The following is a 55,740-nucleotide window of genomic DNA, read 5'->3' as shown; positions in this document are numbered from 1 at the left end:
TGGCGCCGAGGACCTGCAATACCTGTACCTGCCGGCCGCCAGCCGGGTTCGGCGGGTATCTTCCAAGCACCAGACCTGGGTCGGGTCCGACTTGATCTACGAGGATCTGCAGAAGATCAACCTCGAGGACTGGACATTCAGCTATGTGGAGCAGGCCAGCGAGGAAGGTTTCGCAGTGCATGTGGTGGATTGCCAGGCCAAGCCGTCGTCGAACTCGGCGTATGCCAAGCGCCGCTACTACATCCGCGCCGACGGCAGTTACTTCCCCAGTCGGATCGACTTTTTCGATGCTGCCGGCCAGTTGATCAAGCAGGTTCGGCGCACCGAAGTGCAGGCATACGGCTCTGCCCTGTACGAGCGTTTCGTGCAGGTGAATGATCTGCGCAACGGGCATCAGACGCTGATGGAGCGACGTTGGGTTCGCGTCGATACCGGGCTGCCTGCGTCGCTGGTGACGGTGCGGCAGATGGAGAAGGGCATCGAGCACTTTGCCGAACCTGCGGACGTGCAACGCCTGGTCAGTGACGAAACCAGCAGGATGGTGGAGTGATGGTCGGGATTGTCCGAACACTTGCAGCCGTCTTGTCGCTGGCTGGCGCGCCTTGCGTGAGCGCCCAGGCGCTGGCGGCCCTGGGTGGCCAGAACACGGTGACGGGGTTTCTCGACCTGCGCTCGGCGGTTGGCCTGGGCAGCGGTGGCGAGGTGGGCTCGAGCGCCTTGAAGTCGAGCCTGGACAATGGCCTGCGAGGTCGCGGCCGGGTCGAGCTGGATCACCAGGCCGACGGCCTGCGCACGCTGGTTTCGGCGGACCTGGAGCTGGAGCACAAGCGCATGCGTTCGGCAGCCGACGAAAACGAAAGCACTGCCAGGTTGTGGGAAGGGTACGTCGAATGGGAAGGCGAGACGACCAGCTGGCGCATCGGGCGGCAGGTGATCCAGTGGGGGGTGGCGGACGAGGTCAGTGTGATCGACAGCTTCACACCCCAGGATTTTCGCAGCTTCCTGATCCATACCCGCTTCGAACGCAAGTGGCCGGTGACCGCGGTGAGCGGTCGCTACTTTCTTGATGGCGGCGATTTCTTCGAGGTGCTTTGGCAGCCGCAGTTCCGTCAGGACCTGCTGGCCCAGCCAGGCGAGGAATGGAGCCTGTTCGTGGAGAACAACTACGTGCGCGGACTGGGGTTGAGCGAGCGCTCGACCAAGGTTGAAGGTGGTCCGCTGGGCGACAGCGTGTTTGCCGCTCGGCGAGTGCTGCGGCGCGACAATTATGACCTGTCGTTCAACTATGCCTACCAGTTCGAGCAGATGGCGGCATTTCGCGCCGATATCCAGGGCTTCGACGCCAGCGGCAGGGCAGTCGGTACCGTGCAGCCTTATCACGCCCGCCAGCACACCACGTCGATGGCGTTCGAGTCGGGGCGTGACGGGATCGGTGTGCGTGGCGAACTGGCTTACGTCACCGATGCCGGTTATGTCAGCTACGACATGGCTGTGCCGGGTCTGGTCGAGCGCCGTGACACGCTCAGGGGAGTGGCCGGCATGGACTACACCTTCGCCTCGCGGACCTACATCAACCTGCAGTACACCCTCGACTACATCCGTAACCACAACGGCAACATGCAGCCGGACAAGTACCGGCCAAGCGTGACATGGCGGGTGAACGTGCCGCTCAAGGGCGAGGACCTGTGGCTGGAGTTCCAGGGGCGCGAGTTCATGAACATGACCGACCGTTTCTGGCGCCTGCAATTGCGCTGGCGGGTCACCGACGACTGGGAACTGCGCACTGGCGGAATGCATTTTGCCGGGCATGACGAAGGTATCTTCGGCCAGTTCAGGGATAACGATCAATTGTACGCAGGGGTTCACTATTACTTCTGATTGACAGGGCAATGTAGTTGCGCGCGCATGTTCATGCGGGCCATTTGCAGTAAATGCGATCGTTTGAAACGGGAGGATATGACTGTCCGTCCCTTGGCCGCGATCGCCTGTTTCATGGACTTTAAAGGTTTTATTCATCCTACAAAGGAGCGTGAAAAATGAATGTTGGCAATGATCCGATCATGATGAACGAGTACCAGATTCGTATCGCGGCGGCACGTGAGAAGTTTGCCGCCCGTGACGATGTCCAGGCGTTGTTCAACGCGCCGATGGACGCGCCGTTGGTGAACCTCTTCATGATCTACTGGAGCGCCATGAGCGCGGCACTGACTACGCCTATTCCGGAGTACCTGGCCACGGCCGGCGTGCGCTGCGAGGCCCTGGGCCTGAACAGGCTGGCCGAGTTCTTCAAGGAGCACACCGAAGAAGAAGACGGTCACCACGAGTGGGCGGCGGCGGATGTCCACAAGTTGGTGAACCTGTGGAATGCGAAGTATCCGGGAATGCCGATCAATACCGACGACTTGCTGGTTTCCAATCTGACGCCTTCGGTGCGCCGTTATCACCAGTTGCACAAGGACGTGGTGGCCGGAGATGCACCGTGGGCCGAACTTGCCATTGATGTGGAGATTGAACTGATCACCACCCAATACGGCCCAGCACTGTTGAAAGCCTGTGCCGCAGCGCTGTGTGAAGAAGGCCAGCAAAGTATTTCCTTCCTGGCCGAGCATGTGAGATTCGACTTTGGCCATACCGATACCAACTTCCGCGTGGTCGCCGAGTTGCTCGAAGCCAAGCCTGAATACACCCAGCACCTGGTCGCCATCGGCGAGCAGGCACTGACCGCCTATGGCGATTTCCTTGGGGAGGCCCTGCAACTGGCCCGGCAAGCATACGCCCGCCTGCCACACGCCCAGGTCGCCGTGAACGCGTGACCTGACACGGACCGTTATCGGAGCACGACAAGGATAGAAAGGAGCTGGTCGGTATGTTCAAGAAAGTATGTGTCAGCTGCCTGCTGACCGACGACGTCGAAGGCGTGGCGCTGGATTCGGACGGCACCTGCAACCTGTGCCGCATCTCGCAGGCGGGGGGGCGGTTGCGCCAGGACGCGCAGCGCATGCGCTTCCAGCAGGACCTGGAGGCGACTTTGCGCGCCGCCAAGGGCAGTGGCAGGAAGTACGACTGCATTGTCTCCTTCAGTGGTGGCAAGGACAGTTGCTACCTGCTGCACCGGCTGGTGGTGGACTACGGCCTGAAGGTGCTGGCGTATACCAGCGATTTCGACATACCGGCCAGGACCTGGGACAACATCCGGCGGACGGTCAAGGCACTCGGGGTGGACCATCACGTGCACCGTCCGGTCCAGAGCGTCTACCGGCGTTTCATCCGCCATCTGCTGATGAACCAGGGCCCGAAGGGGGCAGTGCACACGGTTTGCTATTTCTGGCTGGACATCCGCGAAGGGGACCTGCTGCGTTTTGCCGTGGAGAAGGACATCCCGTTGATCTTCACCGGCTATTCACCCGGCCAGCCGGAGCCCGAGCGCATGCTCTACGAGATGCCGGCGGAGCGTATCGCCCAGGATTGGACGCCCCATGAACTGTTTGCCAACGGCGTGTTCAAGGAACACGAGCGGGCGCTGTTCTGGAACCCGCAACGCCATGGCGAGGGCATCAAGCTGCCGCGCATCCTCGCGCCGTTCCATGCCTGGGACTACGACCAGGCGCGCGTCACCAACACAGTCATCGAACTGGGCCTGGTGCAGAACAAAGTGCATGCCAACCCGGTGTTGAGCAACTTCACCCTGAATTGGCTGCTGATGTATTCGGATCTCAAGCTGCTTGGCTACAACCCGTACAAGCCCGAGTTCGCCAAGCTGGTTCGCGAAGGCAAGGCGGGGCGGCGCAAGTGGCTGCTGATCTTCGCGCTCATGGACTTCATGGTCCGTCGGCGGATCTTCATGGGGCGGCACATCGACCGCTCGCTGCGCGAGCTTGACCTGCGTCTGGAGGATCTGAAGATGGCGCCGCTCGAAGCGCCACCCCCGTCCAGGGCGGTGAGGCGCGTTGCTGACCAGGCACGAGACTGCGCCTGAAGGCTTGACCGACGCCGCCACGCGCCTTGGTCAGCAAGGCGCGGGCGGCATGCACGAGCGGGTGGCCGGCTGTTGGCCGAGCACCTGCCGCGGATGGCTTACCACGGATGGTTGAATGAACGATCTAGCGCTCGCTGGCGACCTTTTCGCAGGTTGCTCGGATTTCCAGTTTTCCCACGAGGGCGTGACTCGCCAGGTCTTTCGCCTGGGCGAGGGGCCCGCGGTGGTGCTCATGCACGAAGTCCCCGGACTGCACGATGGCGTGGTGCGCCTGGCCCGGCGGCTTGCCGATGCGGGCCTTGGCGTGTGGATGCCGGTGTTGTTCGGCAAGCCAGGGGTGCGGGTCTCGGCGTTGTCGGTGGCCGGTTGCATGGGCCAGGTCTGCATCTCGCGGGAGTTCCGGGTCCTGGCCAGCCGGCGCAGCAGCCCGATTACCGACTGGCTGCGGGCCTTGGCCCGAGCGGCGCACGCGGCCAGTCCAGGCCCAGGAGTGGGGGTGATCGGCATGTGCCTGACCGGTGGCTTTGGCTTGGCCATGATGGCGGACCCTGCAGTCATCGCCCCTGTGTTGGCAAACCCCTCGCTGCCCTTCGCCCTGTCCGCTGCCAAGGCCGGTGCGCTGGGTATCGAGCAGGACACGCTGGACGCTGTCGTACGGCGCTCGACCGAACAGGCCATTCCTGTACTCGGCCTGCGCTTCACCGGTGACCCGGCGGTCCCAGACGCCCGTTTCGAAAGCCTGAAGCAGGCTTTCGGCGAGCGTTTCGTCGCTTGCGAAATCGACTCGTCGGCGGACAACCCCCATGGCATCGGGCGTTGGGCCCATTCGGTGCTGGGCGTGAGTTATGTCGACGAACAGGACCACCCCACTTACCTGGCCCAAGAGGCGGTGGTGGCATTTCTCCAGGCCCAGTTGGGCCTGGGCCAGCCAGGAGAACACGTATGCAAACCATAGAACTGGCCAGGCTGATCGCCCCGGTGCTGTTGTTCGTGATGATGATCGGCATGGGGCTGGGCCTGCGCCGCAAGGACTTCGTCGACCTGCTGCAGGCGCCAACCGGGGTCGCCATCGGCACCTTGGGGCAGGTGCTGCTGCTGCCATTGATGGGGCTCTGGGTGAACTGGGTGTTTGCGCTCGACGGCACCCTGGCCCTGGGGGTGATCGTGCTGTGCCTGTGTCCGGGCGGGGTGGCCTCAAACACCATCACCTACCTGCTCAAGGGCGACGTGGCGCTGTCGATCTCGCTGACCGTGATTTCCAGTTGCATCGCCTTCATCAGCGTGCCGCTGCTGGTGGCGCTGGCGCTGGCCCACTACGGCGTTCTCGGCCAGACCGTGCAACTGCCGATGGCCGACACCGTCGTGCGCCTGTTCCTCCTCACCTTGTTGCCCTTGGCCTTGGGCATGGGGCTGGCGCGGCTCTGGCCGACTGCTTGCAAACGTCTGGAACCGCTGCTGCGGATACTCGGCTTCGCGTTCCTCATGCTGATGATCCTGGTGGTGGTGGTGAAGGAATTCCCGCTGCTGCAGGCCTATGCCGCGCGCTTGGGCTTCAGCCTGGTGGCGCTGTTCGGCAGCACCATGGGCCTTGCCTGGCTGGCAGCCAGGATGGCGGGGCTCGGCAGTGCCCAGACCCGTTCGATCACCGTCGAGATCGGCATCCAGAACAGTGCCCTGGCGCTGGTCATCGCCAGCCTGCTGGGCAGTGTCGACATGGCGATCCCGGCGATTCTCTACAGCGTCCTCGTCTGCCTGGCCGCGTTGCTGGTGGTCACGTTGCACGCCGTTGCTGCTCGCTGGCGCGTGCACCCGACCAACCCCGGGCAGCGGCCGGTCGAACCCTTCGGCGATGGACGACTCATCGGACAGCACTCAGGCGCCGCGGCGCGCAAGGATTGATCGACCATGAACTCGGCAAACATCTTCATGCAATTGCTGGTGATCCTCGGGGTCTCCCACTGTCTGGGCCGCGTCAGTTTCTGGTTGGGTCAGCCCGCAGTCATCGGGTATCTGTTGACCGGCGTGATCGTCGGGCCGATGGTACTGGGCGCGATCGATCCCGGCCTGACCGGCGCGTTGTTCGCCAACGTCACCGGCCTGATGGCGCTGGGCAAGATCGGCCTGATCTTCATCATGTTTGGCCTGGGGCTGGAAACCGGCTCGGGGAGCCATGGTGGATCGCAGGCCAAGGCTGGTGGGGCGTTGCCGATCGCGGTGTTCGGTTTCATCGGCGCGGGACTGGCTGGGGTGCTGCTTGGCTATGCCAGCCACGGCGTGTTCTCCGGCCATGTCGATCGGCTGCCCTACATGCTGTTCTTTGGCGTCGCGATGGCGGCCACCGCTGTCCCGGTGCTGGCCGGCATCCTCGCCGATCCGCGTTTTCTCCACCACCGGCTGGCGCCGCTGGTGATGAACGCAGCGGTGATCACCGACATCCTCGCCTGGTTCGCCCTGTCCCTGGTGCTGGTGCTGCTATCGAGCACGGGCTCGGCGAGCATTCTGTATTCCGGCATCACCCTGATCGTGCTGGTGGCGGTGGCCGAGTTCGTGGTCAGCCGCCGCCTGGTCGCGCCTTCGTCCGCGACCGCCGGCAGTGATCCGTCACGGCCACTGGTCGCGGCGCTGATCGTGCTGTTCACCTTCTGTGTCATCACCGACCTGGCCAACGCCCACGTGACCATCGGCGCCTTCATCGCCGGGATCGCCTTCCGCCGTCACCAGGGCCTTCGCGAGTTCTGGGAAAAGGGACCGCAGGCCTTGGTCAACCTGTTCTTCGCACCCCTGTTCTTTGGCACGGCGGCGATGAACGTGAACATCGAGGCAGGTAGCTGGTCGGGCCTGCTGGCATGGGGCGGTTTGTTCCTGCTGGTCGGCGCGCTGGGCAAGGCCGGGGTTTCGTACCTGGTGGCGCGCTGCACGGGGCTTTGCCGTCCCGACGCATTCGTCGTGGCGACGCTGATGCACACCAAGGGGGTGATGGAAATCATCCTGCTGACGGTCGGGCTGGAGATCGGCGTCATCACGACCGACCTCTACGCGATTCTCATGGTTGTCGCACTCGCGGCGACGGTCATCACCTTGCCGATCGTCCGGCTGATCCGGCCGCGCGAGCCTGCGCCCACCGCCTCAAGCGCACGGGTCGTGGCAACGCGCGAAGGTCGAGAGCGGCCAGTGCTGGAAAACCCTTGAGCAATGACGCAACTGGCAGGGAGGAGCACGACACGCATGGATCTGGGCTTCGAAAGGTAGCGATAGGGATGTTCTCGTTCAATCGATAGGAAGTGAAGCTGATGAGACCTTTGTTGAGTACAGACGTAGAAAAACGATGTGTTGACGAGGCAGGGGGGACCTGGATCCTGAGCGTCGACGATGTCCGGGGCACGGCACGGCTATGTTCGCTGAGCGAGTCGGCACTGGTGCTGGAGACGACCCTGGCAGTACGCGTGGGCCAGGTGCTGACACTGCAGGGCCGCGACGACATCGCTCGGCGCGACCTGGCCTTCGAGGCGCAGGTCGTGCAGGTGGAGGCCATCGGCGCGGTCGCGCGTTTGCATTGCCTGCCTTGCGAAACCTGCAATGGCGGGCAATGGCCGCGCGAGGTGAAGCACCTGTGCCAGCGCCTGAGGGTTGACCAGGCGATCGCCGAGGCTGGCGAACAGCCGGATCACCAACCGCGTTGCCCGGCCAGCGAACTGCACTCCAGCGCATCGGTGTTGCTGGGGCAGGCCAAATCGATCGACGACCGCGAGGCCGCCTATCGCCTGGTCTATGGCGCCTACTTCCGCAAGGGCCTGGCAGCGCCCGCGCAGAATGGGCTGTACACCAACAGCTTCCTGCTCAACCCGCAGACCGTGACCTTCGTCGGCAAGGTGGAGGGGGAGGTGGCGATGACCCTGACCTCGATTCCCGACTCGGTGGCAGCCTTGCCGATGGACGCGGTGTTCGAGGATTGCCTGGCGCCCTTGCGCAAACAAGGTCGCCGTCTGGTCGAGTTCGGCATGCTGGCGGTGAGCACCGAGCACTTCGGGGCGATGAACTACAGCATCCATGACCCCGAGCGCATGTTGTGCGTGTACTCGCTGTTCCGCATCGCCCTGCAACACGCCAAGTTCACCCGCGGCTGTACCGACGTGGTGTTCGCCGTACCGCCCAAGCACCATGCCTTGTACCGCTTCATGGGGGTGAGCGCGATCTCCGAGGTGCGCTACTACAGCAACTACAACACCCCGGCCGTGGCGATTCGCATCGACCTGCTGTCGCTCGAACTGCGCCCGCATGTGCGCCAGTTCCTGTTCGGCAACCCCATGGCGCAGCTCCAGGATATCGGCTTGACCGAGTGGTCTGTCCAGGCCCTGGCTCGGCTGTTCGGCAGCGGTGCGGTGCAAGGTGCGCCGCAGGACGTCGCAGCGCATTTCAACAGTGAAACCCAATAAGACAACAGGGAGAGTGATAGCAATGGACAAAGTGATGAATTCCGGCAGTTTCGCCCACGTGGATTTCCCGACCATCGACCTGACCCACGACCCGAAGATCGACTGGCTGACCCGTAGCCAGTACTGGGCGGATTTCCTCCGCCGCTACTATTTCGTCGGGCGCAAGGAACATGGCCCCTATGGCTCGCAGGCATGCATCGAGCGCACCCGGCGCATCGAGGCGCGCATCCAGGAGCAGTCCCGGGCCTACGGCGACGCTCCGACGCTGCCGGTGCCGGAGGTCGAGCTCAAGGACCTGTCGCCGGAAAACTTCCACAAGATCTACCTGGAACCCAACACCCCGGTGGTGTTCCGCGGCGCTGCCAAGGACTGGGAGTCAGTGCGCAAATGGACCCCGCAATACCTTGCCGAGCACTACGGCGATGTCAAGGTGGCGACCCGCGTGCGGGGCAACGAACTGAACGAGAAGGCGCTGCAGTACATCGACCTGCCGATCGCCGAAGTGGTGGAGAACATCCTTGGCGGAGGTACCTACTACCCGGGCCACACCGAGGACCTGTTCAACAAGCACCCCGAGCTGCGCCAGGAACTCGACCTGCCGACCCTGGGGCGCTACCTGAGCACCCGCGACAAGCGGATCATGTCGACGCAGATGTTCCTGTCTGCCGGCGGGGTGATTTCGGGCTGGCACTGCACCGGGGGACCGAACCTTTTCACCATGATCAGCGGCGTCAAGAAGTGGACCTTCGTGCATCCCAAGCACTCGATGTGGATGCACCCGATTACCCGCAAGGACATGTTCTACGCCGCAACCATGCTCGACTGGCGCAAGAGCCACGACGAGATCGAGGCCGACGGCTATCCGCTGTATCGCTACATTCCCAAGTACACCACCACCCTGGAGGCGGGTGACGTGCTGTTCTCGCCACACTGGTGGTGGCACTGCGTCGAGACCCCGGTGCCTTCGCTGGCCATTGCCTCGCGGGCGATCAACAAGATGATCATGGGCAACAAGATGTTCTCGCTGATGTGGGTGACCTCGCCACGCTTCCGCCAGACCGTGATGACCGTGCTCAAGGAAGGCTGGGGCTCGGACAAGGCGACCGGCGCAAAGCTTGCGTTCGAGTTCGACACCGAGGAATTCGTGCGGCGCGTATCGCTTTAAGCTCCGGTTGAAAAGAGCCCGGCTGTTACACTGGAGTTGCCCCGGAGGCCTGAACCGCCGGGGCATCGACCAAAACACCGGAAGTTATCTAAAGGAGTAGATATGAGCGTTGTTCTGTACAGCTACACCCTGTGTGTCCTGGTGCTGTTCGCCAAGATGTTCGCGATCTCGCTCTACCAGGGCGCATACCGGATTGGCCGCCTGACCTTCAAGAATGCCGAAGATGCCGGGTTCGTCGGCCGCCCCGCCAGTGCCGAGGAATTGCCGCAGGTCTCCCGCGCCTCCCAGGCGTGGATGAACGACCTGGAGAACATTCCATTGTTCTTCGTGCTCGGTGGCATCTACGTGCTGCTCGAGGGACCGGCAGGGCCTGCGGTATGGCTGTTCTCGCTGTTCACCGCTGCACGCATCGTGCACACCGTGACCTACCTGGCGCGCTGGCAGCCATGGCGGACCCTGGCCTATGCCGTGGGTGTCGTCTGCCTGTTTGGTATTGCCGGGTTAATCATCGCTCAGCTGGCCGCCAGGGCCGGCTGATGCACCGACGACAATGAAAGGATCGCCATCGCGCGAGGTACACCCATGGGCATGGATGCAATCATTCGATTTCTGATCAACTGGCGCAGGTTGAATGCGCTGTGGGTATTGATTGCCGTGCTGGCAATCGCGCCCGGTGCGCTGGGACTGCGGTTCGATGCGTCAATCGACTCCTTCCTGCCTGAAGGCAACACCGAGCGCCAGCAGTACGAAGCGTTCAAGCAGCGCTTCGGTGAAGACCGCATGGTGGTGATTGCCCTGCCACCCCAGGCGTTGTTCAGCGACCAGGCGATGGCCAGGCTCGAGGCGGTCACCGAGCGCTTCAAGCAGTTGCCCGACGTGGCCAAGGCGACCAGCATCGCCTCGGTCAACATCATTCATGGCCAGGAGCAGGCGCTGGATATCCTGCCGGTGGCCGAGGCGCTGGCCCAGCCGACGCAGTACGATCGCCAACGGGTGCTCGACAAGCTGCGCGCCAGCCCCTTGTACCAGCGTGACCTGATCTCGCCGGACGGGCAGGTGGCGGCGATCCTCATCGAGGTCCGCTCGGCGGCTGGCGAAGGCAAGTTCGAGCGGATCCTGGCGAGCGTGGCGCCGATCATGCAAGGCAGCGGCTTCACCCTGTACCACGTCGCCGGCGAGCCGGTGGTCGAGCAACAGGTGACCAGCGACATGTGGAAGGATCTCAAGGTCTTCATTCCTCTGACTTCGCTGGTGCTGCTGGTGTTGCTGCTGGCGTTCCTGCGCAACCTGGGCGATGTCTGGGTGGTGATGGCCGTCGTGACCCTGTGCACGGCGCTGCTGCTGGGCAGCATGGGACGCCTGGGGTTGCCGATGAACGCGGTCACGGTCGGCCTGCCGTCGATCATGATGTGCGTCGCCGTGCTGGATTGCCTGCACCTGCTGGATACCCACCGGCAGGGCCTCAACGACGGCCTGCCGGTGCTCGAGGCCGCACGTCGCTCGCTGCGGCAGAACTTCGTGCCGTGTTTCCTCACCTCCTTCACCACGGCCATCGGCTTTCTCACCCTGGCGGTCAGCGAGGTGGCGCCCATCCGCTCGTTCGGCGTGATCGCCGCGCTGGCGGCAATCCTTGCCTATGTGCTGTCCTACCTGGTGATGCCGTTCCTGCTTGAGTGCTCGCCGGCCAGGCGCGTGCGACGGTCCGAGCACAAGCACCATGCCAGGTGGGTGGAGCGCCTCGCGCCGTTGTATCGTTCGCCGCGCACGCTGCCGTTGCTGACGGTCGCGGTGGTGGCCCTGGCGCTGCTGCCGATCGGTCGCCTGCATGTGGAAGCCTCGTTCCTCAACTTCATCGATCGGTCAGCACCGGTGAAGGTGTCCACGGACTTCGTCGAGCGTGAGCTCGGTGGCGTGTCCAACCTTGAGGTCAGCCTGCGGACCCAGGACAAGGGCGGGGTACTCGAACCCGCTGCGTTGCGCGAGATCGCCGCGCTGCAGGATTACCTCGGGCGAATCCCTGGGGTGGACAAGACCTTGTCGGTGGTCGACTTCCTGCGCGATATCCATCGCGAGATGAATGGAGGCGACCCGCGCTTCCAGGTATTGCCCGACAGTCGGGAGGCGGCCGAGCAATACGTCTTCACCTACTCGCTGGCGGGGCCGGACCACGAACTGACGCGTTTCATCGACTACGACAACCAGTCCACCCGAGTGCGCGTGCGCCTGCAGCAAATGCCTCACGCCCAGCTGCAGCAGGTGCTTGACCAGGTGAACGATTACCTCGACCGGCAGCCGAGTGTGTTCGAGCACAGCCTGACATCGTACTCGGTGATGCAGTCGGCGATGGTCAAGTTGCTGCTTGACGGCATGCTGTGGAGCATCCTGTTCGCGGTCGCCTGCATGCTGGTCGCGTTTTACCTGCTCATTCGTTCGTGGAAGATCGCCGCCGTCGCAGTAGTCGTCAACATCATGCCGCTGGTGGCGGTGTTCGGTGTGATGGGGGCCTTGGGCCTGTCGATCAATGTGGGTACCTCGATGATCGGCTGCATCATGTTCGGCCTGGTGGTGGACGCAACCCTGCATTGCTTCTACCACGCGCGGCACGCCCCGGCGCACCTGTCGGCCCAGCAACTGGTGGTGATGATCTTCGAGGACATTGGCGAGGCGCTGTGGACCGGCGCGCTGGTGCTGTGTGCGGGGTTCCTCGTGCTCGGACTGGGCGAATCCTATTTCACCCGCCTGTTCGGGGTGTTCTGCGCCTTGGCGATCTTCGTCTCGCTGTTCTGCAACGCCGTGGGCATACCCTACCTCATCCACCATTTCGCCAGGCGCACCGAACCCAGCGCCGATGTGTCCGGCATTGCGCTTTCCGAACGCTGATTCAGTCAGACGATCTGTTCGAGGAATTAACCGATGATTGACTTGTATACCTATGCTACGCCAAACGGTTGGAAGGTCTCGGTGATGCTGGAAGAGCTCGCCACGCCCTACCGGGCCATTCTGGTGGACCTTGCCGCGCGGGAGCAGGAAAGCGAAGCCTTCAGGGCGTTGAACCCCAACAGCCGCATTCCAGTGATCGTCGATCGTGATTCAGAGGACTTTTGCGTCTTCGAGTCCGGCGCCATCCTGGTCTATCTGGCCCAGAAGCACGGCGCACTTCTGCCCGAGGAGACCAAGGCGCGTTCGACGGTGATGCAGTGGCTGATGTTCCAGATGGGCGGTGTCGGCCCGATGATGGGCCAGGCCAACGTCTTCAACCGTTACTTTCCAGAACGCATTCCAAGTGTGATCGCTCGCTATCAGGCCGAGAGCAAGCGCCTGTTGGCTGTGCTCGACAGGCGTCTGGCCGAGCATGAGTTCCTGGCCGGGGACTACAGCATCGCCGATATCGCCAACTGGTGCTGGGCTCGCGGCCACGAGTGGTCGGGTGTCGATGTGCAGGACCTGCCGAACCTGCGGCGCTGGCTGGCGGTTATCGAGCAGCGCCCCGCAGCGCAACGTGGCGTGAAGGTGCCGTTCGATATCAGTGATGTCTTCGGTGCCGGCCGCACGGCCGAGGCTAGCGAAACCTATGCACAGCAAGGGCAGCGATTGTTCGTGCCCTAGGGTCTGTACGAACGCAGTATGGGCGAGTGCAGATACATTTCGTACGGAGCCTGAGCCTTGCCGGCTGCCTGGTCGCCGACCGGGCCGTCTTAGCCTGCAACACTTGACTGGCCGGCTCGCAGCAATGCGGGCTGGAGGGGCCAGTCATCTAAAAATTAAACAAGAATGGTATGGAAATCAGATGTCCAAACAACCGGTGATGGTGAGTAGATCGGGTCGTCCCAAGGATCAAGCGAAGCGCAAGGCAGTCCTTGAAGCGGCTAAGAGCCTCTTTCTGAGCAAAGGCTACGAGGGGAGCAGCATGGATGCGATCGCCGCCGAGGCGGGGGTCTCGAAGCTGACTGTGTACAACCACTACAGTGACAAGGCGACGTTGTTCTCGGCAGCCATCACAGCCAAGTGCGACGAGCAGCTGCCAGAGCGGCTGTTCGAGTTTTCGCCGCATGCCAGCATCGAGTCGGTTCTGCTCAAGATCGGTGGCAAGTACCTGGACCTGATCTGCAGCAGCGAGGCGGTCGCGCTGCAACGCATCATCGTGGCGATGGCCCGTCAGGAGCCGAAGCTGGCCTGCATGTTCTACGAGGCGGGTGCACAGCACATGCTCAAGGAGATGACCAAGTTGCTGATGCGTGCTTCGCTTGCAGGTCGTCTGCGCGTCGAGGATGCGCAGACGTCGGCGAAACGCTTCTTCTGCCTGCTCAAGGGTGATGACTATTTTCGCGTACTGATCGGCCTGTGTGCACCGCTGCAGGGGGAGCACGCCGAAGCGCACGTGCGTGAGGTCGTGTCGATGTTCATGGCTTTGCATGGCGGCGCGGTGCCGAGTGCCGAAGGCATGGTCGAACGCAGTCTGGGGGGCGGGTACCGATCGCGCATGCTGTTCAGGCCGGTGTTGAGCAGCCTGCCGCAGCAGATAGCCGGCGTCGGCAGGAGCGACGTCGGGGCGAGCCATCTTGGAGAAATCGACAGGAATTAAAAAGCCGGCTTGTGGCCGGCTTCTCGGGGACGGTCTTGGCTCATTTTTGATAAGCCGCAACCGCCTTAAACGGTTGGCAACATGGCCTGAAAAAGATGGCGGACGGCTGTGTGAGGCGTCGCCAGGCCCTCTGGAATGCGGCTTGCACCATCAGGGGGCATGATGTGCGGCGTAGCATACCCGTGTGTGTGGCACATGCCCAGCAAAAAGTGAGGTGCTTCAGCCGGGGCGTGCCGGGCGCAGGCTCGACCACCAGAACACCCAGCCGAGGATTTCCACGTTCTGCACCCGGCGCTGATAGGCCGTATAGCGTTCACTGGGATGGTTGAGGCGGTCATGGCTGTGCAGGCACAGCGTGCCATTGTGGCCAAGGGTGAGGTGTTGCACCCGCAGGCGACCGTTGTGCAGCAGGGCGTAGCATTCGCCTTCGACCACCCGGGTGCAGCCGCGCTCGATGGCCAGCAGGGCGCCCTGGGGCAGCAGCGGGGCCATGTTGTTACCTGGCATGCCGAGGCAGATGGCCTTTTCTGCGTTGACCTGCAGGCACTCCAGGGCTCGCCGGGGTATCGGCTGATAATGCCCTGGTAGCGCCTGCAGGCTGCCATCGCGCACCTGGTGCAGTGGCAGGTGGATCAGGTCCGTGTCCAGGGCCTGCAGCGGCGGCGGCAACGCCAGGGCCGGTGCCGTTGGTGTCGCGGGAGCCAGAGGCGTCGGATGCTTCGGTCCCTCGCCACTGCGCAGCCAGCGCCTGCGTACGCAGAACAGGTCGGCGATTTCATCGAGCCGGGCCTGGGGCACGCCGCGCTTGAACCAGTTGTTGACGTGCTGCGACGAGACCTTGCGCTGGGCGGCAAAGTCGGAAGGGGTCAGGTGGCACTCCAGCAGGAGGGCTTTGAGACGGTCACCGGATGTTTTCATGGTGTCGAGTCTATAGGCCCTCGTACGGTGTGGAAATCAACCCGATGTAGAGGAATTTTGTAGGAAATGTGCTGGTTTGTAGGTATGCGCGTAGGAGCGGGTAGGAAGTTTCGTTTTGCGCGTTATCGCAGGGCAAGCCCGCCACGTGTCCGGTACACGAATACGTGCGGGCCTGTCTCGCGATGACGTCTCAGGCTTTGTTCAGATACATCCGCGTGGTCAGCAGATACACCGGCAATCCCGACACGACGATCAGCAATGCCGCATAAGGTGCCGCCGCCGCAAACTCGACGTTGGCAGTGTGCGCCCATACCTCGGTGGCCAGTGTGGTCATGCCGGTCGGGCTGAGCAGCAGGGTCGCGGTCAACTCCTTCATCGCATCCAGGAATACCAGGGCGAACGCCGCCGCCATCGCCGGGAAGATGATCGGCAGGGTGACCCGGCAGAACGCCGCGAAACTGCTAGCACCCAGGGTGCGCGCGGCTTCTTCCAGCGTCGGCGAGGCCTTGTTCAGCGCGGTGCGCACCGGCGACTGCGCCAAGGGCAGGAACAGCAAGGCATAGGCCAGGATCAGCAGCGCGGTGGTCTGGTACAGCGCCGGCACATAGTGCAGGGCGAAGAACACCAGGGTCAGGGCGATCACCAGCCCGGGCAGGGCGTGCAGCAGGTACGGCAGGCGCTCGGCCCAGATCGCCAGGCGCCCCTTGTAGCGCACCACCAGGAAGCTGATCGGCAGCGCCAGCAGCACGCAGAAACCGGCGCCGCCCAGGGATACCGACAGCGAGGTGGCCAGGGCCTTGCCGATGGCCGCGACCGGGAAGGCCGCCGACGAACCGACGCTGAGCCAGTAGCCGAGCATCGCCAGCGGAATGCCGCTGCCCAACACTGCCAGGGCCAGGCAGAACAATTGCCCCAGTGGCATCCAGCCGCGCAGGCGCAGCGGCTGCGCGCGACGAGCGACACCCTGGCCAATGCGCACATGGCGGGCCTTGCCGCGTACCCGCAGTTCCAGCCACAGCATCGCTAGGCACAGCACCAACAGCACCGCCGAGAGCATGGCCGCGTTGGCGTTGCTGAATTCCAGCTCGAACTGCTGGTAGATCGCCGTGGTGAAGGTCTGCAGGCCGAGGATCGACAGGGCGCCGAACTCCACCAGCATGTGCAGGGCGATCAGCAGCGCGCCGCCCAGCATCGATGGCCACAGCAGCGGCAGGGTGATCTTGTGGAAAACGCCCCAGCGGCCGCAGCCCAGCGTGCGCGCCGATTCCTCCAGCGAGCTGTCGAGGTTGCGCAGGGTGGCGGCCACCGGCAGGAACACCAACGGGTATTTCGACAGCGCCATCACCAGAATGGCCCCACCCAAGCCCTCGAAGTCCGAACTCAGCGACACCCAGGTGAAGCTGCTGACAAACGACGGCACGGCGAACGGCAGGCACAGCACCACGCCCCACAGGCGCCGCCCCGGCAGGTCGCTGCGCTCCAGCAGCCAGGCCAGGGCCACGCCAACCAGCAGACACAGCACGGTGACGCCGACCATCAGCATCAGGGTGTTGCGCAGCAGACCCCAGACAAACGGGCGCCAGAGCAGGCGCAGGGCTTCGTGCCAGCCGGCTTCCCAGGCCTTGAGCCCGACATAAAGCAATGGCAACAGGCTCATCGTCACCAGGAACAACACGGGCAACACCACCCAGACGGAGGGTCGCTTGCGCTTCGGTACGAAGCGCGACAAGGCGGGCGAGGGCAGGGCGGCGGTCATCAGAGCAGGCCAACCTCACGTTCAAGCTCGATCGCTTCCTCGGCATTGCCAAGGTCGGCCGGCGAGATCTTCGGCGGGCGCAGCTCATCGAACGGCTTCAGGCCACGGTCCGAGACCATGCCTTTGTGCAGCGGGTATTCGGCGGTGGTCTGGGTGATCACCCGCTGGCCTTCTTCACTGGCCATCCAGTTGAGCAGGGCCTGGGCTTCCTTGGGGTGCTTGCTGGCCTTGACCACTGCGGCGCCGGAAATGGTCACCAGGTTGCCAGCATCGCCATCGGCCAGGTAGTAAAGCTTGGAGTCCAGCTTGCCGCGCTCGCGCTCGAGGGCATACCAGTAGTAGTTGTTCACCAGTACCGCGGCCACTTCGCCTTTTTCCACGGCCTTGAGGGCCACCATGTTGTTGGTGTAGGTCTTGCCGAAGGCTTTCAGGCCGGTCAGCCATTCTTCGGTGGCTTCGCGGCCATGCATCTTCAGGATGGCCACGGCCTGTTCCTGGAAGGCGCCGCTGGTGGGGACGTAGCCGACACGCCCTTCCCATTCGGGATTGGCGAAGTCCATGACCGTGGTCGGCAGGTCTTTCTCGTCGATCTTCTTCGGGTTGAACACCACGATACGGGTGCGCGCGGTGATGCCCATCCAGGTGCCGTTGGCGCCCACATATTCCTTGGGCATCATGTTCGCGGTGACGTCGTCGATCTTCGCCAGCAGGCCCAGTTCGCCCAGGTTGTTCAGGGGCGGGGATTCCTCGGTGTAGATGATGTCGGCCGGCGAGCGTGCGCCTTCCTCGATGATCTGGCTGGCCAGCTGGTTGCTGCTGCCCTTGCGGATATTGATGTGGATGCCGGTCTTGGCCTCGTAGGCCTTGGCGATGGCGTCACCGATTTCCTTGTGCTGGCCGTTGTACATCGTCAGCGTGACCGGTTCGTCTGCCAGGGCGGCCGGAGCGCCGATCACCAGGCTCAGAACTGCGGCGGCCAGGGTGCGCATCAGCGGTTGCGGGCGGATCGTCATGCGGGTATTTCCTCGCTTACGGCTACATATTTGGAAACAATGGTAAACGAAATTGTTTCTCAAATGGGCGCATGACGGGAAATTCATGGGATCTGTGTAGGAGCGGCCTTGTGCCGCGAAAGGGTCGCGCAGCGGCCCTAGGTTTCAGCGTTCACGTCAAGATCGCCGGGGTCGCTGTGCGACCCTTTCGCGGCACAAGGCCGCTCTTACAGGGGGCGCGTCGGGTGGCTGCAAAAATCGCAGGCAAGAAAAAACCCACTAGCAAGCTAGTGGGTTTTTGTATGGTGCCCAGGAGAAGACTCGAACTTCCACGACCGTTAAGTCACTGATACCTGAAACCAGCGCGTCTACCAATTCCGCCACCTGGGCAAAGCTTTGCATCATCTGATGAAGGCGACTATCGTTCGCTTTCACACAGTAGTAACAGATCCTTGGTCATCTGTTACTTGAAAAATTTTGGTGCCCAGGAGAAGACTCGAACTTCCACGACCGTTAAGTCACTGATACCTGAAACCAGCGCGTCTACCAATTCCGCCACCTGGGCACACATTCGAGATTACAAGATGCTTTACAGCGTCGTTCATCTCTACTACAACTTCGGGGTTGTCCGTCGTTGTGGTGCGCACTATACGGACGCTCCTGATGCCTGTAAACCCCTCGAACGAAAAAAAATTCAAAAAATTCAACTTGTTGATTCCGCAGGCCTATTGCTGCACGACGGACGCACTGCCGGGGCTGTCCAAGGCTGACATTTCCGGTTTCAATACGCCTATGCCAGAATTCATATCTATATACCCCAAGGTGAACCCCTTCTGATGGCCGATTGGCAATCCCTCGATCCCGAGGCCGCTCGCGAAGCGGAAAAATACGACAACCCCATCCCCAGCCGTGAGCTGATCCTGCAGCGCCTGGCCGACCGTGGCGAACCGGCTGCCCGTGAACAGCTGGCTGAAGAGTTCGGTCTTTACGAAGAAGACCAGATCGAAGCCCTGCGTCGCCGCCTGCGTGCCATGGAGCGCGATGGCCAGCTTATCTATACCCGGCGCGGCACTTATGCCCCGGTAGACAAGCTCGACCTGATCTGCGGCCGTGTTTCCGGCCACCGTGACGGCTTCGGTTTCCTGATCCCCGACGACGGCAGCGAGGACCTGTTCCTCAGCCCGGCACAGATGCGCCTGGTGTTCGACGGCGACCGCGGCCTGGCCCGGGTGTCCGGTGTCGACCGCCGTGGCCGCCGCGAAGGCGTGCTGGTCGAAGTCATCTCCCGCGCCCATGAAAGCGTGGTCGGCCGCTACTTCGAAGAGGGCGGCATCGGCTACGTGACCCCGGACAACCCGAAGATCCAGCAGGAAGTGCTGGTCACCGCCGGGCGTAACGGCGGCGCCAAGATCGGCCAGTTCGTGTCGATCAAGATCACCCACTGGCCAACCCCGCGCTTCCAGCCCCAGGGCGACGTGATCGAAGTGATCGGCAACTACATGGCGCCGGGCATGGAGATCGACATCGCCCTGCGCAGCTATGACATTCCGCATGTCTGGCCGCAGGACGTGATCAAGGAAGCGCGCAAGTTCCGCTCCGAAGTCGAGGAGAAGGACAAGGAGAAGCGCATCGACCTGCGCCATCTGCCGTTCGTCACCATCGACGGCGAGGATGCCCGCGACTTCGACGACGCCGTCTATTGCGAACCCCTGGGCAAGCTGCGCCTGTTCTCCGGCGGCTGGCGCCTGTATGTGGCGATCGCCGACGTGTCCAGCTACGTGCGCCTGGGCTCGGCCCTGGACGTCGAAGCCCAGCAGCGTGGCAACTCGGTGTACTTCCCCGAGCGCGTGATCCCCATGCTGCCCGAGGAACTGTCCAACGGCCTGTGCTCGCTGAACCCGCACGTCGATCGCCTGGCCATGGTCTGCGAAATGACCATGAACAAGGCCGGCCAGATGGTCGACTACCAGTTCTACGAAGGGGTGATCCACTCCCACGCCCGCCTGACCTACAACAAGGTCAGCAGCATGCTCGAGCATGCCCGTACCCGTGAAGGCAAGGCGCTGCGTGAGGAATACAAGGAAGTCCTGCCGGACCTGAAGAACCTGTACAACCTGTACAAGGTGCTGGTCGACGCCCGTCACACCCGTGGCGCGATCGATTTCGAAACCCAGGAAACCCGCATCATCTTCGGCGAAGACCGCAAGATCGACGAAATTCGTCCGACCGTGCGCAACGACGCCCACAAGCTGATCGAGGAGTGCATGCTGGCGGCCAACGTCGCCACCGCCGAATTCCTGCAGAAGCACAACGTGCCTTCGCTGTACCGCGTGCACGACGGTCCGCCACCAGAGCGCCTGGAAAAACTGCGCGCCTTCCTCGGTGAACTGGGCCTGAGCCTGCACAAGGGCAAGGACCCGTCGCCGAAGGACTACCAGGCACTATTGGCGAGCATCGCCGGGCGCCCGGACTTCCACCTGATCCAGACCGTCATGCTGCGCTCGCTGAGCCAGGCGGTGTACAGCGTCGAGAACAACGGCCACTTCGGCCTGAACTACGAGGCCTACACCCACTTCACCTCGCCGATCCGCCGCTACCCGGACCTGCTGGTGCACCGTGCCATCCGCAGCGTGATCCGCTCCAAGGTCGATACCCCGCACGTCAAGCGGGCCGGCGCCATGAGCATCCCCAAGGCGCGCATCTATCCGTACGACGAGAACAGCCTCGAGCAGATGGGCGAGCAGTGCTCGATGACCGAGCGCCGCGCCGACGAGGCCACCCGCGATGTGGTCAACTGGCTCAAGTGCGAGTACATGCGTGATCGCGTGGGCGAGACCTTCCCGGGCGTGATCACCGCGGTGACCGGTTTCGGCCTGTTCATCGAGTTGACCGACATCTATGTCGAAGGCCTGGTGCATGTCAGCGCCCTGCCGGGCGACTACTACCACTTCGACCCGGTGCACCACCGCCTGTCGGGCGAGCGCAGCGGTCGCAGCTTCCGCCTGGGCGATACGGTGGAAGTCAAGGTCATGCGCGTCGACCTCGAACAGCGCAAGATCGACTTCGAGATGTCCGAGAAGACCGTTACCGCACCGGTTGGCCGCAAGCCGCGCAGTGCCGCAGCGCAGCCTGAAACCGAAAAGGCTCCCGCCGCCGAAGCGAAGATTTCGCCCAAGCCGCGTAGCCGCAAGAGCGAAAGCGCCGACGCCTACTTCCCGAAGGACGCCGTGCAGCGCAACGCCGAGGTGCGCAAGAGTCGCGAGATGAAGAAGGCGCTGATGGGCGAGGCGCGCGCCAGCGGCCATGCCGGCAGCAAGTCGGAGAAGGGTGGCAAGTCTTCCGGCAAGCCGACCAAGCATCGCAAGGGGCCACCCAAGTCCGGCGCGCCACGTAAAGGCAAGAACAAGTCATGAGTCAGCTGGAAAAGATCTACGGTGTACATGCGGTGCAGGCACTGCTGCAGCACCACCCCAAGCGCGTCAAGCAGATCTGGCTGTCCGAAGGGCGCAGCGAACCGCGCATCCAGGCCTTGCTGGCCCTGGCCGCGGAAAACCGCGTCCAGGTCGGCCAGGCCGAGCGCCGTGAGCTCGACACCTGGGTCGAGGGCGTGCACCAGGGCGTGGTCGCCGAGGTGAGTCCGAGCCAGGTGTGGGGCGAGTTGATGCTCGAGGAGTTGCTCGAGCGCACCGAAACGCCGCCGCTGATCCTGGTGCTCGATGGTGTCACCGATCCGCACAATCTCGGTGCCTGCCTGCGCACCGCCGATGCTGCCGGCGCCACCGCCGTGGTGATCCCCAAGGACAAGTCCGCGAGCCTGACCGCCGTGGTGCGCAAGGTGGCCTGCGGCGCCGCGGAAGTGATTCCGCTGGTGGCCGTGACCAACCTGTCCCGCACCCTGGAAAAACTCCAGCAGCGTGGCCTGTGGGTGGTCGGCACTGCCGGCGAGGCCGAGCAGGAGATCTACCAGCAGGACCTGACCGGCCCACTGGTGATGATCATGGGCGCCGAAGGCAAGGGCATGCGCCGCCTGACCCGCGAGCACTGCGATTTCCTGGTCAAGCTGCCGATGGCGGGCAGCGTCAGCAGCCTCAACGTCTCGGTGGCGACCGGGGTGTGCCTGTTCGAGGCCGTGCGTCAGCGCCAGGCCAAACGCTGAGCGATAACCTGCACTGGCCTCTTCGCGGGTAAACCCGCTCCCACAGGATTGCTGTCGGCCTTGATGGCGGTGCAGTACCTGTGGGAGCGGGTTTACCCGCGAGAGGCCGGCGGTTTGTGAATATGTTGCCGGCTGTTCAAATATTCGCCAATCACCTTGCTTGTGCCCCCGGCCTTCTCTACAATTGCGCCCCTTGCCAGCTGGCCGGTGCGCATGCGCCTACACGCCGGGGCAAGACTTACAGTGTCATTCACTCCTTGTCTGACCAGATACGCTGGCAGACTACTAACCCGTAAGGAGCATTCATGCGTCATTACGAAATCATCTTCCTGGTTCACCCGGACCAGAGCGAGCAAGTCGGCGGCATGGTTGAGCGTTACACCAAGCTGATCGAAGAAGACGGCGGCAAGATCCACCGTCTGGAAGACTGGGGCCGTCGTCAACTGGCCTATGCAATCAACAATGTTCACAAGGCTCACTACGTGATGCTGAACGTTGAGTGCACCGGCAAGGCCCTGGCCGAGCTGGAAGACAACTTCCGCTACAACGATGCCGTGATCCGTAACCTGGTCATCCGTCGTGACGAAGCCGTTACCGGCCCGTCCGAGATGCTCAAGGCAGAAGAGAACCGCAGCGAGCGCCGTGAGCGTCGCGAACGTCCTGAGCATGCTGATGGCGCCGAAGGCGACGACAGCAATGACAGCGACAACAGCGATAACGCTGACGAGTAATCCACGGACCTTTTGAGGAGCCAATCACATGGCACGTTTCTTCCGTCGTCGTAAATTCTGCCGCTTCACTGCTGAAGACGTGAAAGAGATCGACTTCAAAGATCTCAACACCCTGAAAGCTTACGTATCCGAAACCGGCAAGATCGTTCCAAGCCGCATCACCGGTACCAAAGCTCGTTATCAGCGTCAGCTGGCTACCGCTATCAAGCGCGCCCGCTTCCTGGCCCTGCTGCCCTACACCGACAGCCACGGCCGCTGAGACCGGGTCGTCGACTTAAGTAGCAAGGGATAAGCATGCGAGCGTTAGCTGGTTTCATCATGCGCGGTCGTGTGCAGGCCACCCTCGTGGTGGTCATCAGCGCGGTACTGCCGCTGCTGTTCTGGTTGAGTGCCGCCGCCGGGAGCCTGGTGCTCCTGCGGCGCGGGTTCAAGGACGCGTCATCGGTCATCGCCTGGGGCCTTTTGCCAGCGTTGATCATCGCGTTCTTCGGCGAACCAAGCACCTTGCTGGTGCTGTTGGGAACGCTGGGTCTGGCCGCCTTGTTGCGGGCCGGGCATTCCTGGACCCGGGTGTTGCTGTCCAGTGTCGCATTAGGCTTGCTGTACAGCCTGATCCTGGACGCGGTGATGCGCGAGACCTTCGAGGTGCTGGCCAAGGCGCTTGAAAAAGCCCTGCCGCAGATCGAGGGCCAGCCGGTACTACCTGGTGAGCTGATCGGCCCTTTGCTGGTCGCTTCCAGTGCGGTAATGCTGCAGCTGTTCAGCCTGCTGGCTTTGATGCTGGCGCGCTATTGGCAGGCGGCGTTGTACAACCCTGGTGGTTTCGCCCGCGAGTTTCGCGAGCTGAGGCTGCCGCTGGTACCAATGCTGGTGCTGGTGTCATTGATGGTGCTGGGCCCGTTCCTCGGGTCGTCGTTCATCGTCCTGGCCTCCGCCTCCAGCCTGGTGCTGCTGCTTGCTGGCATCGCCCTGGTTCATGGGCTGGTGGCACAGCGGCGACTGGCCGGTTTCTGGCTGGTGGGGATGTACGTGACGCTGCCGCTGCTCATGCAGCTGATGTATCCGTTGCTCGTGGTTTTGGCCATTGTCGACAGCCTGATTGATTTTCGCGGTCGCAAGTCCCCTTCACAGGGTGACGACTCCGCGAACGGTGAAGGTTAAAAGTTAAGAGGTTTTACCAAATGGAACTGATCCTGCTGGAAAAAGTCGCCAACCTGGGCAACCTGGGCGACAAAGTAAACGTTAAGGCTGGTTACGGCCGTAACTTCCTGCTGCCATTCGGCAAGGCCACCGTTGCCAACGCCGCCAACCTGGCCGCGTTCGAAGAACGCCGCGCCGAGCTGGAAAAAGCCGCAGCAGACAAGAAAGCTTCGGCTGAAAGCCGCGCTGCCCAACTGGCCGAGCTGGAAGTGACCATCACTGCCACCGCTGGCGACGAAGGCAAGCTGTTCGGTTCGATCGGCACCCACGACATCGCTGACGCCCTGACCGCCTCCGGCGTTGAAGTGGCCAAGGCTGAAGTTCGTCTGCCGAACGGCACCATCCGTCAGGTTGGCGAATACGACGTAGCCGTGCACCTGCACAGCGACGTTGAAGCCACCGTACGCGTGGTTGTCGTAGCTGCCTAAGCTGCCTTAATCGACTGGCTCCTCGTGGGTCAGGCGGTTAACATCGGGCACGGTCCTGTTTTGTGCAGGCCGTGCCCTTTGTCTTTTTCATCTTCCAGAATTCTTTCGTGGCCATGAACGAGATCACCACCCCCGAACAACTCGACCTGCAAACCGCTGCGCTGAAGGTGCCGCCGCATTCCATCGAGGCCGAACAGGCCGTGCTCGGTGGCCTGATGCTGGACAACAACGCCTGGGAGCGGGTGCTCGATCAAGTTTCGGACGGCGATTTCTACCGGCATGACCACCGCCTGATCTTCCGTGCCATCCACAAGCTGGTGGATGCTAACCAGCCGTTCGACGTGGTGACCCTGCACGAGCAGTTGGACAAGGAAGGCGTGTCCACCCAGGTCGGTGGCCTGGCCTATCTGGCCGAGCTGGCCAAGAACACCCCGTCGGTGGCCAACATCAAGGCCTACGCCGCGATCATCCGCGAGCGGGCCACGTTGCGTCAGCTGATCAGCATCAGCACCGACATCGCCGACAACGCCTTCAACCCCCAGGGGCGCAACGCCGAAGAGATCCTCGACGACGCCGAGCGGCAGATCTTCCAGATCGCCGAGGCGCGACCGAAGACCGGTGGCCCGGTGGGGGTCAACGAGCTGTTGACCATGGCCATCGACCGCATCGACACGCTGTTCAACTCCGACAGCGACATCACCGGCGTGTCCACCGGTTACACCGACCTGGACGAGAAAACCAGTGGCCTGCAGGCGGCCGACCTGATCATCGTCGCCGGCCGTCCCTCGATGGGCAAGACCACCTTCGCCATGAACCTGGTGGAAAACGCCGTGTTGCGCAGCGAGAAGGTGGTGCTGGTGTTCTCTCTCGAGATGCCCGGTGAGTCGCTGATCATGCGTATGCTTTCGTCCCTGGGCCGTATCGACCAGACCAAGGTGCGTTCCGGACAGTTGGACGACGATGACTGGCCGCGCCTCACATCGGCGGTCAACCTGCTCAATGACCGCAAACTGTTCATCGACGATACCGCCGGCATCAGCCCGTCGGAGATGCGCGCACGGACCCGCCGCCTGGCGCGTGAGCATGGCGAGATCGGCATGATCATGGTCGACTACCTGCAGCTGATGCAGATCCCGGGTTCGGCCGGCGACAACCGCACCAACGAGATTTCCGAGATCTCCCGCTCGCTCAAGGCGCTGGCCAAGGAATTCAACTGCCCGGTGATCGCCCTGTCGCAGCTCAACCGCTCCCTGGAGCAGCGCCCCAACAAGCGCCCGGTCAACTCCGACCTTCGTGAATCGGGTGCGATCGAGCAGGACGCCGACGTGATCATGTTCGTCTACCGCGACGAGGTGTATCACCCCGAGACCGAGCACAAGGGCGTGGCCGAGATCATCATCGGCAAGCAGCGTAACGGCCCCATCGGCTTCGTGCGCCTGGCGTTCATCGGCAAGTACACCCGCTTCGAGAACCTCGCGCCGGGCATGTACAATTTCGACGACGACGAATAAAGGCTGCCCAGGAACCCTGTAGGAGCGGCCTTGTGCCGCGAAAGGGCCGCAAGGCCCCAGCATTTTGCACTACTGCTGAATTGCTGGGGCCGCCATGCGGCCCTTTCGCGGCGCAAGGCCGCTCCTACAAAGACCGTGCCCACCACGTTATTCGTCTGCCCCATGAATCCGACCACTACCGTCGGATTTGGTCAAAATTTGTGCTATATTCCGCGCCCGCGATTTTCCTGCACATTAGAACCGGTCACTGACATGCAAGCAGCCAAACCACTCTACGACTATCCCAAGTACTGGGCCGAATGCTTCGGGCCAGCGCCTTTCCTGCCGATGAGCAGGGAGGAGATGGATCAGCTCGGCTGGGATTCCTGCGACATCATCATCGTGACCGGTGACGCCTACGTCGACCATGCGTCGTTCGGCATGGCCATCATCGGCCGCCTGTTGGAAGCCCAGGGTTTCCGCGTGGGCATCATCGCCCAGCCGAACTGGCAGTCGAAGGACGACTTCATGAAGCTCGGCGAGCCGAACCTGTTCTTCGGTGTGGCTGCGGGCAACATGGACTCGATGATCAACCGCTACACCGCGGACAAGAAGATCCGTTCCGATGACGCCTACACTCCCGGCGGCATGGCCGGCAAGCGTCCGGACCGCGCCAGCCTGGTGTACAGCCAGCGCTGCAAGGAAGCCTACAAGCACGTGCCGATTGTGCTCGGCGGCATCGAGGCCTCGCTGCGCCGCATCGCCCACTACGATTACTGGCAGGACAAGGTCCGCCACTCGATCCTGGTCGACGCCAGCGCCGACATCCTGCTGTACGGCAACGCCGAGCGGGCGATCGTCGAGGTCGCCCAGCGCCTGTCCCAGGGTGAAAGCATCGAGCACATCACCGATGTGCGCGGCACCGCGTTCATTCGCCGCGACACGCCGCAGGGCTGGTTCGAGATCGACTCCACCCGCATCGACCGTCCGGGCCGGGTCGACAAGATCATCAACCCGTACGTGAACACCCAGGACACCCAGGCCTGCGCCATCGAGCAGGCCAAGGGCGAGCAGGAAGACCCGAACGAAGCCAAGGTCGTGCAGATCCTCGACAGCCCGAGCGTCACCCGCGAGAAGTCGGTGATCCGCCTGCCGTCGTTCGAGAAGGTACGCAACGACCCGGTGCTCTATGCCCACGCCAACCGCGTGCTGCACCTGGAGACCAACCCGGGCAACGCCCGCGCCCTGGTGCAGAAGCATGGCGACGTGGATGTGTGGTTCAACCCGCCACCCATCCCCATGACCACCGAGGAAATGGACTACGTGTTCGGCATGCCGTATGCGCGTATCCCGCACCCGGCCTATGGCAAGGAGCGCATCCCGGCCTACGAGATGATCCGCTTCTCGGTGAACATCATGCGTGGCTGCTTCGGTGGCTGCACCTTCTGCTCGATCACCGAGCACGAAGGCCGGATCATTCAGAACCGCTCCCACGAGTCGATCCTGCACGAGATCGAGGAGATGCGCGACAAGGTGCCGGGCTTCACCGGCGTGGTCTCCGACCTCGGCGGCCCGACCGCCAACATGTACCGCATCGCCTGCAAGAGCCACGACATCGAGAAGCACTGCCGCAAGCCGTCGTGCGTGTTCCCGGGCATCTGCGAGAACCTCAACACCGACCACAGCTCGCTGATCGAGCTGTACCGCAAGGCCCGTGCCTTGCCGGGGGTGAAGAAGATCCTGATCGCCTCGGGCCTGCGCTACGACCTGGCGGTCGAGTCGCCGGAATACGTGCGCGAGCTGGTCACCCACCACGTCGGCGGCTACCTGAAGATTGCCCCGGAGCACACCGAGCGTGGCCCGCTGGACAAGATGATGAAGCCGGGCATCGGCACCTACGACCGCTTCAAGCGCATGTTCGAGAAGTTCTCGAAAGAGGCGGGCAAGGAGCAGTACCTGATCCCGTACTTCATCGCCGCGCACCCGGGCACCACCGACGAAGACATGATGAACCTGGCCTTGTGGCTCAAGGGCAACGGTTTCCGCGCCGACCAGGTGCAGGCGTTCTACCCCTCGCCGATGGCCTCGGCCACGGCCATGTACCACTCGGGCAAGAACCCGCTGCGCAAGGTCACCTACAAGAGCGAAGGGGTGGAGATCGTCAAGAGCGAGGAGCAGCGCCGGTTGCACAAGGCGTTCCTGCGCTACCACGATCCGAAGGGCTGGCCGATGCTGCGTGAAGCGCTGCAGCGCATGGGCCGCGCCGACCTGATCGGGCCGGGCAAGCACCAGCTGATCCCGCTGCACCAGCCAGCCACTGATACCTACCAGAGCGCCCGGCGCAAGAACTCGACGCCGGCCGGCAGCCACAAGGTGGGCAAGGACCAGAAGATCCTCACCCAGCACACCGGCCTGCCACCGCGCGCCAGCGACGGCAGCAAGCCGTGGGACAAGCGCGAGAAGGCCAAGGCCGAGGCATTCGCCCGCAACCAGCAGGCGGCCAAGGAGCGCAAAGAGGCAGCCAAGGGCGGCAAGGGCAAGAAGCCGCGTCAGCCGGTCATTCCGCGCTGATCCTGATGACTTGGTAAAGTCCTCTGTGGGAGCGGGTTTACCCGCGAATGCAATGGTGAAGCCACCGCCGCATTCGCGGGTAAACCCGCTCCCACAGGCAAGGTGTATATCTGCCAGCAATCAATCTGGTTTGCGATCGACCCACTTCGGCAATACCGGCGACTCGAACCGCTCCATCCCCTCCAACAGCTCATCCGGCTGATGCTCCAGCAACAGCATCGCCCGGTGCTGCGGCCGCACGAAGCCCTCTTCGACGATATGGTCGAGGAACCCGCCCAGCTTTTCATAGAACCCGTTCACATCCAGCAGCCCCAACGGCTTGGCGTGATAGCCCAGCTGTCCCCAGGTCCACACCTCGAACAGCTCCTCCAGCGTGCCCAGTCCACCCGGCAGGGCGATGAAGGCATCGCTGAGCTCGGCCATGCGCGCCTTGCGCGTGTGCATGCCGTCCACCACTTCCAGGCGGGTCAGGCCCTTGTGGCCGATCTCGGCGTTCATCAGGCTCTGGGGAATGATGCCGATGACTTCGCCACCGGCGGCCAGGGCGGCATCGGCGACGGTGCCCATCAGGCCGACCGCGCCACCGCCGTAGACCAGGGTCAGGCCTCGGCGGGCGATGGCCTGGCCAAGGGCGATGGCAGCTTCGCGATAGGCGGGGTTGGCACCGATGCTGGCGCCACAGAAGACACAAACGGAACGTACAGGCATTGCTTATCTCCCTTTACATGCGCGCACAGGGTAAGGCGCATGCCTGTCGCTTCCAAGGGGGGAGATCACTCGGGGCGGGCGAATTCGCAGATGGCGCCACTGGCTCCGTGGGCGTAGGCGGCGAGCAGGCTGTTCATGAAGCTGGAAAGGGACATTTCATTCAACTCCTAAATGAGAGGTTGTCCCATCGTCTATCAAGAGGGCATGATGTGCACTTTGATTGGTTGTATACAATCCATTGAACAAATCTACTGCCTGGCCACTTGACACCCCTTGACCCACATCAGGTACGGGCGTCCTGTTTTCAGGCAGTCTCGCAATTGATAAAACCCTGCCAAGGAGATTCATGATGTTTGCGAAAGCTGTAGCGGTATCCCTGCTGACCCTCGCCAGCGCTTCTGTCTTCGCTGCTGACAAGTGCTCGGTGACTGTCGACTCGACTGACCAGATGTCCTTCAACACCAAGGAAATCACCGTCGACAAGAGCTGCAAGGAGTTCACCGTAAAACTGACCCACTCCGGCAGCCTGCCGAAGAACGTCATGGGCCATAACCTGGTCATCAGCAAGACCGCCGACATGCAAGGCATCGCCACCGAAGGCATGTCCCAGGGCCTGGACAAGGACTACATCAAGGCCGACAACGCCGCGATCATCGCCCACACCAAGATGATCGGCGCGCCTGAGAAAGAAACCGAAGTGAAGTTCGATGCCACCAAGCTGGAAGCCGGTGGCGACTACAGCTTCTTCTGCACCTTCCCGGGCCACATCGCGATGATGAAAGGCAAGGTCGTCGTCAAGTAATTAAAGCCTGACGCCGTACCCTGTGGGAGCGGGTTTACCCGCGAATGCAATGGTGAAGCTACCGCCGCATTCGCGGGTGAACCCGCTCCCACAGGTCCTTTTAGCGTCTGATCAAGGCGCGAACGGCAGCTCGCGCTTGTGCTGGGTCTTGCGGTAGGTAGCGACGATGATGTCGAACGCTGCCTGGTCGACCGGCTGCCCATGCAGGAACGCATCGATCTGCTGGTAGGTCACGCCGTGTGACGCCTCGTCCGGCTTGCCCGGTTCGAGGTCTTCCAGGTCCGCGGTCGGCACTTTCTCCACCAGCGACTCTGGCGCGCCGAAGCTGCGCGCGATGGCCCGCACCTGGTTCTTCACCAGCCCGCTCAACGGTGCCAGGTCGCACGCCCCGTCACCGAACTTGGTAAAGAACCCCATCACCGCCTCGGCGGCGTGGTCGGTGCCGATCACCAAACCCGCGCGGGCACCGGCGACGGTGTACTGGGCGACCATGCGGGTACGCGCCTTGACGTTGCCGACAACGAAGTCCACCAGGGTCGGCGAGCCGTTCTTCAGCTCCTGAACTTCCGCCGCCAGGGCTTTCACCGCCGGGGCGATGTCGATGGTGTGCACCTCGTTGGCCTTGATCACGTCCAGGCAAGCCTGGGCGTCGTGCTCGTCGTGCTGCACATGGTACGGCAGGCGCACGGCGATGAAGGTGTAGGCCTGGTCGCCGGTCTCGCTGCGCAGCTCGTTGATGGCGCGTTGGGCGAGCAGGGCGGCGGTCAGCGAGTCGACGCCGCCGCTGATGCCCAGTACCAGGGTCTTGAGCCGGGCATTGGCCAGGCAGTCCTTGATGAAGGCCACGCGCCGGGCGACTTCCCGCTCGAGGGCGGCGGCGTCTGCGAACGGCGGCTGCACCTTGAGCGCCCGGGCAATCTCTTGCTGAACGGCTTGCATGGGTTACTCCTTGCTGGGGACTTTGAATACGTGACGCAGGTAAGTGACGAAGTTCTCGTCGCGGCACTGGGTCTTGGCGGCTTCGTCGGAGATCTTCGCCACCGGCGAGCCGTTGCAGTCGGTCATTTTAAGCACGATGTTCATCGGCGCCACACCGGGGATGTCGCAGGTCAGGTTGGTGCCGATACCGAAGCTGACATTGATGCGCCCGCGCAGGGCGCGGAAGATCTCCAGCGAGCGGGTCAGGTTCAGGCCGTCGGAGAACACCAGGGTCTTGGTCATCGGGTCGATCCCCAGTTTCTGGTAGTGGGCGATGGCCTTCTCGGCCCAGGCCACCGGCTCGCCGGAGTCGTGGCGCAGGCCGTCGAACAGCTTGGCGAAGTACAGGTCGAAGTCCTGGAGGAAGGCATCCATGGTGATGCAGTCGGTCAGGGCGATGCCGAGCAATCCACGGTATTCGCGGACCCAGCAGTCCAGCGCGGCGATCTGGCTGTCGATCAGCCGCGGGCCGAGCTGCTGGTGGGCCATGATCCACTCGTGGGCCATGGTGCCCAGGGGCTTGATATCCAGTTTCCATGCCAGGTCGACGTTGCTGGTGCCGACGAAGCGGCCCGGGAACTCATCTCGCAGCACCCGCACCACTTCCTCCTGCACACGGCTGGAGAAACGTCGGCGGGTGCCGAAGTCGGCCACCTGCAGGTGGGCCAGTTCGTCGTCGCTGGCGTGGGCGCGCAGCCAGTCGAACTTGCGGTGCAGCTGGTCGCGGGCTTCGGCCAGGCGCATGCGCGGGTGCAGGTGGCGGTTGCGCACCTCGCTGATGATGGCCAGCAACGGCACCTCGAAGAGGATCACATGCAGCCAGGGGCCGCGCAGGCGCAGGAACAGCTGATCGTTTTCGATACCGATGCGCACATAGCGCAGGTTGAAGCGGAACAGGCGCAGGAAGCGCAGGAAGTCCGGCTTGAGGAAGCTGATGCGCTCGAGGAAGGCCAGTTGGTCATCGTCCAGGGTCAGCTCGCTGAGCAGTTCGAGCTGGTTGCGGATCTCGCCCAGGTAGGGCCGCAGGTCTTCGCCATTGCGGCAGCGGAATTCCCATTCGACGTCGGCGTCCGGGTAGTTGTGCAGGACGGCCTGCATCATCGTCAGTTTGTAGAAGTCGGTGTCGAGCAGGTTGTGCACGATGCGCTCGGCGAATGCGCTCTCGCTCATCAGGGGGAAGCTCCAAGGCGGGCAATGGCGGCTATTGTGCCAGCCTTTGGGGTGATATTGCGCCTGTACCGGCCTCTTCGCGGGTAAACCCGCTCCCACAGGTAGAGTGCCATCCTGTGACAGCAACTGTCTTTTGTGGACGCTGGCTCCTACAAGTGAGGCTCAGGCGTCGCGCGGCCCATGTGGGAGCGGGTTTACCCGCGAAGAGGCCGGCTCAGGCAAAACAGGTGTTTTTCCGTGCACCGACTAGCCTTCTAACGGTGCCGCCTGTAGCAGTCACGCACCAGCGGTGTGCAGTTCGGTGACGTCCGCTGTTACAGGTCGGTTGCACGTTAACACTCGCAAGGGTTGCAATGATGGCGCTCGAAGGTTGCTCCTTGTCTAGGCGTGTCGGTAGCGCTTGCTCCGCAGTAGACGGTTGCACGCTCAATAAAGAAAAGGCCGCCGGTCGCCACTGTTCACCCCCTGTCGTGTGTTTTCCCGGAAGACAAAACCACTGGCACGGCCCTTGCTCGGAGCACAGGGCTGAGAAGTTGTAGTGCCAACCAAAAAAAATATTCTAGGAGCACCACCTCATGTCGCAGACGTTTTACAAGAAAGGTTTCCTGGCACTGGCCGTAGCCACGGCACTGGGTGTTTCTTCGTATGTTCAGGCCGACATCAAGATCGGCGTCGCAGGTCCCATGACCGGGGCCAACGCAGCGTTTGGCGAGCAGTACATGAAAGGTGCGCAGGCAGCGGCCGATGTGATCAACAAGGCCGGTGGCGTGAACGGCGAGAAGATCGTCCTGGTCAAGGGCGATGACGCCTGCGAGCCGAAGCAGGCCGTGGCCGTGGCCAACCGCCTGGTCGACCAGGACAAGGTGGCAGGCGTGGTCGGTCACTTCTGCTCCTCCAACACCATCCCCGCTTCCGAGGTCTACGACGAGGCCGGCGTGATCGCCATCACCCCAGGCTCCACCAACCCGCAAGTGACCGAGCGCGGCCTGTCCGCGATGTTCCGCATGTGCGGCCGTGACGACCAGCAGGGCATCGTCGCCGGCAACTACATCGTCGATGTGCTCAAGGGCAAGAAGGTCGTGGTGCTGCACGACAAGGACACCTATGGCCAGGGCCTGGCCGACGCGACCAAGGCGCAACTGGAAAAACGTGGCGTCAAACCGGTGCTGTATGAAGGCCTGACCCGTGGCGAGAAGGACTTCAGCGCCGTGGTCACCAAGATCCGCTCCGCCGGTGCCGACGTCGTCTATTTCGGCGGCCTGCACCCGGAGGCCGGCCCGCTGGTACGCCAGCTGCGCGAGCAGGGTCTGAAGGATGTGGCGTTCATGTCCGACGACGGCATCGTCACCGACGAACTGGTCACCACCGCCGGCGGCGCCCAGTACACCAACGGCGTGTACATGACCTTCGGTGCCGACCCGCGCCTGCTGCCCGACAGCAAGACCGTGGTCGAGGAGTTCCGCAAGAACGGCACCGAGCCAGAGGGCTACACCCTGTACGCCTACGCTTCGGTCCAGGCCCTGGCCGCCGCCTTCAACGGCGCCAAGTCGAACAAGGGCGAGGACGCCGCCAAGTGGCTGAAGGCCAACCCGGTCAAGACCGTCATGGGCGAGAAGAAGTGGGACAGCAAGGGCGACCTGACCGTCTCCGACTACGTGGTCTACCAGTGGGATGCCAACGGCAAGTACCACCAGCTGGAAAAACAAAAATAAAAACGGCCAACGGCCCGCGTGCGTTTCGCACCGGGCCGTAGCCCCGCGGTACCTGTCATTGTCAGTAGATCTGCACAGTTCTGCGCTGCGAGGGCCGTTGCATCCGGATCCTGCGTGGTCGGCGCTCGTGCAATCTCAATCAGGTGAGATTGCGTTATGGATGGTATTTTCCTGCAGCAACTGGTCAACGGCCTGACCCTCGGGTCGGTCTACGGCCTGATCGCCATCGGCTACACAATGGTCTATGGCATCATCGGCATGATCAACTTCGCGCACGGGGAGGTGTACATGATCTCCGCGTACCTCGCGGCGATCAGCCTGGCATTGCTGGCCTACTTCGGTATCGAGTCGTTTCCGCTGCTGATGCTGGGCACCCTGTTGTTCACCATCGTCGTCACCGGCGTCTATGGCTTCACCATCGAACGCATCGCCTACAAACCCCTGCGCAACTCCACCCGCCTGGCCCCGCTGATCAGCGCCATCGGCATCTCGCTGATCCTGCAGAACTACGCGCAGATCAGCCAGGGCGCCCGCCAGCAAGGCGTGCCGACCCTGCTCGAAGGCGCCATGCGCGTCGAGGTGGGTACAGGTTTCGTGCAACTGACCTACACCAAGATCTTCATCCTGGTGGCCGCCTTCGTCGGCATGGCGCTGCTCACCTATGTCATCAAGTACACCAAGCTCGGGCGCATGTGCCGGGCCACGCAGCAGGATCGCAAGATGGCCTCGATCCTGGGTATCAACACCGACCGGGTGATCTCCTACGTGTTCGTCATCGGTGCGGTGATGGCCGCGCTGGCCGGTGTGCTGATCACCATGAACTACGGCACCTTCGACTTCTACGCCGGCTTCATCATCGGCATCAAGGCGTTCACCGCCGCGGTGCTCGGCGGCATCGGCTCGCTGCCGGGGGCGATGCTCGGCGGCATCATCCTGGGGATCTCCGAATCGTTGTTCTCCGGCCTGATCAACTCCGACTACAAGGACGTGTTCAGCTTCTCGCTGCTGGTGATGATCCTCATCTTCCGTCCCCAAGGCCTGCTGGGTCGCCCGCTCGTGGCTAAGGTGTGAACATGTCCGCTGCCAATTCTGCCTCTGTTGCCCAATCCAAGGGTTTCGACCTCAAACGCAGCCTGCTGGAGACGATCGTCGCCGGCCTGCTGGCGCTCATCGTCTTCGGTCCGGTCGTCGGCGTGGTGCTCGACGGCTACAGCTTCAACGCCGAGCCGGCCCGCGTGGCCTGGCTGGTCGGCGGTGTGATGATCGGGCGTTTCATCCTCAGTGTGTTCCTGCAGACACCGACCGGCCAGCGCATGCTCCAGGGCTTCGACAGCGGGGGTTCGGGCGTGCATGTACTGGCGCCGGACTACAAGTCGCGGCTGCGCTACATCATCCCGGCGCTGATCGTCATCGCCATCGTGTTCCCGGTGTTCGCCAACAAGTACCTGCTGACCGTGGTCATCCTCGGCCTGATCTACGTGCTGCTGGGCCTGGGCCTGAACATCGTGGTGGGCCTGGCGGGCCTGCTCGACCTGGGTTACGTGGCGTTCTACGCCATCGGCGCCTACGGCCTGGCCCTCGGCTACCAGTACCTGGGCCTGGGCTTCTGGAGCGTGCTGCCGCTGGCGGCGATCGCTGCGGCGCTGGCCGGGTGCATCCTCGGTTTCCCGGTGTTGCGAATGCATGGTGACTACCTGGCCATCGTCACTTTGGGCTTCGGCGAGATCATCCGCCTGGTGCTGAACAACTGGCTGTCGTTCACCGGTGGCCCGAACGGCATGCCGGCGCCGTCGCCGACCTTCCTGGGGCTGGAGTTCGGCCGTCGGGCGAAGGACGGCGGAGTGCCGATCCATGAGTTCTTCGGCTTCGATTACAACCCTAACCTTAAGTTCGTGTTCATCTATGCCGTGCTGTTCCTGGTGGTACTGGCGGTGCTGTACATCAAGCACCGGTTGACCCGCATGCCGGTCGGGCGCGCCTGGGAGGCCCTGCGCGAGGACGAGATCGCCTGCCGCTCCATGGGCCTGAACCATGTACTGGTCAAGCTCTCGGCGTTCACCCTGGGCGCTTCCACCGCCGGCCTGGCCGGGGTGTTCTTCGCCACCTACCAGGGCTTCGTCAACCCGTCGTCGTTCACCTTCTTCGAGTCGGCGCTGATCCTGGCCATCGTCGTGCTTGGCGGCATGGGCTCGACCGTGGGCGTAGTGATAGCGGCATTCGTGCTGACCGTGGCCCCGGAGCTGCTGCGCAGCTTCTCCGAGTACCGGGTGCTGCTGTTCGGCGTGCTGATGGTGCTGATGATGATCTGGCGACCGCGGGGGCTGATCCGCATCAGCCGCACCGGCGTGGTCCCGCGTAAAGGAGTGGCGCCATGAGCGACGAAATCATTCTGTCGGTCGACAACCTGATGATGCAGTTCGGCGGGATCAAGGCGCTCAGCGATGTCAGCCTGAAGGTCAAGCGTAACCAGATCTTCGCCCTGATCGGTCCCAACGGCGCCGGCAAGACCACTGTGTTCAACTGCCTCACCGGCTTCTACAAGGCCAGCGGCGGGCGTATCGAGCTGAACGTGCGCGGCAGCCACACCAACGTCATCCAGCTGCTCGGCGAGCGCTTCCAGGCGGCGGACTTCGTCTCGCCGGCGCGCTTCGCCAACCGCCTGTACTACAAGATGTTCGGCGGGACCCACCTGGTCAACCGCGCAGGTCTTGCGCGCACCTTCCAGAACATTCGCCTGTTCAAGGAAATGTCGGTGGTGGAGAACCTGCTGGTGGCCCAGCACATGTGGGTCAACCGCAACCTGCTGGCCGGCGTGCTCAACACCCCGGGTTACCGCAAGGCCGAGAGCGACGCGCTGGACCATGCGTTCTATTGGCTGGAGGTGGTCGACCTGGTCGATTGCGCCAACCGCCTGGCTGGCGAGCTGTCGTACGGCCAGCAGCGCCGTCTGGAAATCGCCCGGGCCATGTGCACGCGGCCGAAGATCATCTGCCTGGACGAGCCGGCCGCCGGCCTCAACCCGCAGGAGACCGAGGCCCTCAGCCGCATGATCCGCGTGCTGCGTGACGAGCACGACATCACCGTGGTGCTGATCGAGCACGACATGGGCATGGTCATGAGCATCTCCGATCATATTGTCGTGCTCGACCACGGCAACGTGATCGCCGAGGGCACGCCACAGGACATCCGCCACAACCCGACGGTGATCGCCGCCTACCTGGGCGCTGACGAAGAGGAGCTGATATGAGCGCGCCCATTCTCGAGTTGAAGGACCTGGATGTGTTCTACGGGCCGATCCAGGCCCTGAAGAAAGTCTCGATGCACATCAACGAAGGCGAGACGGTGAGCCTGATCGGCGCCAACGGCGCGGGCAAGTCGACGTTGCTGATGTCGATCTTCGGCCAACCGCGGGCGGCCTCCGGGCAGATCGTCTATCGCGGCACCGACATCACCCGCAAGTCGTCGCACTACATTGCCTCCAACGGCATCGCCCAGTCACCGGAGGGGCGCCGGGTGTTCCCCGACATGACCGTCGAGGAGAACCTGATGATGGGCACCATTCCGATTGGCGACAAACATGCGGGTGAAGACATGCAGCGCATGTTCGAGCTGTTCCCGCGGCTCAAGGAGCGGCGCAACCAGCGCGCCATGACCATGTCCGGCGGCGAGCAGCAGATGCTCGCCATCGCCCGAGCGCTGATGAGCCGGCCCAAGCTGTTGCTGCTCGACGAGCCCTCGCTGGGGCTGGCGCCGATCGTGGTCAAGCAGATCTTCTCCACCTTGCGCGAGCTGGCGCAGACCGGCATGACCATCTTCCTCGTGGAGCAGAACGCCAACCACGCGCTGAAGCTGTCTGATCGAGCCTATGTGATGGTCAACGGGCAGATTCGCATGACCGGGACGGGTCAGGAACTGCTGGTCAACGAGGAGGTGCGTAACGCCTATCTGGGCGGGCACTGAGGATTTAGCACGCTCTTTGTAGGAGCGGCCTTGTGCCGCGAAAGGGCCGCGAAGCGGCCCCAAGATCTCAGCATCATGTGAAATCGCCGGGGCCGCTTCGCGGCCCTTTCGCGGCACAAGGCCGCTCCTACAGGGGATCGCAGCGCTTGGCGATGCTTTCACCGCATGTGGACAACTTGTCGCATATCTTTCTTGAAACACTCCACATCCCCACTGCAAACCCTTGTTTCCACAAGTGGAAAACTTTCCACGGATTGTGTGGAACCGCCTGTGGAAAACATGGTGGCACCTCGCTCCAGCCCAGATAAACCAGCGCCTCCAAGTATTTGATCGTTTTTTGATCAAGTGCTGCTTGTGCATGATTTTGCATGGGTTTTGCGCAGCAGATCGGTTTGCCCAGAGCGCGTTGCTTTCTGTGGATAACTCTGTGAAAAAACCTTGGACAGACCGCCACAGGCAGCATGGTTGAAAGCGTTGCGCCATCATGCAGCGATGTCCACAACCTACAGAGGTTCCCTTGACCCGACGAGTTGCCCCCAATCCGTGGGGAAAGCCTTGTGGATAAGATGCGCATAGCCCGGCGCAGCCCTTCTATCACGGGCCTCAGCGGGGTTAGTACGTTTTTTGACCAGTGGCGATGACGGTTGTGGTCGGGCCTTGCGCCGGGCATGCTGCGAGGCCAGTCGACGACAATCCCACGCTGAGGAGAAGAGCATGACATCCACCGTATTCATCACTGGCGCGACGTCCGGTTTTGGCGAGGCCACCGCCCGCCGTTTCGCCGACGCCGGCTGGAAGCTGGTGCTCACTGGTCGGCGCAAGGAGCGCCTGGATGCGTTGTGCCAGGAACTGTCGGCCAAGACCGAGGTGCATAGCCTGGTGGTCGACGTGCGTGACCGCAAGGCGATGGAGGCAGCCATCGCCAGCCTGCCGCCGACCTTCGACAAGCTCCAGGGCCTGGTCAACAACGCCGGCCTGGCGTTGGGTGTCGACGCCGCGCAGAACTGCAGCCTGGACGACTGGGAAACCATGGTCGACACCAACATCAAGGGGCTGATGTACACCACTCGCTTGCTGTTGCCTCGGTTGATTGCCCATGGCCGCGGCGCGTCGATCCTCAACGTCGGTTCGGTGGCGGGCAACTACCCGTACCCGGGCGCGAACGTGTATGGCGGCACCAAGGCCTTCGTCGGCCAGTTCTCGCTGAGCCTGCGCTGCGACCTGCGAGGGACCGGCGTGCGGGTGAGCAATATCGAGCCGGGGCTGTGCGAGAGCGAATTCTCGCTGGTGCGTTTCGGTGGGGACCAGGCGAAGTATGATGCGACCTACGCCGGTGCCGATCCGATCCAGCCCCAGGATATCGCCGAGACCATCTTCTGGATCCTCAACCAGCCGGCGCATATCAACATCAACAGCCTGGAGCTGATGCCGGTGAGCCAGGACTGGGCTGGCTTCTCGATCGACCGATCGGCCAAGGGTTGAATCATGGTGCGGGGTTGCCAGGCAGCCCCGCAGACACGAGGTGTCCACGCTTGAAGAAAATCGCCCTGTTCGCCGATGTGCAGAACCTCTACTACACGGTTCGCCAAGGCCATGGCTGCCATTTCAACTACGCCGCGCTGTGGGCCGAGGTCAGCCGCGAAGGGCAGATCGTCGAGGCGGTGGCCTATGCCATCGACCGTGGCGACAGCAAGCAGCAGCAATTCCAGCAGATCCTGCGCAACCTCGGGTTCGAGGTGCGCCTCAAACCCTTCATCCAGCGCGCCGATGGTTCCGCCAAGGGCGATTGGGACGTGGGCATTACCCTCGATGTCATCGAGGCGGCGGCGCGGGTCGACCAGGTGGTGCTGGCCTCGGGCGACGGTGATTTCGACCTGTTGCTGGAGCGTGCTATGCAACGCCATGGCGTCGAAACGGTGGTCTACGGTGTACCCGGGTTGACAGCCCTGGCACTGATCCGCGCGGCCAGCCGTTATGTGCCCATCGAAGGCAAGTTACTGTTGCGCCACTGACCTGTACACAGGTTCCGGGCTGGAGTGGTGCGTGGGAGCAGTGCGTGGGAGCGGGCTTGCCCCGTGATCGCAATGCCGGCTCTATCGCGGGCCAAGTCGCAACGGCGAACCGCCGCTTCCGCGCTGCTGTTTCAGCTCTTTTTGCCGTTGCCCTCCAGGTGCCCCAGCGGCACCCGTCGCGCCACTGCGCTCGACAGGATGATCGAGGTCTTGGTGAAGCCCAGCTGCGATACGCGGTTGATCAGCGCCTCCAACTCGCCCATCGACGTGACGGCCGCCTGCATGATCACGCACGGGTCGCCGGTCACCCGGTGGCATTCGGTGAGTTCGGGGATTTTCTCCAGGGCCTCGTAGGCCTGCTGGTTGCCATGGCTGGCCAGGCGCAGTTCCATCACGCACTGGATCGGCAGGCCGATCTTCTCCAGATCGACCTTGGCCGTGTAGCCGCTGATTACCCCGCTGGCTTCCAGCTTGGCCACCCGTTCGGCCACCGCCGGGGCCGACAGATTGACCTGGCGCGCCAGCTGCGCGTAGGTGGCCCGGCCATTTTCCAGCAGGGCGGCGAGGAGCATGCGGTCATACTTGTCCATGGTGATTCCTGTTGGCTTTGCAATCGACGGCAAGGGGGCCGAACAACCATCTATTACAAAGTGTTTTGGTGTTTTAAACGTGTTTTGTAACTTAAGTTTGCGCCTGGGCCTTTCTAAACTAATCCACCCGTAAACGGATTTCGAGCCCTTGCCATGTCCTCCTCCCGTCGCTTCCCGTTGTTGCTTGTTGGCGCCTTTCTTGCCCTGTACCTGGTCTGGGGCTCGACCTACCTGTTTATCCGCATCGGCGTGGAGTCCTGGCCGCCGATGCTGATGGCCGGGGTGCGTTTCGTGATTGCCGGCAGCCTGCTCTATGGCTTCCTGCGCTGGCGTGGTGTGCCGGCGCCGACCTGGCCCCAGTGGCGCGCGGCCGGGGCGATCGGTTTCCTGTTGCTTAGTTGCGGCAACGGCGGGGTGACCCTGGCCGAGCATGCCGGGGTCGCCTCGGGCGTGGCGGCGTTGGCGGTGGCCACGGTGCCGCTGTTCACCTTGGTGTTCGGTCTGTTCTTCGGCCATCGCAACTCGCGCCTGGAGTGGGCGGGGATCGCCCTTGGGCTGGTCGGCATCGGCATGCTCAACATGGGCTCGAACCTGCAGGCCAGCCCCATGGGCGCGGCGCTGATCTTGTTCGCCGCGGCAGCCTGGGCCTTCGGTTCGGTGTGGAGCAAGAGCCTGCCGCTGCCCCAGGGCGCGATGGCCAGTGCCGCAGAAATGCTGGTGGGCGGCGCGGCGTTGCTGATCGGCAGTGCCGTCAGCGGCGAGCGCCTGACCCAGATGCCCACCGCCGCCGGTTGGGGCGCGCTGGCCTACCTGGTGTTCTTCGGCTCGATCCTGGCATTCAGTTCCTACATGTACCTGCTCAAGCACGTGCGCCCGGCGGCGGCCACCAGCTATGCCTACGTCAACCCGGCAGTGGCGGTGTTGCTGGGGATCGTCTTCGCCGGCGAGCAGATCGGCGCCGAGGAGTGCGTGGCCATGGCGGTGATCATCGGCGCGGTGGTGCTGATCGGCCTGCCGCAGTGGCGCAAGGCGCCGGAGTCGCCAGTGCCGCTCAAAGAAGGGGTGTGCAAATAAGGTAGCGGACTTCTGACCCTGTGGGAGCAACTGTCTTGCTCAATTTCTAGAATCTGGCGCGATCCGTGTGGGAGCGGGCTTGCCCGCGAACACGGGCGAAGCCCGTGCCATCCACCACGGTGTCGGCTTCGCGGGTAAACCCGCTCCCACAGGCCCTTTGTTCTTTGGGCCACCGTGGTGCTGGGGTAAACTTGCCGCCTTCGCTGAACCCCCTGACGGTATTGCCATGAATTTCGCCCAACTCGGCCTGATCGAACCGCTGCTGCGCACCCTGCAGACGCTGGACTACACCACGCCCACCCCGGTCCAGGCCAAGGCCATCCCCGCCGTGCTCGCCGGCCGCGACCTGATGGCCGCCGCCCAGACCGGCACCGGCAAGACCGCCGGCTTCGCCCTGCCGGTACTGCAACGCCTGGCGCTGGAAGGGGAGAAGGTCGCCAGCAACTCGGTGCGCGCGCTGGTGCTGGTGCCGACCCGCGAACTGGCCGAGCAGGTCCACGCCAATGTGCGTGAGTATGCCGAGAACCTGCCGCTGTCCACCTACGCGGTGTACGGCGGCGTCAGCATCAACCCGCAGATGATGCGCCTGCGCCGTGGCGTCGACCTGCTGGTGGCCACCCCAGGCCGTCTGCTCGACCTGTTCCGCCAGAACGCCATCAAGTTCGGCCAGGTGCAGACCCTGGTGCTCGACGAAGCCGACCGCATGCTCGACCTGGGCTTTGCCGAAGAGCTGCAGGCGGTGTATGCGGCGTTGCCGCGCAAGCGCCAGACGCTGCTGTTCTCCGCGACCTTCTCCGACCAGATCCGTATGCTCGCGGGCCTGGCGCTGAACGACCCGTTGAGCATCGAAGTCAGCCCGCGAAATGCCGCTGCCAACACGGTCAAGCAATGGCTGGTGCCGGTGGACAAGAAGCGCAAGGCCGACCTGTTCTGCCACCTGCTGCGCAAGCAGCGCTGGAAGCAGGTGCTGGTGTTCGCCAAGACCCGCAATGGCGTGGACCAACTGGTCGAGCGTCTGCTGGCCGAGGGCGTGAACGCCGACGGTATCCACGGCGACCGCCCGCAGGCCACCCGCCAGCGCGCCCTGGACACCTTCAAGGCGCGTGAAGTCCAGGTGCTGGTGGCCACCGATGTGGCTGCCCGCGGCCTGGATATCGACGACCTGCCGCTGGTGGTCAACCTCGACCTGCCGATCGTCGCCGAGGACTATGTGCACCGTATCGGTCGGACCGGCCGCGCGGGCAACAAGGGTGAGGCGATCTCGCTGGTGTGCGCCGACGAGGTGCAACTGCTGGCGTCGATCGAGACGCTGATCCGCCAGGTGCTGCCGCGCCATGAGGAGCCGGACTTCATCCCCGATCACCGGGTGCCGGTGACCGATGCCAGTGGCCAGGTGCTGAAAAAGCCGAAGAAACCCAAGAAGCCGAAAGAGAACAGCGCCAAGCGTGGTCTGGGGCGCTGGATGGACAGCGAGGAGGCGGGGGCTTCGGCGCCGGCGGTCAAGGCCGTGCGCAAGGTGCCGAGCTTTGGTGGCAAACCGGGCAAGCGTAAGCCTTGAGATTTTTGGGGCCGCTTTGCGGCCCTTTCGCGGCACAAGGCCGCTCCTACAGAGGACCGCGCATCACCCTGTAGGAGCGGCCTTGTGCCGCGAAAGGGCTGCGTAGCAGCCCCGGCAATCTACCTGACCTGACGCATTAACCAATCCGCCGCAGCATTTCCTGCCCGCAAACCACTGGCAAAACACGCCGTCAGCAGGTACCCCCCAGTCGGCGCCTCCCAATCCAGCATCTCCCCCGCGCAGAACACCCCGGGCAGGTTGCGCGCCATCAGCCCCTCATCCAATCCTTCGAACCTTACGCCACCAGCACTGCTGATCGCCTCGTCCAGCGGCCGGGTCCGCACCAGCATGATCGGCAATGCCTTGATCGCCGCCGCTAGGCGCTCGGGGTCGGCAAAGGTTGCCTGGTCGGTCAACTCGCGCAACAAGGCCGCCTTCACCCCGTCGATCCCGAGCTGGCCGTGCAGGTGCTTGGCCATCGAGCGCGATCCCCTGGGCTTGGCCAGGGCCTGGGCAATCTTGTCCACAGGCCGGTCCGGCAGCAGGTCGAGCAGCAGCGTCGCCCGTCCGTCGCAGTCCATCGCCTCCCGCAGCGCCGCCGACCAGGCATACACCAGGCTGCCCTCCACCCCTTGGGCGGTGAGGATGAATTCGCCCTTGCGCGACGCGGCGCCGGGCATGGCAAGGGCGATGTTCTTCAGCGGGGCGCCGGCGAACTTGCCCTTGAGCAGATCACTCCAGCCCTCGACCTCGAAACCGCAGTTGCTCGCCCGCAGCGCAGAGATATCCACACCGCGTTCGGCCAGCAGCGGCACCCAGGCACCGTCCGAGCCCAGGCGTGCCCAGCTGCCGCCACCCAGGGCCAGCACCACGGCGTCGGCCCGTACCTGCAGCTCGCCTTGTGGATAACTGATCCGCAGGGCACCTTCGGCTGTCCAGCCCAACCAGCGGTGCCGGGTGTGGATAACCACGCCGGACTCGCGCAGGCGCTTGAGCCAGGCGCGCAGCAGCGGCGCGGCCTTCATGTCGCGAGGGAACACGCGGCCCGAGGTACCGACGAAGGTTTCGATGCCCAGGCCGTGAATCCACTGGCGCAGGGCCTCGCCATCGAAGTCGCGCAGCAGCGTGTCGATCTCGCCCTGGCGTGCGCCGTAACGGCCGACGAAGGCGGGGTAGGGCTCGGAATGGGTGATGTTCATGCCGCCGACGCCGGCCAGCAGGAACTTGCGGCCCACCGAGGGCATGGCGTCGAACACTTCGACCGCCATCCCGCGCCGGGCCAGGGTCTCGGCGGCCATCAGGCCGGCGGGGCCGCCGCCGATCACGGCGACAAGGGGGCGGGAGGCGGGGCGGGGATCGTTCATGGCGGGCGACAGGCTGTGGAAAAGACCGCGTATTCTACCTCAGCGGGGCCTGCCACGACACTGCTCAAAAAACGACCAACTCTTTGCAGCTCAGGCAGTTAAAGGGCTGGAGCGGCTTTCCCGCAGGTTATCCACAAGCGGTTCCACAGTCATTGTGAACAACCGAGCACCCGCGCCGCGCTGTGGTGGAGGATGCCGTGGCGCCGGGCCAGGGCTTCACGATCCTTGCTGTAGCCGCCGCCGATCACGCCCATCACCGGGATGTCGCGGCCCAGGCACTGGCGCAACACGTGCTCGTCGCGGGCGGCCAGGCCTGCGTCGGTCAGTTGCAGGTAACCCAGGGCGTCGTCCTTGTGCACATCGACGCCGGCGTCGTACAGCACCAGGTCGGGCTGGTACAGCGGCAGCAGGTAGTTCAGCGCATCCTCGACCACCTTGAGGTAGGCGCTGTCGTGCATGCCGCGGGGCAGGGGGATGTCCCAGTCGCTCTGGGCCTTGCGCGCCGGGAAGTTCTGCTCGCAGTGCAGCGACACGGTGATCGCCTCCGGCGTGTCCTGGAGCATGCGCGCGGTGCCATCACCCTGGTGCACGTCGCAGTCGAAGATCAGCACCCGGTGCACACGGCCGGCCTCCAGCAGGTAACGGCTGATCACCGCCAGGTCGTTGAAGATGCAGAAGCCGGCCGGGTGGTCGTAGTGGGCGTGATGGGTGCCGCCGGCCAGGTGGCAGGCGATGCCATGTTGCAGCGCCTGCTCGGCGGTCAACAGCGAGCCACCCACGGCGCGCACGGTGCGCCGGGCCAGGGCCTCGCTCCAGGGCAGGCCGAGGCGGCGCTGGTCCTCGCGGGACAGTTCACCGTTCATATAGCGCTCGATGTAGTCGCGGTCATGGGCCAGGGCGAGGATGTCGTTGGGACAGATCTCCGGGCGCAGCAGGGCGGCGTCGGTGGTCAGGCCACTGTCCACCAGGTGATCGCGCAACAAGCGGAACTTGTCCATCGGGAAGCGATGGTCCGGCGGGAACTCGGGGCTGTAGTCGTCGTGGTAGATCAGCGGCAGGGGCATGGTGTCGGTGCGGTGGGGGCGAGCACCGATCTTGCCAGCTTTGCTGGCTTCTGTGGGAGCGGGTTCACCCGCGATCACCCGCATAGCGGGTGCCAGAGACCGCGCTGGCTGCTTCGCGGGTAAACCCGCTCCCACAGGGGATGGCGAATTGCTGGTAGCCGATCACTTGTCGGCCGAGGCCAGCACCCTTTGCCAGTCCGGCTCGTTCATCCGCCCAAGAATCCGCGCCTTGCCGTTGCCATCCACCGACACGAACAGCGCGCTGGCATAACCGCTCTCCCGCTCACCGCCCGGCACATGCTGCTGGCGGGCGAAGTGATCGATGCAACCGTTGTGGGTCACCAGCACCAGGTTGTGCCCGGGCCGCTTGCGGGCCATGGCCTCGGCCGGGAACGGGCGGTCGCAGCGCTCCAGCCAGTCTTCGCTGGTCACGGCCTGGCCGAGGATGAAGTGCGCGGTCTGGCGGGTGCGCAGCTTCGGGCTGCTGAGCAGGTCGGCGCCGGCCAGCCCCAGTTGCTGCAAGCCCTGGCCTACCCGTTGCGCCGCCTGGCTGCCGGACAGGGTGATGCCGGTTGGATCGTCCAGGCACGGCCCCGGGGCACTGTCGCAGCGTTCGGCATGGCGAATCATCACGATCACCGCGCCTTCCTTCCAGTCCTGCAGCAGGCCGCTGTCGCTCAACTGTTGCTCATTGCCAAGGTTCACGATGTGCGTCCTCGTCGCTAGCCAGGTGCTGGCCCCGGCCAGTGTCAGGAGCAGGCCGATGACGGCGCCGACCACGGTGCGCGAGCGGCGGCGTTTGCGGGGGGCCAGCAGGGCCGGGTTGTGCAGGGTGTTGCTGGGGTGCATGCGTCTCTCCGATGGCAGTGCGGCGTCGACGAAGGCCGCGATAGTGGCGGCATTGTGCGAAGCGGCCTGTCGGGGGGCGGTGAAGCCGATGTGAAAAAAGCATCGGCTGGCTGATGCACGCGGCCTACGCTGTACACTGCCAGACCGTGATTTCGGAGCCGTGCCGATGACCCCCATTCTCGAACTGGAAAGCCCGCGCCTGGTGTTGCGCCAATGGCAGGACGACGACCTGCGCGAGTTCGCCGCCCTGTGCGCCGACCCGCAGGTTATGCGCTATTTCCCCGCGCCGATGACCCGGGTCGAGGCGGCGGCGCTGATCGGCCGGATCCGTGGTCATTTCAACGAGTACGGCTTCGGCCTCTGGGCCCTGGAGCGCAAGGACAGCGGCGCCTTCATCGGCATGACCGGCCTGCTTAACGTCAACTTCGCCGCCCCGTTCGGCCCGGCGGTGGAGATCGGCTGGCGCCTGGCCCGCCGCCACTGGGGGCTGGGCTTCGCCAGCGAGGCGGCCTGGGCCTGCCTGCGTTGTGCCTTCGCCCAGTTGCACCTGGACGAGGTGGTGTCGTTTACCACCGAGGGCAACCTGCCATCGCAGAAGGTGATGCAGGCCATCGGCATGGTCCAGGACCTGGCGGGCAGCTTCGAGCACCCGCGGCTGCCCGTCGGCGATCCGCTACGCCCCCATGTGCTGTACCGCATCGACCGCGACCGCTGGCAACAGAACCTGCGCGGCTGAATAGGTCGCCATTCGTACGACGGGACGAACGGCAAAACCCTGTATCATTCGCCGGTATAACCGCGCCGTATTGCCTTGCCAGGAGAACCCCATGAGCCACGTACTCGACGATCTGGTCGACTTGCTGAGCCTCGAGTCGATCGAGGAGAACCTGTTCCGCGGACGCAGCCAGGACCTGGGCTTCCGCCAGCTGTACGGCGGCCAGGTGCTCGGCCAGTCGCTGTCGGCGGCCAGCCAGACGGTCGAGGACGCGCGCCATGTGCATTCGCTGCACGGTTACTTCCTGCGCCCGGGCGATGCCAGCATGCCGGTGGTCTATTCGGTGGACCGCGTGCGCGACGGCGGCAGCTTCAGCACCCGGCGGGTCACGGCGATCCAGAAGGGCCAGCCGATCTTCACCTGCAGCGCCTCGTTCCAGTACGACGAGGATGGTTTCGAGCACCAGGCGCAGATGCCGGACGTGGTCGGCCCGGAAAACCTGCCCAGCGAAGTCGAGCTGGCCAGTGCCATGGCCGACAAGCTGCCCGAGCGTATCCGCGAGAAGGTGCTGTGCGCCAAGCCCATCGAGATCCGCCCGATCACCGAGCGTGATCCGTTCGACCCCAAGCCGGGCGAACCAATCAAGTACGCCTGGTTCCGCGCCGACGGCAACCTCCCGGACATCCCGGCGCTGCACAAGTACCTGCTGGCCTACGCCTCGGACTTCGGCCTGCTGACCACTTCCTTGCTGCCCCATGGCAAGTCGGTGTGGCGCAAGGACATGCAGATCGCCAGTCTCGACCATTCGCTGTGGTTCCACCGTGACCTGCGCGCCGATGAGTGGCTGCTATACGCCACCGACAGCCCCTGGGCCGGCAACGCCCGCGGTTTCTGCCGTGGCAGCATCTTCAACCGCGCCGGGCAACTGGTGGCCTCGTCCACCCAGGAAGGCCTGATCCGCCATCGCGAGGACTGGGCATGAGCCTCGGGGATATTCGCCACTGGGTGTTCGACATGGATGGCACCCTGACGATCGCCGTGCATGACTTCGCGGCCATCCGCGAGGCGCTCGACATCCCGTCCGACCACGACATCCTCACCCACCTGGCCGCCTTGCCGGCGGCGGAAGCGGCGGCCAAGCATGCCTGGCTGCTGGAGCACGAGCGCGACCTGGCAATCGCCTCCAAGGCCGCTGACGGCGCAGTGGAGCTGGTGCGTGAACTGGCCGGGCGTGATTGCCGGCTGGCCATCCTCACCCGCAATGCCCGCGAACTGGCCCATGTCACCCTCGAGGCCATCGGCCTGGCCGACTGCTTCCCGGTCGAGCACATCCTCGGGCGCGACGAGGCGGCGCCCAAGCCCAGCCCTGACGGGCTGCTGCAGATCGCCCGCGCCTGGGACGTGAGCCCCGGTGAGATGGTGATGGTCGGCGACTACCGCTTCGACCTCGACTGCGGCCGGGCCGCGGGCACCCGCACCGTGCTGGTCAACCTGCCGGACAACCCATGGCCGCAGCTGGCCGACTGGCATGCGGCCGATTGCCGGGCGCTGAGGGCGTTGCTCGGCTGATGCCTCTCATGCCCTGCACAATCCCTCTGTAGGAGCGGCCTTGCGCCGCGAAAGGGCTGCAAAGCAGCCCCAGGATCATCAGAGCCAAAATGGCTGGGGCCGCTGCGCAGCCCTTTCGCGGCACAAGGCCGCTCCTACAGGGGAATGGTGTCACCTTGGCGATGGCATGCCCCGCGATCACCCAGACCTGTCTAAGCTGCACTGCATCTTTTCCCTTGATGGAGACCCACCCATGAGCACCAAGGCCCTCTACGTCCTGCCCGGCGGCGGCTACGACAAGGTCCAGGTCGGCACCTGCGAAACCGCCGCGCCCAAGGCCGGCGAGATCACCGTGCGCCTGCACGCCAGCTCCCTCAACTACCACGACTTCGCCGTGGTCAGCGGCATGTGGGGGCCGAGCGAGCGGCGCATCCCCATGGCCGATGGTGCCGGCGAAGTGATTGCGGTGGGCGCCGGGGTCAGCGAGTTCCAGGTTGGTGATGCGGTGGTCAGCACCTTCTTCCCCGACTGGCTCGATGGCCAGGCTCAGGTCGAGGGCTTTGCCAGCGTGCCGGGTGACGGCATCGACGGCTATGCCCGTGAACAGGTGACTGCCCGGGCCAGCTCCTTCACCCTCGCGCCCAAGGGCTACAGCCATGCCGAGTCGGCGACCCTTACCACCGCCGGCGTCACTGCCTGGCGCGCCCTGATGAGCGATGACCACCTCAAGCCCGGCGACAGCGTATTGGTGCAGGGCACCGGTGGCGTTTCGATCTTCGCCCTGCAATTCGCCAAGCTGGCCGGCGCCACGGTGATCGCCACCTCGTCCAGCGATGCCAAGCTGGAGCGTCTCAAGGCGCTCGGCGCGGATCACCTGATCAACTACAAGACCACGCCCGCCTGGGGCGAAAAGGTTCGTGCGCTGACCGGCGGACGCGGCGTGGACCATGTGATCGAGGTTGGTGGCCCGGCCACGCTGGAGCAGTCGATGATCGCCGCGCGTATCGGCGGGCATGTGTCGCTGATCGGCATCCTCACTGGCGTGGCCGGACAGCTGCCGCTGGTGCAGGCGCTGGTACGGCAGATCCGTCTGCAGGGCGTGCTGGTGGGCAGTCGCGCCCAGCAGCAGGCGATGGTCCGCGCCATCGACGCCAATGGCCTGCGGCCGGTGGTAGACAAGCACTTCGAGCTGGAGCAGATGGTCGAGGCCTTCAAGTACCAGGAGAGCAACAAGCATTTTGGCAAGATCTGCCTGACCTGGTGACATGGTGGCAGGCTTGCCCCGCGATTCAGGTATGGGAGAGCAATGGAAACATCAGCACCTGCCCATCGACACGGGTAGGTGCCGCTCCCCAGACGAACAACGCATCATCGTTATCCACAACCCGTGTCGCGAAGCCTTCGCAGTTCAGCGGCGCGAACCCCAGCACCACCTCCCGCGTGGTTGCCGTGACCAGTTCAGCCAGCACATCGGCCAGCGCCAGTTCGCGTTCGCAGAACACGTCCACCAGCACCATCCGCTCGCCATCCTGTTCCATCACCACATACGCCTCATGCTACGAGGAATGGAACAAGGCCTCCCGGTAGGGCCCATCGCAATAGAACATCGTCAGCGGCACATTCGGCACCAGGCTCAATCGCGCCTGTGGACAACTCTTTTCCACCGCATCGATGAAACGTTGACGTTGTTCGCCATCATCCAGGTTCACCGGGTGGAAGGTTGTGGCCCGTGGTTGCGCCGACCAGGGCTGGTAGTACTCGTGTTCGACCACTCGGCGAAAACCGAACCTGGGATATAGATCGAGTACGGTGCTGTTGGCGAACAGGTACAGCAAGTCGCAGTTACTTGCCCAGCGCTCCACCAGCACCTCCATCAGGAAACGGCTATAGCCACGGCCCTGTGCCTGCGGCGCGGTCATTACCGTACCGATCTGGACGCAGCGCAGGTGCTGGCCATCCAGGGTGAAATCGAGCAGGTTGGCCGAGGCGTTGGCCAGCATCTTCCCGTCGCGAACCAGTGAGCACGGCTGGTTGTCGGCTTGCCAGAAGCCGGCCTGGTACCAGGCTTCGAAGTCGAAGCCATAGGTCTGCTGGGTGAGGGCGTTGAGTTCGGAGCGCAGGTGCGGGTCGTCGCGGTAGTGCTCGACCTGCGCGAGTGCGGGGTCGTCGAGGAGGAGTGTCATGGCGTCCATACCGGTCCGTGAAGTGAGGGTGAACGTTAACCGCAGCGTGGATGAAAAGTTGTAAGGGTTTGTGCTAACGCGGTGAGGGCAGACGTAGAAGATGGCCGCCCGCACCGCAGTCAGCCGGCGGTCTCTGTTTACGCCGCAGTTTCACTCCCTGCATACACCACCACCGCCGCCCGCAACTTGCGCCCGCCGAACAGGCTCATGCGCTGGAACTCCTGGTGGCTGACCGGCAGGTGCTGGCAGTCCAGGGCCTGCCGGTGGCGAGCGTGGTCGGTGTCGGGGTCGTGCAGGTAGACGAAGTCGTCGTCGCAGGCGGTGACCAGCACCCAGTGCGGCGCCTTGCTGCCGGTCAGCCGGTAGTTGCTGATCAGCACCAGCGCCAGGCCGCCTTCGGCCAGCACCCGGGGCAGATTCGGCGCCTGCCGCGCGATGACCACGTCGCTTTCCTGCAGCTCGGCGCAGAAGTCCTCATGGACCAGGCGCATGACCTCCTTCTTGCCGGGCTGGCGCACGCCATCGAGAAACAGCGGCCCCTCGGTATTGAGCAGCAGCCTTACGCGAAAGCCCCGACGCCAGGCGGCCAGCGCCAGCCCATGAGGGCTGCAGCCGCCGTGACCGGAGGTCATGAACACAGTGGTCGCCTCGCGCCACAGGCGCAGTTCCTCGCGACGGCTCGGCGGGCGCTGCGGTTGCAGCGCGGCCATGGTCATCAGCAGGCAGGCCGGGCCGCAGGTGAAGTCGGTGGTCTGGGCGTAGTAGGGGACCGGTCGCGTCTCGCCCGCCGGGTGCTGGAGGATGCGCTTCTCGTAGCGCAAGGCGCTGGTGTGGTCCTCGTAGTAGTCCTCGACCTGGGCGAAGCGCCGGTATCCATGGCGTTCGTACAGGGCAATGGCCTTGGGATTGTCGGTGCGCACCTCAAGACGCAGGTAGGCGCGCTCGTGCTCCAGGGCGCAGCGCTCGGCCTGTTCCAGCAGACGGGCGCCAAGGCCATGGCCACGCGCCTGTTCGGCAATGGCGATGGAATACAGCCGGGCCAGCGAGGTGCCGCGGTGGAACAGCAGCAATGCATAGCCCATCAGCTGGCCGTCGCGTTGCGCCACCAGCAGGCTGGCATTGGCGTGGGACAGCATCCAGCGAAAGCTGCGTGGGGTCAGCCGGTCGAGGGCGAAGCACTGGTTCTCCAGCGCCAGCAGGGCCGGCAGGTCGTCAACAGTTGCCAGGCGAAATTCGATGTGCATAGGGCCGCCGTAAAAGTTGCGTAATGAAACGGGACATTCGAAAAACTTCGTGCTTAATAGAAACCGTGTCTACCCAACACAGGGCTTCAAACATGTCATCGTTTCAGGAACCCTTACCTGGCTGGCCCGGGGAAAGTTCACACTCAAGTACAACTGGTGTTATTTATCCACTGACCCTGGATAACAAGTCAAGTCAGCTGGTGATCATCGTGGAGCGGCGTGAAGACTGGGCTTCTTACCTGCCCAGCGAGGATGTCGTGACGGCCCAGGAGTACCTGGAAGAGCCACGCGAGGCCGATAACGGCAAGCGTGTCCAGGTCATAAATCTATGTCGTAACTATAAATATCTAGGTCACGGTTATTATTGTTCGTTATTGGCCGAGGCGCGCGGGCATAAAGTCATTCCCTCGGTCAGAAGTATCAGTGAGTTGACCCGCAAGTCGTTATACGGATTGGCCCTCGACGACATGGCGCGCAGCCTCGAGAGCGCCCTGGCCAATCACCCCTACGGCGAAACCGAAGGGTTCACCCTGACCCTGTATTTCGGTCGTACCGATCTGGAACCGCTGCAGGACATCGCCCGCCAGTTGTTCGAAAGTTTCCCGTGTCCGATCCTGCTGGTGGAGTTCCGCAAGACCAGCGCCTGGCATATCGCCGGGGTCAAGGCCGGCGCGCTGCACAAGTTGCGCGAAGACCAGCAGGACCCGTTCGCCAACGCCCTCGATGGCTTCAGCCGCAGGATCTGGCGTCAACCGCGCTCGCGCCGGGTGGCGCGTTACGACCTGGCGATCCTCCACGACCCCGACGAAGTGCTGCCGCCGTCCAACCCCAAGGCGCTGGAGCACTTCATTCGCGCTGGGCGCCAACTGGGGGTCGATGTCGAGCTGATCGGCAAGAAGGACTACGCCCGCCTGGCCGAATACGACGCGCTACTGATCCGCGAGACCACCAGCGTCGACAACCACACCTACCGCTTCGCCAAGAAGGCCGAAAGCGAAGGGCTGGTGGTAATGGATGACCCGGCGTCGATCCTGCGCTGCACCAACAAGGTCTACCTGACCGACCTGCTGCGCAGCCATCGCCTGGCCATGCCGGCCAGCGAGATCCTCTACCGCGACAACCCCCAGGCCCTGGAAGGCATCGGTGTGCGGCTGGGCTTTCCGCTGGTGCTGAAGATACCCGACGGCTGTTTCTCCCGGGGCGTGATCAAGGTCAAGGACCCCGCCGAACTCCAGGCCGCTACCGGCGAACTGTTCGAGCACTCGGTGCTGCTGCTGGCCCAGGAATACCTCTACACCGAATACGACTGGCGTATCGGCGTGCTCAATCGCAAGCCGATCTTCGCCTGCCAGTACTTCATGTCCAAGGGCCACTGGCAGATCTTCAACCACCAGGCCCAGCGCGACGAGGTCAACGGCGAGTGCCGCACCCTGGCCGTGCACGAGGCGCCGCGGGCGGTGGTGGAGCTGGCGGTGAAGGCCGCCAACCTGATCGGCGATGGCCTGTATGGCGTCGACCTCAAGCAGGTCGGTGATCGGGTGGTGGTGATCGAGGTCAACGACAACCCCAACCTCGACGCCGGCATCGAGGACGCCTACCTGCACGACGACCTCTACACCCTGGTGCTGGAGGAATTCATCCGCCGCCTGGAGCAGAAGCGCCGGGGGCAAGCCTGGTAACGAGGTGCTGGCATGATCGAAAGCTACAGCCTGGCCCATGGTCAGTTGCGCAAGCGCGAAGGGCTCGATTGCGAGGTGCTGCTGTTCGTTGAACCGGACAGCGCCGAGCGTGAACTGTTGCAGGCGTGGTTCCACCTGGATGCCCATGCCCTGGCTTCGGCACTCGACCCGGACGAGGTGTCGCGCATCGAACTGCACCGCGATGGCCTGTTCCTGATCTGGAAGCGCCCGGAGAGCTACACCGGGGGAGACAGTTTCGCCTTCCAGGTGTCTTCCTTCGGCATGCTGATGGTCGACGGCCACCTGGTGTTGATCGCCCCGGACGCGTCCCTGCTCGACGGCCTCGGACAGCGCCATGCACTGCACGATCCGATGGATGTGTTGTTGGCCATCCTGCTCGACAACCTGCACCACTACCTGGGGCACCTGAAGGTGATCAAGATGGTCGCCCGCGAACTGCAGCAACGTTTCGAGCAGTCGCTGGAGAACCACCACCTGATGCAGATGTTCAACCTCAGCGAGAGCCTGATCCACTACATCAACGCCATCCACAGCAATGGCGCGGTGCTCTCGCGCCTTCGAGCCCATGGCGAGAAACGCCATTTCAACCCCGAGGTGCTGGCGCTGATCGACGACCTGGTGATCGAGAACAACCAGTGCCACAAGCAGGCCGAGATCTACTCGACGGTGTTCGCCGGCTTGATGGATGCCCGCGGCAACCTGGCCAACAACGCGATGAACGAGACCCTGCGCAAGCTCACCCTGATCAACGTGGTGTTCCTGCCGCTGAACCTGATCGCCAGCATTGGCGGCATGTCCGAGTTCAGCATGATGACCACGGGCGTGCCATGGTGGCTGGCCTATGCCGTGCTGGTGCTGGCGATGATGCTGCTGGGCGTGCTCATGGTGCTGGCGCTCAAGCGCCTGGCCCGTTCGGGCAGACATCGCAGCACTGTAGGAGCGGGCTTGTCCCGCGACAGCGCCGGGCCGCACAACGATGTCGTCCCCCATGATCGCAATCGCGGGACAAGCCCGCTCCTACAGATGACTCAACGGGAGGCCCCATGAGCAACCTGCAGATCGGCCTGATGATCGTCACGGTGATCGTGGTGTTCGCGGTGGTGAACTTCTACTGGGACTATCTACGCGACCGCGAATGACGCAAACAGGCATGCCCAGGGGCTTGACTGACGTGCATGGGCACGCGGTGTCGTGATCGAACAGTTGTCTGACGTTTTCGAGCATTTTGCTGGCGCCGCGCCCGGCTTAAAGTGAAGCCCGCATCCCCACGGTGCGTTGCCCGGGCGCTTGAGAAGGCCGTAACAGAGCGTGCGCAACGTACTCCGCCCTTAGCCGAGGAGACCGTTTCGCCCGCGCCTGCCCGTCCCTTCCTTGTGTCAGCAAAAAGAGAACAAGACCAATGAACACCGTGGGAACTGATGGCAACCTTGCTCAAGGTTTCAAGCCACGTCACGTAACGATGCTGTCCATCGCCGGCATCATCGGCGCGGGGCTCTTCGTCGGCTCCGGACACGCCATCGCGGCGGCCGGTCCGGCCACCATCCTCTCCTATTTCGTGGCCGGCACCCTGGTGGTGCTGGTCATGCGCATGCTCGGCGAAATGGCCGTGGCCCACCCCGACACCGGCTCGTTTTCCACCTACGCCGACCAGGCCATCGGTCGCTGGGCCGGCTACACCATCGGCTGGCTGTACTGGTGGTTCTGGGTGCTGGTGATCCCCATCGAGGCACTGGCTGCCGGGCATGTGCTCAACGCCTGGTTCCCCCAGGTGGACAGCTGGATCTTCGCCCTGGCCTCGGTGCTGCTACTGGCCTGCACCAACCTGTTCAGCGTGGCCAAGTACGGTGAGTTCGAGTTCTGGTTCGCCATTCTCAAGGTCACCGCCATTCTCGGTTTCATCGGCCTGGGCTTCGCCGCGCTGGCGGGCTGGTTGCCGGAACGCGAGGTCAGTGGGCTGAGCACGCTGGTGGATGAGCACGGCGGCTTCGCGCCCAAGGGCTGGTCCGCGGTGGTCGGCGCCTTCATCACCGTAATGTTCAGCTTCATCGGCACCGAGGCGGTGACCATTGCCGCCTCCGAGTCCAGCGACCCGGCGCGCAATATCGCCAAGG

50 protein-coding genes, 2 tRNA genes and 1 pseudogene (2 of these 53 running past the window's edge) are annotated in these 55,740 nt (G+C 63.6%); 38 read left to right on the top strand and 15 right to left on the bottom strand.

Annotated elements, in window-relative coordinates; all coding sequences use genetic code 11:
* The 13 genes and pseudogenes from AC0MAZ_RS00680 to AC0MAZ_RS00620 all read left to right on the top strand — a co-directional run.
* On the top strand, window positions 1-550 hold the 3' portion of the coding sequence (locus tag AC0MAZ_RS00680) for an outer membrane lipoprotein-sorting protein (protein ID WP_203650124.1). 290 nt of this gene lie to the left of the window's left edge; 550 of the gene's 840 nt are visible here — the last part of the coding sequence; its start codon lies off the left edge, out of view; it ends in the stop codon at window positions 548-550.
* Window positions 551-606: 56 nt separating this feature from the next.
* Entirely contained in the window at window positions 607-1,878 is a 1,272-nt protein-coding gene (locus tag AC0MAZ_RS00675) for a DUF1302 family protein (protein ID WP_203650126.1), read from the top strand.
* Window positions 1,879-2,036: 158 nt separating this feature from the next.
* The gene (locus AC0MAZ_RS00670; protein WP_203650128.1) at window positions 2,037-2,813 is read left to right on the top strand and encodes a hypothetical protein; all 777 of its coding nucleotides are present in this window, start codon (window positions 2,037-2,039) and stop codon (window positions 2,811-2,813) included.
* A 53-nt stretch (window positions 2,814-2,866) separates the two neighbouring features.
* Entirely contained in the window at window positions 2,867-3,976 is a 1,110-nt protein-coding gene (locus AC0MAZ_RS00665) for an adenine nucleotide alpha hydrolase family protein (protein ID WP_232856637.1), read from the top strand.
* A gap of 115 nt (window positions 3,977-4,091) precedes the next feature.
* On the top strand, window positions 4,092-4,931 hold the full coding sequence (locus tag AC0MAZ_RS00660) for a dienelactone hydrolase family protein (protein WP_232856636.1): 840 nt from the start codon (window positions 4,092-4,094) through the stop codon (window positions 4,929-4,931).
* Window positions 4,919-5,875 carry a bile acid:sodium symporter family protein gene (locus tag AC0MAZ_RS00655; protein WP_203650135.1) on the top strand — a complete coding sequence of 319 codons (957 nt, stop codon included), beginning with the start codon at window positions 4,919-4,921 and terminating at the stop codon, window positions 5,873-5,875. The genes AC0MAZ_RS00660 and AC0MAZ_RS00655 overlap by 13 nt, the downstream gene beginning before the upstream one ends.
* A 6-nt stretch (window positions 5,876-5,881) precedes the next feature.
* Entirely contained in the window at window positions 5,882-7,165 is a 1,284-nt protein-coding gene (locus AC0MAZ_RS00650) for a cation:proton antiporter (RefSeq protein WP_232856635.1), read from the top strand.
* 113 nt (window positions 7,166-7,278) lie between these two features.
* Entirely contained in the window at window positions 7,279-8,409 is a 1,131-nt protein-coding gene (locus AC0MAZ_RS00645; RefSeq protein WP_475859803.1) for an N-acyl amino acid synthase FeeM domain-containing protein, read from the top strand.
* A 22-nt stretch (window positions 8,410-8,431) separates the two neighbouring features.
* The gene (locus tag AC0MAZ_RS00640; protein WP_203650143.1) at window positions 8,432-9,574 is read left to right on the top strand and encodes a cupin-like domain-containing protein; all 1,143 of its coding nucleotides are present in this window, start codon (window positions 8,432-8,434) and stop codon (window positions 9,572-9,574) included.
* Between the two features lie 102 nt (window positions 9,575-9,676).
* Window positions 9,677-10,111 carry an MAPEG family protein gene (locus AC0MAZ_RS00635; protein ID WP_028690310.1) on the top strand — a complete coding sequence of 145 codons (435 nt, stop codon included), beginning with the start codon at window positions 9,677-9,679 and terminating at the stop codon, window positions 10,109-10,111.
* A gap of 51 nt (window positions 10,112-10,162) precedes the next feature.
* Window positions 10,163-12,454, top strand: a complete 2,292-nt coding sequence (locus AC0MAZ_RS00630; RefSeq protein WP_475859801.1) for an efflux RND transporter permease subunit — start codon at window positions 10,163-10,165, stop codon at window positions 12,452-12,454.
* 33 nt (window positions 12,455-12,487) lie between these two features.
* Window positions 12,488-13,180, top strand: a complete 693-nt coding sequence (locus AC0MAZ_RS00625; protein ID WP_203650154.1) for a glutathione S-transferase family protein — start codon at window positions 12,488-12,490, stop codon at window positions 13,178-13,180.
* Between the two features lie 181 nt (window positions 13,181-13,361).
* A pseudogene (locus AC0MAZ_RS00620) lies at window positions 13,362-13,979 on the top strand (TetR/AcrR family transcriptional regulator); the annotation flags it as partial.
* A gap of 396 nt (window positions 13,980-14,375) precedes the next feature.
* Here the strand turns inward: AC0MAZ_RS00620 and AC0MAZ_RS00615 are convergent.
* The 5 genes from AC0MAZ_RS00615 to AC0MAZ_RS00595 all read right to left on the bottom strand — a co-directional run bounded on the left by AC0MAZ_RS00615 (window position 14,376) and on the right by AC0MAZ_RS00595 (window position 18,387).
* On the bottom strand, window positions 14,376-15,074 hold the full coding sequence (locus AC0MAZ_RS00615; RefSeq protein WP_203650156.1) for a LexA family transcriptional regulator: 699 nt from the start codon (window positions 15,072-15,074) through the stop codon (window positions 14,376-14,378).
* Window positions 15,075-15,264: 190 nt separating this feature from the next.
* The gene (locus AC0MAZ_RS00610; RefSeq protein ID WP_475859799.1) at window positions 15,265-16,830 is read right to left on the bottom strand and encodes an ABC transporter permease; all 1,566 of its coding nucleotides are present in this window, start codon (window positions 16,828-16,830) and stop codon (window positions 15,265-15,267) included.
* Window positions 16,830-17,843 (bottom strand): extracellular solute-binding protein, encoded by a 1,014-nt coding sequence (locus AC0MAZ_RS00605; protein WP_203650167.1) that lies wholly within the window; start codon window positions 17,841-17,843, stop codon window positions 16,830-16,832. Before AC0MAZ_RS00605 ends, AC0MAZ_RS00610 begins: the two co-directional genes overlap by 1 nt.
* A 282-nt stretch (window positions 17,844-18,125) precedes the next feature.
* A tRNA-Leu gene (locus tag AC0MAZ_RS00600) sits at window positions 18,126-18,212 on the bottom strand.
* 88 nt (window positions 18,213-18,300) lie between these two features.
* A tRNA-Leu gene (locus AC0MAZ_RS00595) sits at window positions 18,301-18,387 on the bottom strand.
* A gap of 271 nt (window positions 18,388-18,658) precedes the next feature.
* Here AC0MAZ_RS00595 and rnr point away from each other — a divergent pair.
* From rnr to AC0MAZ_RS00555, 8 genes are all read left to right on the top strand, one after another.
* Window positions 18,659-21,235: a ribonuclease R gene (gene rnr / locus AC0MAZ_RS00590; protein ID WP_203650175.1), complete on the top strand. Its 2,577-nt coding sequence runs from the start codon at window positions 18,659-18,661 to the stop codon at window positions 21,233-21,235.
* Entirely contained in the window at window positions 21,232-21,978 is a 747-nt protein-coding gene (gene rlmB, locus AC0MAZ_RS00585) for a 23S rRNA (guanosine(2251)-2'-O)-methyltransferase RlmB (RefSeq protein WP_254465173.1), read from the top strand. Before rnr ends, rlmB begins: the two co-directional genes overlap by 4 nt.
* Window positions 21,979-22,283: 305 nt before the next feature.
* Window positions 22,284-22,709 (top strand): 30S ribosomal protein S6, encoded by a 426-nt coding sequence (gene rpsF, locus AC0MAZ_RS00580; protein ID WP_011535936.1) that lies wholly within the window; start codon window positions 22,284-22,286, stop codon window positions 22,707-22,709.
* Between the two features lie 28 nt (window positions 22,710-22,737).
* Window positions 22,738-22,968, top strand: coding sequence for a 30S ribosomal protein S18 (gene rpsR / locus AC0MAZ_RS00575; RefSeq protein ID WP_003249563.1), 231 nt, complete (start codon window positions 22,738-22,740; stop codon window positions 22,966-22,968).
* 35 nt (window positions 22,969-23,003) lie between these two features.
* Window positions 23,004-23,870 carry a YybS family protein gene (locus AC0MAZ_RS00570; RefSeq protein ID WP_203650179.1) on the top strand — a complete coding sequence of 289 codons (867 nt, stop codon included), beginning with the start codon at window positions 23,004-23,006 and terminating at the stop codon, window positions 23,868-23,870.
* A 20-nt stretch (window positions 23,871-23,890) separates the two neighbouring features.
* The gene (rplI, locus tag AC0MAZ_RS00565; RefSeq protein ID WP_011535934.1) at window positions 23,891-24,337 is read left to right on the top strand and encodes a 50S ribosomal protein L9; all 447 of its coding nucleotides are present in this window, start codon (window positions 23,891-23,893) and stop codon (window positions 24,335-24,337) included.
* A gap of 113 nt (window positions 24,338-24,450) precedes the next feature.
* Window positions 24,451-25,848 (top strand): replicative DNA helicase, encoded by a 1,398-nt coding sequence (dnaB, locus tag AC0MAZ_RS00560; protein ID WP_110735182.1) that lies wholly within the window; start codon window positions 24,451-24,453, stop codon window positions 25,846-25,848.
* A gap of 252 nt (window positions 25,849-26,100) precedes the next feature.
* On the top strand, window positions 26,101-28,398 hold the full coding sequence (locus tag AC0MAZ_RS00555; protein WP_203650185.1) for a YgiQ family radical SAM protein: 2,298 nt from the start codon (window positions 26,101-26,103) through the stop codon (window positions 28,396-28,398).
* Window positions 28,399-28,518: 120 nt separating this feature from the next.
* Here the strand turns inward: AC0MAZ_RS00555 and AC0MAZ_RS00550 are convergent, their stop codons facing one another.
* Window positions 28,519-29,106: an LOG family protein gene (locus AC0MAZ_RS00550; RefSeq protein ID WP_475859794.1), complete on the bottom strand. Its 588-nt coding sequence runs from the start codon at window positions 29,104-29,106 to the stop codon at window positions 28,519-28,521.
* Between the two features lie 349 nt (window positions 29,107-29,455).
* Here AC0MAZ_RS00550 and azu point away from each other — a divergent pair, with 349 nt between their 5' ends.
* On the top strand, window positions 29,456-29,908 hold the full coding sequence (azu, locus tag AC0MAZ_RS00545; RefSeq protein ID WP_046854010.1) for an azurin: 453 nt from the start codon (window positions 29,456-29,458) through the stop codon (window positions 29,906-29,908).
* A 111-nt stretch (window positions 29,909-30,019) separates the two neighbouring features.
* Here azu and nadE read toward each other — a convergent pair whose 3' ends face one another.
* The gene (gene nadE, locus AC0MAZ_RS00540) at window positions 30,020-30,847 is read right to left on the bottom strand and encodes an ammonia-dependent NAD(+) synthetase (protein WP_475859793.1); all 828 of its coding nucleotides are present in this window, start codon (window positions 30,845-30,847) and stop codon (window positions 30,020-30,022) included.
* Window positions 30,848-30,850: 3 nt separating this feature from the next.
* The gene (gene pncB / locus AC0MAZ_RS00535) at window positions 30,851-32,056 is read right to left on the bottom strand and encodes a nicotinate phosphoribosyltransferase (protein ID WP_203650205.1); all 1,206 of its coding nucleotides are present in this window, start codon (window positions 32,054-32,056) and stop codon (window positions 30,851-30,853) included.
* 575 nt (window positions 32,057-32,631) lie between these two features.
* Between pncB and AC0MAZ_RS00530 the strand changes: the two genes are divergently transcribed.
* The 7 genes from AC0MAZ_RS00530 (at window position 32,632) to AC0MAZ_RS00500 (ending at window position 39,740) form a co-directional block, all read left to right on the top strand.
* Window positions 32,632-33,768: a branched-chain amino acid ABC transporter substrate-binding protein gene (locus tag AC0MAZ_RS00530; RefSeq protein ID WP_203650207.1), complete on the top strand. Its 1,137-nt coding sequence runs from the start codon at window positions 32,632-32,634 to the stop codon at window positions 33,766-33,768.
* A 156-nt stretch (window positions 33,769-33,924) separates the two neighbouring features.
* A complete protein-coding gene (locus tag AC0MAZ_RS00525) occupies window positions 33,925-34,839 on the top strand; it encodes an ABC transporter permease subunit (protein ID WP_102683954.1) in 915 nt (304 codons plus the stop codon).
* A gap of 2 nt (window positions 34,840-34,841) precedes the next feature.
* Window positions 34,842-36,143 (top strand): high-affinity branched-chain amino acid ABC transporter permease LivM, encoded by a 1,302-nt coding sequence (livM, locus tag AC0MAZ_RS00520; protein WP_203650209.1) that lies wholly within the window; start codon window positions 34,842-34,844, stop codon window positions 36,141-36,143.
* A complete protein-coding gene (locus AC0MAZ_RS00515; protein WP_050707124.1) occupies window positions 36,140-37,015 on the top strand; it encodes an ATP-binding cassette domain-containing protein in 876 nt (291 codons plus the stop codon). The genes livM and AC0MAZ_RS00515 overlap by 4 nt, the downstream gene beginning before the upstream one ends.
* Complete coding sequence (locus AC0MAZ_RS00510) at window positions 37,012-37,728, top strand: ABC transporter ATP-binding protein (RefSeq protein ID WP_028688239.1); 717 nt, start codon at window positions 37,012-37,014, stop codon at window positions 37,726-37,728. Before AC0MAZ_RS00515 ends, AC0MAZ_RS00510 begins: the two co-directional genes overlap by 4 nt.
* Window positions 37,729-38,442: 714 nt before the next feature.
* A complete protein-coding gene (locus tag AC0MAZ_RS00505) occupies window positions 38,443-39,210 on the top strand; it encodes an SDR family oxidoreductase (protein WP_203650211.1) in 768 nt (255 codons plus the stop codon).
* 50 nt (window positions 39,211-39,260) lie between these two features.
* Window positions 39,261-39,740 (top strand): NYN domain-containing protein, encoded by a 480-nt coding sequence (locus AC0MAZ_RS00500; RefSeq protein ID WP_186734492.1) that lies wholly within the window; start codon window positions 39,261-39,263, stop codon window positions 39,738-39,740.
* Between the two features lie 131 nt (window positions 39,741-39,871).
* Here the strand turns inward: AC0MAZ_RS00500 and AC0MAZ_RS00495 are convergent, their stop codons facing one another.
* Window positions 39,872-40,330, bottom strand: coding sequence for an Lrp/AsnC family transcriptional regulator (locus tag AC0MAZ_RS00495; protein ID WP_110737865.1), 459 nt, complete (start codon window positions 40,328-40,330; stop codon window positions 39,872-39,874).
* A 153-nt stretch (window positions 40,331-40,483) separates the two neighbouring features.
* On the opposite strand from AC0MAZ_RS00495, the gene yedA reads away from it, so the two are divergent.
* Complete coding sequence (yedA, locus tag AC0MAZ_RS00490) at window positions 40,484-41,404, top strand: drug/metabolite exporter YedA (protein ID WP_232856630.1); 921 nt, start codon at window positions 40,484-40,486, stop codon at window positions 41,402-41,404.
* Between the two features lie 226 nt (window positions 41,405-41,630).
* Window positions 41,631-42,962, top strand: a complete 1,332-nt coding sequence (locus AC0MAZ_RS00485) for an RNA helicase RhlE1 (protein ID WP_186734490.1) — start codon at window positions 41,631-41,633, stop codon at window positions 42,960-42,962.
* Window positions 42,963-43,081: 119 nt separating this feature from the next.
* On the opposite strand, the gene AC0MAZ_RS00480 is transcribed toward AC0MAZ_RS00485, so the two are convergent.
* The 3 genes from AC0MAZ_RS00480 to pmrG form a co-directional block, all read right to left on the bottom strand.
* A complete protein-coding gene (locus AC0MAZ_RS00480) occupies window positions 43,082-44,326 on the bottom strand; it encodes a TIGR03862 family flavoprotein (protein ID WP_475859788.1) in 1,245 nt (414 codons plus the stop codon).
* Window positions 44,327-44,475: 149 nt separating this feature from the next.
* Entirely contained in the window at window positions 44,476-45,390 is a 915-nt protein-coding gene (locus tag AC0MAZ_RS00475) for a histone deacetylase family protein (RefSeq protein WP_232856628.1), read from the bottom strand.
* A gap of 162 nt (window positions 45,391-45,552) precedes the next feature.
* The gene (pmrG, locus tag AC0MAZ_RS00470; RefSeq protein WP_234563007.1) at window positions 45,553-46,239 is read right to left on the bottom strand and encodes a lipopolysaccharide core heptose(II)-phosphate phosphatase PmrG; all 687 of its coding nucleotides are present in this window, start codon (window positions 46,237-46,239) and stop codon (window positions 45,553-45,555) included.
* A gap of 166 nt (window positions 46,240-46,405) precedes the next feature.
* Here pmrG and AC0MAZ_RS00465 point away from each other — a divergent pair, with 166 nt between their 5' ends.
* The 4 genes from AC0MAZ_RS00465 (at window position 46,406) to AC0MAZ_RS00450 (ending at window position 49,766) form a co-directional block, all read left to right on the top strand.
* On the top strand, window positions 46,406-46,975 hold the full coding sequence (locus AC0MAZ_RS00465; protein WP_475859785.1) for a GNAT family N-acetyltransferase: 570 nt from the start codon (window positions 46,406-46,408) through the stop codon (window positions 46,973-46,975).
* A gap of 91 nt (window positions 46,976-47,066) precedes the next feature.
* Complete coding sequence (gene tesB / locus AC0MAZ_RS00460; protein WP_475859784.1) at window positions 47,067-47,936, top strand: acyl-CoA thioesterase II; 870 nt, start codon at window positions 47,067-47,069, stop codon at window positions 47,934-47,936.
* Entirely contained in the window at window positions 47,933-48,523 is a 591-nt protein-coding gene (locus AC0MAZ_RS00455; RefSeq protein WP_254465246.1) for an HAD family hydrolase, read from the top strand. Before tesB ends, AC0MAZ_RS00455 begins: the two co-directional genes overlap by 4 nt.
* Before the next feature lie 232 nt (window positions 48,524-48,755).
* On the top strand, window positions 48,756-49,766 hold the full coding sequence (locus AC0MAZ_RS00450) for a zinc-dependent alcohol dehydrogenase family protein (RefSeq protein ID WP_203650232.1): 1,011 nt from the start codon (window positions 48,756-48,758) through the stop codon (window positions 49,764-49,766).
* A 25-nt stretch (window positions 49,767-49,791) separates the two neighbouring features.
* Here the strand turns inward: AC0MAZ_RS00450 and AC0MAZ_RS00445 are convergent, their stop codons facing one another.
* The 3 genes from AC0MAZ_RS00445 to AC0MAZ_RS00435 form a co-directional block, all read right to left on the bottom strand.
* The gene (locus tag AC0MAZ_RS00445) at window positions 49,792-50,040 is read right to left on the bottom strand and encodes a hypothetical protein (RefSeq protein ID WP_475859781.1); all 249 of its coding nucleotides are present in this window, start codon (window positions 50,038-50,040) and stop codon (window positions 49,792-49,794) included.
* An 18-nt stretch (window positions 50,041-50,058) separates the two neighbouring features.
* The gene (locus tag AC0MAZ_RS00440; protein ID WP_475859780.1) at window positions 50,059-50,685 is read right to left on the bottom strand and encodes a GNAT family N-acetyltransferase; all 627 of its coding nucleotides are present in this window, start codon (window positions 50,683-50,685) and stop codon (window positions 50,059-50,061) included.
* A 137-nt stretch (window positions 50,686-50,822) separates the two neighbouring features.
* A complete protein-coding gene (locus tag AC0MAZ_RS00435) occupies window positions 50,823-51,929 on the bottom strand; it encodes a peptidase C39 family protein (RefSeq protein ID WP_475859778.1) in 1,107 nt (368 codons plus the stop codon).
* 92 nt (window positions 51,930-52,021) lie between these two features.
* Between AC0MAZ_RS00435 and AC0MAZ_RS00430 the strand changes: the two genes are divergently transcribed.
* The 3 genes from AC0MAZ_RS00430 to gabP form a co-directional block, all read left to right on the top strand.
* Window positions 52,022-53,608 (top strand): RimK family protein, encoded by a 1,587-nt coding sequence (locus AC0MAZ_RS00430; RefSeq protein WP_475859776.1) that lies wholly within the window; start codon window positions 52,022-52,024, stop codon window positions 53,606-53,608.
* Between the two features lie 12 nt (window positions 53,609-53,620).
* The gene (locus AC0MAZ_RS00425) at window positions 53,621-54,676 is read left to right on the top strand and encodes a magnesium transporter CorA family protein (protein WP_475859775.1); all 1,056 of its coding nucleotides are present in this window, start codon (window positions 53,621-53,623) and stop codon (window positions 54,674-54,676) included.
* Window positions 54,677-55,028: 352 nt separating this feature from the next.
* Window positions 55,029-55,740, top strand: partial view of a GABA permease gene (gabP, locus tag AC0MAZ_RS00420; RefSeq protein ID WP_203650243.1) — the 5' portion only. The gene runs 683 nt beyond the window's last position; 712 of the gene's 1,395 nt are visible here — the first part of the coding sequence; the start codon lies at window positions 55,029-55,031; its stop codon lies off the right edge, out of view.

The organism is Pseudomonas sp. A (genome assembly GCF_056270345.1).
Note: the sequence above shows the minus strand (reverse complement) of the source record. Positions and strands in the feature narration are given on the sequence as shown.

What these genes read in the sequence shown, in the direction of transcription:
- AC0MAZ_RS00670 (WP_203650128.1), top strand. Translation starts at nt 2,037, where the DNA reads ATGAATGTTGGCAATGATCCGATCATGATGAACGAGTACCAGATTCGT.
- AC0MAZ_RS00665 (WP_232856637.1), top strand. Translation starts at nt 2,867, where the DNA reads ATGTTCAAGAAAGTATGTGTCAGCTGCCTGCTGACCGACGACGTCGAA.
- AC0MAZ_RS00660 (WP_232856636.1), top strand. Translation starts at nt 4,092, where the DNA reads ATGAACGATCTAGCGCTCGCTGGCGACCTTTTCGCAGGTTGCTCGGAT.
- AC0MAZ_RS00655 (WP_203650135.1), top strand. Translation starts at nt 4,919, where the DNA reads ATGCAAACCATAGAACTGGCCAGGCTGATCGCCCCGGTGCTGTTGTTC.
- AC0MAZ_RS00650 (WP_232856635.1), top strand. Translation starts at nt 5,882, where the DNA reads ATGAACTCGGCAAACATCTTCATGCAATTGCTGGTGATCCTCGGGGTC.
- AC0MAZ_RS00640 (WP_203650143.1), top strand. Translation starts at nt 8,432, where the DNA reads ATGGACAAAGTGATGAATTCCGGCAGTTTCGCCCACGTGGATTTCCCG.
- AC0MAZ_RS00635 (WP_028690310.1), top strand. Translation starts at nt 9,677, where the DNA reads ATGAGCGTTGTTCTGTACAGCTACACCCTGTGTGTCCTGGTGCTGTTC.
- AC0MAZ_RS00630 (WP_475859801.1), top strand. Translation starts at nt 10,163, where the DNA reads ATGGATGCAATCATTCGATTTCTGATCAACTGGCGCAGGTTGAATGCG.
- AC0MAZ_RS00625 (WP_203650154.1), top strand. Translation starts at nt 12,488, where the DNA reads ATGATTGACTTGTATACCTATGCTACGCCAAACGGTTGGAAGGTCTCG.
- AC0MAZ_RS00615 (WP_203650156.1), bottom strand. Translation starts at nt 15,074, where the DNA reads ATGAAAACATCCGGTGACCGTCTCAAAGCCCTCCTGCTGGAGTGCCAC.
- AC0MAZ_RS00610 (WP_475859799.1), bottom strand. Translation starts at nt 16,830, where the DNA reads ATGACCGCCGCCCTGCCCTCGCCCGCCTTGTCGCGCTTCGTACCGAAG.
- AC0MAZ_RS00605 (WP_203650167.1), bottom strand. Translation starts at nt 17,843, where the DNA reads ATGACGATCCGCCCGCAACCGCTGATGCGCACCCTGGCCGCCGCAGTT.
- rnr (WP_203650175.1), top strand. Translation starts at nt 18,659, where the DNA reads ATGGCCGATTGGCAATCCCTCGATCCCGAGGCCGCTCGCGAAGCGGAA.
- rlmB (WP_254465173.1), top strand. Translation starts at nt 21,232, where the DNA reads ATGAGTCAGCTGGAAAAGATCTACGGTGTACATGCGGTGCAGGCACTG.
- rpsF (WP_011535936.1), top strand. Translation starts at nt 22,284, where the DNA reads ATGCGTCATTACGAAATCATCTTCCTGGTTCACCCGGACCAGAGCGAG.
- rpsR (WP_003249563.1), top strand. Translation starts at nt 22,738, where the DNA reads ATGGCACGTTTCTTCCGTCGTCGTAAATTCTGCCGCTTCACTGCTGAA.
- AC0MAZ_RS00570 (WP_203650179.1), top strand. Translation starts at nt 23,004, where the DNA reads ATGCGAGCGTTAGCTGGTTTCATCATGCGCGGTCGTGTGCAGGCCACC.
- rplI (WP_011535934.1), top strand. Translation starts at nt 23,891, where the DNA reads ATGGAACTGATCCTGCTGGAAAAAGTCGCCAACCTGGGCAACCTGGGC.
- dnaB (WP_110735182.1), top strand. Translation starts at nt 24,451, where the DNA reads ATGAACGAGATCACCACCCCCGAACAACTCGACCTGCAAACCGCTGCG.
- AC0MAZ_RS00555 (WP_203650185.1), top strand. Translation starts at nt 26,101, where the DNA reads ATGCAAGCAGCCAAACCACTCTACGACTATCCCAAGTACTGGGCCGAA.
- AC0MAZ_RS00550 (WP_475859794.1), bottom strand. Translation starts at nt 29,106, where the DNA reads ATGCCTGTACGTTCCGTTTGTGTCTTCTGTGGCGCCAGCATCGGTGCC.
- azu (WP_046854010.1), top strand. Translation starts at nt 29,456, where the DNA reads ATGTTTGCGAAAGCTGTAGCGGTATCCCTGCTGACCCTCGCCAGCGCT.
- nadE (WP_475859793.1), bottom strand. Translation starts at nt 30,847, where the DNA reads ATGCAAGCCGTTCAGCAAGAGATTGCCCGGGCGCTCAAGGTGCAGCCG.
- pncB (WP_203650205.1), bottom strand. Translation starts at nt 32,056, where the DNA reads ATGAGCGAGAGCGCATTCGCCGAGCGCATCGTGCACAACCTGCTCGAC.
- AC0MAZ_RS00530 (WP_203650207.1), top strand. Translation starts at nt 32,632, where the DNA reads ATGTCGCAGACGTTTTACAAGAAAGGTTTCCTGGCACTGGCCGTAGCC.
- AC0MAZ_RS00525 (WP_102683954.1), top strand. Translation starts at nt 33,925, where the DNA reads ATGGATGGTATTTTCCTGCAGCAACTGGTCAACGGCCTGACCCTCGGG.
- livM (WP_203650209.1), top strand. Translation starts at nt 34,842, where the DNA reads ATGTCCGCTGCCAATTCTGCCTCTGTTGCCCAATCCAAGGGTTTCGAC.
- AC0MAZ_RS00515 (WP_050707124.1), top strand. Translation starts at nt 36,140, where the DNA reads ATGAGCGACGAAATCATTCTGTCGGTCGACAACCTGATGATGCAGTTC.
- AC0MAZ_RS00510 (WP_028688239.1), top strand. Translation starts at nt 37,012, where the DNA reads ATGAGCGCGCCCATTCTCGAGTTGAAGGACCTGGATGTGTTCTACGGG.
- AC0MAZ_RS00505 (WP_203650211.1), top strand. Translation starts at nt 38,443, where the DNA reads ATGACATCCACCGTATTCATCACTGGCGCGACGTCCGGTTTTGGCGAG.
- AC0MAZ_RS00495 (WP_110737865.1), bottom strand. Translation starts at nt 40,330, where the DNA reads ATGGACAAGTATGACCGCATGCTCCTCGCCGCCCTGCTGGAAAATGGC.
- yedA (WP_232856630.1), top strand. Translation starts at nt 40,484, where the DNA reads ATGTCCTCCTCCCGTCGCTTCCCGTTGTTGCTTGTTGGCGCCTTTCTT.
- AC0MAZ_RS00485 (WP_186734490.1), top strand. Translation starts at nt 41,631, where the DNA reads ATGAATTTCGCCCAACTCGGCCTGATCGAACCGCTGCTGCGCACCCTG.
- AC0MAZ_RS00480 (WP_475859788.1), bottom strand. Translation starts at nt 44,326, where the DNA reads ATGAACGATCCCCGCCCCGCCTCCCGCCCCCTTGTCGCCGTGATCGGC.
- AC0MAZ_RS00475 (WP_232856628.1), bottom strand. Translation starts at nt 45,390, where the DNA reads ATGCCCCTGCCGCTGATCTACCACGACGACTACAGCCCCGAGTTCCCG.
- pmrG (WP_234563007.1), bottom strand. Translation starts at nt 46,239, where the DNA reads ATGCACCCCAGCAACACCCTGCACAACCCGGCCCTGCTGGCCCCCCGC.
- AC0MAZ_RS00465 (WP_475859785.1), top strand. Translation starts at nt 46,406, where the DNA reads ATGACCCCCATTCTCGAACTGGAAAGCCCGCGCCTGGTGTTGCGCCAA.
- tesB (WP_475859784.1), top strand. Translation starts at nt 47,067, where the DNA reads ATGAGCCACGTACTCGACGATCTGGTCGACTTGCTGAGCCTCGAGTCG.
- AC0MAZ_RS00455 (WP_254465246.1), top strand. Translation starts at nt 47,933, where the DNA reads ATGAGCCTCGGGGATATTCGCCACTGGGTGTTCGACATGGATGGCACC.
- AC0MAZ_RS00450 (WP_203650232.1), top strand. Translation starts at nt 48,756, where the DNA reads ATGAGCACCAAGGCCCTCTACGTCCTGCCCGGCGGCGGCTACGACAAG.
- AC0MAZ_RS00445 (WP_475859781.1), bottom strand. Translation starts at nt 50,040, where the DNA reads ATGGAACAGGATGGCGAGCGGATGGTGCTGGTGGACGTGTTCTGCGAA.
- AC0MAZ_RS00440 (WP_475859780.1), bottom strand. Translation starts at nt 50,685, where the DNA reads ATGACACTCCTCCTCGACGACCCCGCACTCGCGCAGGTCGAGCACTAC.
- AC0MAZ_RS00435 (WP_475859778.1), bottom strand. Translation starts at nt 51,929, where the DNA reads ATGCACATCGAATTTCGCCTGGCAACTGTTGACGACCTGCCGGCCCTG.
- AC0MAZ_RS00430 (WP_475859776.1), top strand. Translation starts at nt 52,022, where the DNA reads ATGTCATCGTTTCAGGAACCCTTACCTGGCTGGCCCGGGGAAAGTTCA.
- AC0MAZ_RS00425 (WP_475859775.1), top strand. Translation starts at nt 53,621, where the DNA reads ATGATCGAAAGCTACAGCCTGGCCCATGGTCAGTTGCGCAAGCGCGAA.